Origin of the sequence: Neglectibacter timonensis (assembly GCF_900048895.1) — a bacterium.
Classification (GTDB): Bacteria; Bacillota; Clostridia; order Oscillospirales; family Acutalibacteraceae; genus Acutalibacter; species Acutalibacter timonensis.
The window spans coordinates 1-57,671 of sequence record NZ_LT160634.1; the positions used below are offsets into that span (position 1 = coordinate 1).

A 57,671-nucleotide genomic window follows, 5' to 3' on the forward strand; every position below is an offset into this window, starting at 1 on the left:
TTGGCCGTTCCTGCTGGGCGGGGCGCTGGCTCTGGCGGCGGGAGCGGCGGTGCTGGGCCTGCGCTCCCACCGCCCCGGCAGGCATGGGAAGCGGCGAAAGGGGGGCGGACGGCCATGAGAGAAAAACAGCGGTTTTCTCCGGCTTTCGCGTTGGCGCTGGGAGCGGTGGTGCTGGCAAGCTGCGCCCTATTCCTATTCTGCTACCGGGCCGATAACAAATACACCGCGCCCCGGCCCGTTTCGGAGCCCGGCATGACCCGGATTGACATGGCCTGGTACGACGCCCACCCCTTTTTCTATCTGGTGGACGGCTGGGAGTTCTACCGGGATGCCCTGTCCCCCGGGGAATTTGAGGGCAGGCAGCCGGACGCCCACCTCTATTTGGGCCGCTACGGCGGCTTCGACTTGGGGGACCCCTCCGCGAATCCCCATGGCTGCGCCACGTACCGCACCGTGCTGGAAACGGACGAAATCCAGCGGGACTACGCCCTGGAATTGACGGAAATCTATTCCCGCTGGCGGCTGTGGGTCAACGGCAGGCTGGTGCAAAGCGTGGGCATGGGGGAGGAAAACCCACCCGCGCCCGCGGACAGCCTGGCGGTTTTTTCGGCCTCGGGCGGCATCGAGATTGTGGCGCAGGTTTGGGACGACGGCCATTTTTACAGCGGCATGGTCTACCCGCCCGCCTTTGGCAGTCCCCAGGCCGTGGGGCGCGTGGCGGCCCTGCGCCTGCTGTTTCACGGGGCGGCCTGCGCGCTGGCCCTGCTCACGGCGCTGCTCTGTGTGCTGGCGTGGCTTCGCTACCGCTTTCACCGGCCCTATCCGGCGCTGGCCCTGCTGTGCCTGTGCTTCTGTGGAAGCGCGGCCTGGCCTCTGTTTCAAGCCCTGGGCGGACGGGGGCAGGGCTGGACCGTGGCGGAACGGGTGTGCTATTACGGAAGCTTTCTGGCGTTGGTCGTCATTCAGGGGCGCATTTGCAGGGTGCCGAAGCCCGTGTTCTGGCCCGCCTGCGGGCTGGGGGCGGCGGTGTGCGCGGCTGTGGCGCTTCAGCCGCTGTTCCCGGTTTCCACGGCGGGGCCGCTGATGTTCTACGCAAGCTGCCTGGGGGCGTATAAATGGTTTACCGCCGCCTGGCTTCTGGGCGCCAGTGTTTGGGGGCTGTGCCGGGGCGCCGAATATTCCAAGCCCTTGCTGGCGGGAGGCTGCGTGTTCTCCTGCGCGCTGGTGCTGGACAAGCTGCTGCCCCTGCATGAGCCGATTCTGCTGGGCTGGTTTGTGGAGATGGCCGGAGGCGTTCTGCTGGGTCTCGTGGCGGGCATCGCTTGGTACGACACGGTGCGGGTGTACCGGGAAAGCACGGAACTGCAGCAGCAGAAAGCCCTGCAGGAGGTTCGGCTGGAGGCTTGGGGCCGTCAGGCCCGGCTGCAAAGGGAATATGTGCACCGTACCCGGGAGCAGCTTCACGAAAGCCGCCATCGCCTGACGCTGGTGCGCCATTATTTGGAGGCGGGGGAGCTGGGAAAGCTCTCCGCCTACCTGGAAGAGATTACGCCCCAGGTGACCAGGGGCGCGCCGGTGGAATACACCGGAAACGGCCTGGTGGACGCCATTTTGGGGGTGGAATTTTCCCTGGCGGAGCAGGGCGGTGTGTATGTGGAATACGACTGCGGCCGCCTGCCTGAGCCGCTGTTCGTGGCGGACGACGACCTGACCTCGGTGCTGATGAACGTGCTGGAAAACGCCGTCGAGGGCTGCGGCCGTTTGGCGGACCCGGGGGAGCGGTGGCTGTTTTTCCGGCTGTGTCTGGCGGGGGGAAGCCTTACGCTGGAGTGCCGCAATTCCGCCCCGCCTGGAACGGAGGACCGTACCAGCAAGCGGGACCGGCGGGCCCACGGCTTCGGCCTTTCCATTCTGCGGGGCATTGCCCAGCGTTACGATGGGGAGTTGAGCGCGGGCCGGAGGGAGGACGCCTATGAAACCGTTCTCACGCTGTACGGCGGCGAAACGGAGGGGTAAGCACAGAGGTTTTCCGTTGTCAAGGGTTTTTGCGAAAAGAAAAAAATTAAATTTTGTTAATTTTCGTTTTTGAGTAAAAAACGAGGTATAATGAAAGCGCAAGAGAGAAAACACCGGACGTCCCGTGAGAGCGGGCGCCGGTGCTTTCGCCGTTTTAGGGGGATTTTTTGCGAAAAAAGGAGGCGGGAATCCATGCAATGAGCGGGAAAAGCAGGCTCGCGGAAGCGCTGGTGGACTGGATGAAGCAGGCGGAGGAGCGGGGCGTGTACCTGGAATACCGGTTTTCGGGGGCCGCGCCCGCGCCCGTGCTGTGCGAAGCGGACGGAAAGCTGCTGGGAGAGATTGGAAGCGTGGTGAGCACCATGCTGGACGCCTGCGGCAGGCTGCCGGAAGCAGAGCGTTGGATGAGCCTGGAGCTGGACCGGGACGCGGAGGGCCTGCATCTATCCTGCGCGGCTTCGGGAAGCTGTGAAGTGGAGCCGGGGGAAATCAATTCCTCGGGGCTGCGGGCGGTGTTTCGCCGGGACGGAGACGGGACGCGGCTGGAGCTGGAGACGAAGGCCGAAGGAACAACAGGGAAAGACAGTCAAGGGGGTACCCCCTTGTGTTGTTGGAAAGAATTCTCTTTCCAACACAATCCCCTCTGGCTGGACAAACAGGAGGAGAGAACAAAACCAAAGGAGGAAACGATATGAAACAGATGGGAAGAAAGCTGATGGGACTGGCCATGAGCCTGGTGCTGCTGGCAGTGCTGCTGCCGGGGACGGCAAAGGCGGCGGAGCAGGAGAGCCCGGCGGGGCTGGATTTGACACAAACGGAAGATGTGACATATTCCTATGGAGAAAATGGAACGGCGAACTGGGTGAAAAGCACCCTCACCCTCACCCTCAGCGGGGACGGGAAAATCGAGGCGGAAGGGGACAACAAGGGCATTACTCTTCCTGCGGGCAGCCAGCTGGTGGTGGCGGAAAACGCCCACTGGACGGTCAAGGGAGCGGGCAGTGCATCAAACGCTTACGATGGTATCCATGTCAACGGAGATTTGACACTGGAAATAAAGGAAAATGCTTCCCTGGATACTGCCGGAGGGAATTGCAGAACACGTTGGGGCGGGTCCGGTGTTGGTGTGGATGGCGGCGCGCTCACTGCGGAGGTGGCGGAAACCGGCAGTCTCACCGCTGTTGGCGGGGACAGCAGCGAAAGAGGCGGTTATGGAATCCGGTCCGGTTTGCTTCATCTTACCAACAACGGAACGGTGAGGGCGGCCAGTGGGAAAACCAAAGACGCATACTCCAGTATAGGGCTTTGGTCTTATTCCGGAGCTGGAACTTCTTCCATCTCCGGCACGGGCCGCCTGCTCTGTATGGGAGAACTAGGGATCACTGTGCAAAAAGAGGGAATCGGCCACCCCGGCGCCCTCAAAATAGATGGTGGAACTGTAATCGCGGTAGGGCAGTCCCTTAGCGGCGTATATATGTTTGGCGGCATGGTGACGGTAGAATCCGGCGCGTCCCTCACCGCCGTAGGAGCCGAGCTCGGCATTAACGGCGCAGTATCGGGCGGGGGTAAGGTGTTTCAGTTTACCGCCGCGCTGGACGCGGATTTCGACTCGGAGGATATCGTGACCGACTATCAGTCTGAGGAACTTGACCTGACCGGTGTGACGGAAACCACGCTGTATACCAACGTGAGGGGCGGCATGGCGCTGTGGGAGCCCGGTCAAACGTCCAACCGGCTGACCCTGAACGGGGCTAAACTGTACGGTGGTGGCGGCGGCCTGCTCCTGCCGGCCGGGGAGAACGAAATCGCCCTCCTGGGGGAAAATAGCATGGAGGACGGCATCACCCTGGCGGAGGGAAATTCCAACTCCTTGACCCTTTCCGGCTCCGGCAGCTTGAAGCTTATAAAAATGACGCCGGAGGGCACACACGTAAAGCCGCTTATCGGCACGGACGGCGTGGCTATCGCAGCGCCCGAGCCCGGCTGGTATGCCACGGCGGTGGCAGGGGCAGGTCCCATAGGGTATGGTGGCAGGGGCATCCCCGGCAGCGTGTTCCGGGAGGGAGACGGAGGCCGCTATACTTTCCAGGACGATGACCTCTATTTTGAGCTTTCCTACGGCCGGGAAAATGAACTGGAAAATAAGTACCTGCTGACGGTGAGAAACGGCTATGGCGGCGGGATATATCCCGAGAGAACCTCCGTTCCGGTCAGCTTTATCGATGAAGATGGAAGGACCGGCCGCTGGGAGGAACAGGACGAAGACGGAAATATGGTGAAGGCCTACCGTACCGCACGGGAGTTCACCTTCCCCATGCCGGGGCGGGATGTGATACTGTACTATAACGTGGAATACCAGCCGCCCAAGCCCGGCCCCACGCTGGAAACAGGGGAGCACCGGGTATACCTGCACGGATACGAAGACGGAACGCTTCGCCCCAACGGGACCTTGACCCGGGAGGAGGCCGCCATGATCTTCTATAACCTGCTGGACGAGGCCAGCAGGGAAAAGTACGAAACAGAGGAGTGCCCGTTTTCGGATTTGAGAGCGGGGAGCTGGTCTTACAAGGCAGTGTGCACCCTGGCAAACGCGGGGCTGCTGAAGGGGGATTCCGGCGGGCTCTACCGTCCCGGAGACCCGGTGACGAGAGCGGAATATGTGACCATCCTCACCCGGTTCGAGCCGGGGACGTATGAGGGGGAAGACCTGTTCCCGGACATTGGGAAGCACTGGGCGCGAGGGAATATCAACTACGCCGCGTCCAAGGGATGGATCGAAGGGTATGAGGACGGGACGTTCCGGCCCGATGAAAAGATCACCCGTGCCGAGGCGGCAGCGGTGCTGAACCGAGCGCTGCTGCGCCTGCCGGAGTCGGAGGACGACCTGCTGCCGGGAAGAAAGGTGTTCCCGGACAATACGGATCCAAAGCAGTGGTATTACCTGATTCTGGAGGAAGCCGCAAATCCCCACGAATACCAGCGCAAGAGCGATGGCATCCACGAAAGCTGGACGAAATTGGGAGCACGGCAGTCAGAAGGGCACAAAAACATGTAAAATCCGGCGGAAGGCCCCATCCCTCTGGACGGCATGGAACGGGGAAACACGCATTCCCTTTCAGAACAAGGTCCGTTTCCGGCAGTCCGGAAAATTTTCTCCCTGGAGCAAGAATAAGTTTGCGTTCAACCAGCGGACATGCTAAGATAAAAGTAAGAAAAGTGACGGAGAAAGGTGGGACTGGAGATGAGTAAAATAAGAGCGGGATTTACAAAAATGGTGGTTTTGCTGCTGATTCTGCTGATCGCACCGGCTGTCCCTGTGTCAGCCGAGCCAGCGCCTGCTTTTCAGGATGTAAAGACTGGGGACTGGTTTTATCCGGCGGTGGATTTTGTCACAGAAAAAGGCCTGTTTCATGGAACAGGCGACAATAAGTTCTCTCCCAATACCGCTATGACGCGGGGAATGTTTGTAACGGTTTTGGGCCGTTTCGAGGGAATCGATCCAGATTCCTATGAGTACCAGCTCAAGACCTTTTATGATGTGAACCCCTTAACTTGGTATGGCCCTTATGTGGCCTGGGCTTCCGGAGAGGGGGTTGTCGGCGGCATAGGCGATGGAAAATTTGGCCCCGAAAATGCTGTCTCCCGGCAGGATCTTGTCACCATGCTTTACCGGTATCTGGGAAAGCCCTCTAACGGAACTGCGCAGAGTGCCGGCGGGCTTGAAAAGTTTGCGGATTACGGCAGTATCAGCGGGTATGCGAAACCGGCGGTGGAATGGGCTTTTACCAATAAGGTACTCAATGGTTCTGGAAACAGGCTGCTGCCGAAGGAGGGCGCTACAAGGGCGCAGGTGGCGCAAATTTTCTATAATGCCTATGATTTGCTGCGCGGCCAGGATGGAGAAGACGCGGAAGCTGCCCTGGAAAAAGTGGAGGAGAGCAGCCGGAAAAAGCTTGAAGAGTTGACCCGAGAGGGCGGTCTTGTCTCCAGCGCGGCGGTAATGACGGAGATGGGGAAACTTGCCGCGGAACTGGAAACCGCCGGGACGATTCGGAATGTTTCTCAGGATACTGAGGGGATTTTCTTTGAATATGCGGATGGGACCCCCGGCGGCTGGCTGATGGAGCTTGACGGCGCGGAGGCTCAGCCAGCCTCCATGCCCATGTCCGTGAGGCAGAGCGGCATGGAGGGTGCGGCTGTTATGGAGCTGGAAACTGCCGGGCTGGCGGCTTCCAACGCTTCTGAAACTGTGATTGGAAACAAGAAGATCCTGATCAGCACCTATTTTGCCTCCCGCGCCGGGATCCCCATATACAATGGGATGATCGATAAGTTTTACAACAGTACCAAGGGTTTTTCCATAACCACGAAGGAACCCACCGTGGAAAACCTCAAGGAACTCAACCAGTACGGCGCAGTGTTCCTGTCCATCCCCCATGCCTACAGCCCCAGTAACGGGGGGCTCTATCTGAAGCTGGAGGAGACGTATGTCAAAGGTAAATATTTTGAGGACCGGGCGGCTGGAAGGGTCGGCATCTTCAACGTGCTCTCCCCAGGTAGCGCCCAGGGCTGGGACGAGGCCAACGGGGATATCCTGGCCGCGTATTCCTATGATATGGAGCTGCGGTACGTGGTGCGGGCGCAGAAGTTTTTCCCTCATTACTACAATGCTGATAATCCTTTCCCCAATTCCTTTGTTCACTTAGGCTTCCATCACAGTTTGGATGCCAAGTATCAGCTGTCCAATACCTTCCTGGATGCGGGCGCGGGATGTGTGAGCGGATATGACCAGGGAATCGTTCAGCCCCATGATTTCCAGGTAATGGATACCATGGCAGGCGTTTTCCTGGGTGACGGCGGGCGTACGGTGGGCGATGCACGGAAGGCGCTGCTGGACGCGGGCCTGGAGAGCAAGGAGCTGACCATCAGCTTCTTCAAAAATCTTCAATGGCAGGTCGAGAACCGAAAGGTGGAGACGATCCATCACGAAATGGGGAATTCCGGCCTGATGCTGTGGGACGAGGAACCCCTTCCTCCGGGAGAGCTGACGAAGTATGCGGAGGAATTGATTAAGAAGATGCACGAGGAGCGAAGCGGTAGCCCTCTGGATGCGCTGCTTCCCCCCAACCGCGAGCCTATCCGCCGCGTCTTTAACGATGAGAGCATTCGGGGAATCAGCAGCCTATACCGGAACGGCTCGATCAATCCCTCTGTCCCCTATGTCTTTGCTCCTCAGAGTGAAAATTTTGTGCCGGATTTTTCCATAAATCTCATAGACGAAAACGGGGATGGATACGTGAAGAAAACGCCGGTCACAGCGGTGGCGGTAACTTCCCGATATGCCTCGGTTGGAGGAGGCGTTACGGAGGGGAGATGGGTCTTTTATCTGACGCCCAACAAGGAACTGATGAACTTCGGAGTGTCCTGGTTCAGCCGCTGACCGGACGGATCGTGGGGCTGCGGCATGGGATATATGGAATCCCGTGCACAGGTGCAAAAATTCAGGGTAGGATCATCCTGTTATAGCATGGAAAACCTGTCTTTTGAAGAGGGTGAACGCAAAAAAAGAAGGAATTCTGCCGAAAGGCAGAATTCCTTCTTTTTGGCGCGCCAGGAGGGACTCGAACCCCCGACCTTTTGGTTCGTAGCCAAACACTCTATCCGGCTGAGCTACTGGCGCAAAAACTATCAAAAAGGAACAAGGCTTTCTGATAGCTTACTAATTATAGTCGAACACAAAAAAAATGTCAAGTATTAATTTTAATCATTCTGCAGCATCAATAGCTTCTTCCTGTGTTTCAGGAGCGTCCCTGTGAAAACGCAGCAGGGAATAACCGTAAGGGGAAAGCACTCTGGTGTGATTCAACGGCTCGCCTGCGAGAACAGAGCCCTTTTCAAAATCGATATCCGCCTCTAGAATACTTTGCGGACGATGGCTGCGGTTGACTACTATCAGGAGACTGTCTTCCCCTGCGTCCGTCTCCTGATACCGCTCGTAGGCGAGAAGATTGCCGTCTGCATACCGGGTGCGGAAGCCTCCTTCTGCCAGGATGCTTCTCTGCTCCCTGCGCAGCTGTCCCAAGGTGCGGTACCATTCCAACAGCTCTTGATCCTCATGGCCCCAGGGATAGCAGCTGCGGTTGAAGGGGTCTTTATACCCCTCCAGACCTGCCTCATCCCCATAATAGATGCAGGGGATACCGGGCAGTGTGAATTGCAGCAGGGAAGCCAGCTTCAGTCTCCGTCTGCCCTTTTCCCGCTGTTCCGGGGAAAGGGCATGACAGCTTTGCCATTCCCTGCCGTTGCTGCCTGACGGTTCTCCGCCCAACACTGTGAGGGCACGCTCTGTGTCATGTGTGCCGATATGGTTCATCAGCAGGCGGACGCATTGGGGCGGATAATTTTCCAGTATGCTCTCTACGGTCTCACAGAAAGCGAGGGGATCTCCCCCGAGCAGAAAGCCCAGTATGGCGTCACGGAAGGGATAATTCATTACGGTGTCCAGCTGGCGCCCCAGTAGGTACCGGCGGCGGACACCGTAGGCGGTCTTATTGGAGGCGTCCTCCCAAACCTCGCCCAGTACTAGGGCATCGGGGGTTTCGGCCTTGGCTGCAGCGGTGAGACGGTCGAGAAATTCGTCGGGCAATTCATCTGCAACGTCCAGCCGCCAGCCGGAGGAGCCTGCTTTAAGCCAGCTGCGCACAATTCCATGCTCGCCGTTGATGTACTCATTGTAGCTGGGCTCTGTCTCCTTCACATTGGGCAGTGTGTCAAAATTCCACCAGCAGTCATAGGAATTCGGCCATTGGCGGAAGGTATACCAGGGATAGTAGGGAGACTGCTGCGAATGGAAGGCCCCCGGGGTCTCATAGCGTCCCTCCCGGTTGAAATATACGCTGTCGCTGCCCGTATGGCTGAACACGCCGTCCAGAACCACCCGGATTCCCAGCTTTTCCGCGGCGGCGCAGAGAGAGGAAAAATCCTCTCTGGAGCCCAGAAGGGGATCTATCTTCGAATAATCGGCTGTGTCGTAGCGGTGATTGGAATGAGATTCAAAGACGGGATTGCAGTAGATACAGGTGACACCCAGCTCCTTCAGGTAGGGGAGCTTCTGTTCGATCCCTTTCAGGTCGCCACCGAAGAAATCGCTGTTGGTGACGCGGCCCTGGGCGTTGGGACGCCATTGGGGCTGCTCCCCCCAGGCTTCATGCAGCGCTCTGTCCGCCGGGAGCGGCCCCTTTGCCGTGCCGGAGGCGCAGAAACGGTCGGGGAAAATCTGATACATGATTCCTCCGGAAAGCCAATCAGGCGTGCGAAAGTTTTTTTCATATACAGTCATCTGCCAGCGGTTCATGCCGCCGAAGACCGCCTGGCCTCCGAATCCGCGGGAAAGCCGAAGACGTCCCCGGCAGGTGGTGATCTCGAAATGATAGAAATAGAGCCCAGGGGCGTCAGGGGTGAAATGGCATTCCCACCATTCCTGGTCGGCGCCTTCCATACCGCACCAGAACATGCCCAGACAGCTGGCGGCGCCGTTTTCCTGCTCCATGATCAGGTTTGCCTCCCGGCAGCTGAGCTCCCGGGGCAGCAGAATTTTAAAATGGACGGACCGTCCGTCCGGGACGGCCCCTACAGGATTGCGGTGCCGTTTCTCTCTGGAATTAAACATGGCTTACACCATTCCTTTCTGACGTGGAAATGCGGGCCGGAGAGTTCCGGAAAAACGCAGAGAGGAACCGAATCCGCTCTGCGTTTTAAAATGCTTTCAATTTTATTTCTCAAGTGTTCTGGCGCTGAGGTTTTGAACGGGGGGCACAGGAGATGCATGCCAGATGTTCCCTGCGTACTCCCTGATCGCACGGTCTGCGGCAAAGCGGCCTGCGCAGGCGGTATTGACCAGCGACATCCGGTTCCAGGATTTCTGATCCAGATAAAGCTTTTGAGCCCTCCTTTGCGCCTCTGCATAGGATTCAAAATCGGCCAAAGCCATGTAGCGGTCCTCATTGAGCAGGGCATTGAAGATATCCTTGAATTTCTGGCCGTCAAAGCCGGTCAGGAGTTCGTCCATAGCGCGGTGTATTACCTGGTTGTTCTGATAGTGAAGCCTGGGGGAATAGCCGGAACGCTTCAGCTCCTCTACCTGTGAGGCGGTCATACCGAAGAGGATGATATTTTCATCGCCTACTGCTTCGTGGATTTCCACGTTGGCGCCGTCCAGCGTGCCAAGGGTCACCGCGCCGTTGATCATGAACTTCATGTTGCTGGTGCCGGAGGCTTCCGTGCCCGCCAGGGAAATCTGTTCGCTGATTTCCGCGGCAGGGGTCAAAAGCTCTGCCCAGGTGACACAGTAATTTTCCACGAACACCACCTTGAGCTTCTTGTTTACCCGGTCGTCCTTCCTGATCTTCTCTGCCAGGGCGGCAATGAACTGAATGATCTGTTTGGCGAAGTAGTACCCGGGCGCTGCCTTGGCGCCGAAGAAGAAGGTGTGGGGCGTGAAGTCCGCGTTGGGATTCTCCCGCAGCCACTGGTAGGTTGCCAGAATATTCAGGGCGTTCATGTGCTGGCGCTTATATTCGTGAAGACGCTTTACCTGCACGTCAAAGATGGAGTCGGGATCCACACGGTCGTTTTGTGTCTTTTTGATGTAGTCTGCCAAACGTACCTTGTTGAAGCGCTTGATCTGCTGCAGCTGTTCCAGTACAGCCTCATCATCCTTGTAACGGAGCAGGCCGGAAAGCTTTCCGGCGTCATAGATATACTCGGAGCCGATCAGGTCTGTGATGAGGCCGCTGAGTTTTGGGTTGGATTGGTTGAGCCAGCGCCGGTGTGCAATGCCGTTTGTCACATTGGTGAACTTCTGGGGCTCTTCCATATAGAAGTCGTGAAACACATCCTCTTTCAGGATTTCGCTGTGCAGGGCAGAAACGCCGTTGACGCTGTGAGAGCCGATGACAGCCAGGTTCGCCATTTTGACATAGCCGTCGCCAATGGGGGCCATACGGTAGATTTTAGACTCTTCCACGCCCTTCCAGCGCATTTCCTCCCAGAAGCGGCGGTCGATCTCCTCCACAATCTGATAGATGCGGGGCAGGCGCATTTTGAACAGGTCGATACTCCAGCATTCCAGAGCCTCGCTCATGACGGTATGGTTGGTATAGGCCACCGTCTGCCTGACGATATTCCAGGCATCCTCCCAGCCGTAGCCGCATTCGTCCAGCATCACCCGCATCATCTCAGGAATAGCCAGCACAGGATGGGTATCGTTGAGGTGGATGGCGGCCAGCTTCGGCAGATCGTCCAAGGTGCTGTGGGCAAAGAGGTGCCGCCGGATAATATCCTGAATGGAGGCGGAAACCAGAAAATATTGCTGGGAGAGCCGCAGCATCTTGCCGTCGGTGTGGTTGTCTTCCGGATAGAGTACTTTGGTGATGACCTCAGCCATGGCCTGCTGCTCCATGGCGCGCATATAGCTGCCTCCGTTGAACAGGTTCATATCAAACTTATTGTTTTCTGCTTTCCAGATCCTCAAAAGGCTGATCCCTTTCCCATCCATACCGGCCACACAGAGGTCATAAGGAATGGCGGTGACAGAAGTATAGTCACGGTGGCGCACAGAGTGATACTGTTCGTGCCACTGCTCCTCAATATGTCCGTCAAAACGGACCTCTACAGAATTTTCAGGAACTTGCTGCAGCCAAACGCTGCCGCCCGGCAGCCAGAAGTCGGGCAGCTCGGTCTGCCATCCATCCACCAGCTTCTGGCGGAATATGCCGTATTCATATCGCAGGGAATATCCCATGGCGGGGTATCCCTGTGTGGCCAGGCCGTCCAGGAAACAGGCGGCAAGCCGCCCAAGGCCCCCGTTGCCCAAACCCGCATCGGGTTCCTGCTCATAGAGGTTATCCAATTTGATATCGTATTCGGCCAGGGCCTTCTTGAAACTGTCTTCCAGCCCCAGGTTGTAGAGGTTGTTCCGCAGGGAACGGCCCAGCAAAAATTCCATGCAGAGATAATAGACCTGTTTTGTTCCGGTTTTTTCCGCATTATCTATAAATTCCGTACGGCCCTTGGTGAGCAGCTCCCGTACGATAAGCACTACAGCCTTGTAGTATTCCTCATAGGTTGCATTTTCCAGAGAGACGCCGAAAGAATGGGATAGTTTTTCCCGAATGGCCTCCTTGATTTGAGGAACTGTCATCTTATAAGTCATGAATAGACCTCCAATTATGTTTAAAATAACCTAATTCAAAATTTTATGGGTGGCTTTCATATAGCAATATGTGCATTATAAACTAAAATATGCCAGAAAACAACAGCAATAAAGCCTCAAGCTCAACGATAATATTTGTTTACTATTTACAAGGCGGCAAAGCTTTAGTATGTGCCAAGGAAGGCCGGGAAAAACAAAAGGGCCGGTATTTTTTCTGTAGCTTTTTGTACTGCCGAAACCAAAAAACAGAAAAAACACACAAAGAGGCCCGCCGCCGGAAAAGGCTGCGGGCCAAAGCCGGCAGAAGTCTTCTCTCCTATTGGAAATTCAACGCAAGTATATCATAGAAGGAAGAAAAAAACAATAAAAATTCCGAAGTATCTCCGGAAATATGGGGGAAGACAGTGTTTATCGAAATTTTCTGGAAAAAAGGGAGAAAAGCTTTGCGTAATCTGCGGTTTTGCACTATAATCTATAGTGTAAAATTATACGGTTATGGGAAAGGAAGGATCGGCGGTGGAAAAAAAGCGCATCCGTTTGGAGATTAACGGTGTTGTCTGCGGTTTAATCACCCAGGAGACCGAGGAATATATGCAGGCTCTCGCGGCTGAGGTGGGAGAAATGATGAAGGAAATCCAGTCCGCCTCCCCCTTTATTACCCGGGAGGCTGCGGCCTTGACCGCAGCTTTGAGCTATTGCGACGACGCAAAAAAGAACGGAAAGCGGGCCGCCGAACTTTCGGACCGTGTGGAGGAACTGGAAGTGGAGGCTGAAATCTGGCAGGAAGATCAGGAGAAGCTTCTGCAGGAGGCGAAAGCTTCTCCTCAGGATCCGGAAACGCAGCGGCGTCTTTCCCTGCTGGAGGAGGAAAATGCCGGACTGAAGGCCGCCGCGCAGGATGCCCGGGAACTGGCGGAGACGATTTCCCGGCTCGCCGCGGAAAACGCCTCTTTGAAAGAAACCGCAGTGGAGAATGGCGGGACGGAGGAGCTGCAGCGGCTGAAGAGGGAAAACGAGGCGCTGAAGTCCGCATCTCAGGCCGGTTCTGAAGGCGGGGCTCAGGACATGGCTGCTCTGGAGGAACAGTTGGATAAACTGCGGGAAGAAAAACAGGCTCTGGAGGAGGCGAATCTTCGGGCGGAATTGGAAAAAACGCAGTTTCGTCAAGCTGCCGAGCGGGTTGCCGAAGAGGCGAGGCAGCTGAAGCGCCGTGCGGAGGAGCAGATGAGGCAAGCGGAGGAGAGGGTCCGCTTATTGGAGGAAAAGGCTAACGGCAGTATGGCACAGAGCGGAGAGAAACAGCCTGCCGACCCGTCCGGGATGAGAGAGAGGACGGCGCAGTCAGCGCAGAAAAAGATGCGGAACCCCTTGCGGCACGAGGAGATGGAGCAGCAGGGCCTGGTGAGCTTCTTCGAGAAAAAATAGGGCAGGATAGATTTGCAGAGAGGATGAGAGGCTATCGGCAGCAGTAAAATTGAGGTCTTGGCACCGGCGGGCGGGGAAGATTCTCTGCGCGCCGCCGTGTTTTCCGGGGCGGATGCCGTCTATCTGGGGGGACAGGCGTTTGGGGCCAGGGCAAATGCAAAGAATTTTAGCCGGGAAGAGCTGCGGCGGGCAGTTGCTTTTTGTCACGCCCGCGGAGTTAAGGTATATGTGACGGTAAACACGTTGATCAAGGAAAAAGAGATGCCGGCTGCACTGGAATTCGCAAAGTTTCTCTGTGAAATTTCCGTGGATGCGGTGTTGGTGCAGGACATTGGGCTTTTTTCTCTGCTGCGGCAGTGCGCGCCGGAGCTGCCTCTGCATGCTTCCACCCAAATGAGCCTTCATACTCCGGATGGCGTAAGGCTGCTGTATGGGCTAGGGGCAAAGCGGGCAGTGCTGGCCAGGGAGCTTTCCCTGCAGGAGATTCGGGAGATTTCCCGGAGCTGTCCCATTGAGCTGGAAGCCTTTGTACATGGGGCCCTGTGCATGTCAGTGTCCGGGCAGTGCTATCTCAGCGCCATGCTGGGGGGACGCAGCGGGAACCGGGGAATGTGCGCCCAGCCGTGCCGCCTGCCTTTCGGGGCGCCGGGCGGCACGGGGCACGATCTGTCCCTGAAGGATCTCTCCTTTCTGCGGGAAGTGGAGGAACTGCGGCGGGCGGGCGTCTGCTCCGCCAAGATAGAGGGACGTATGAAGAGGCCGGAATATGTGACGGCAGCGGTTTCAGCCTGCCGCATGGCGGCAGAGGGCGGAGAGATCCCGCAGGAGCTGCTGGACAATCTGGAGGCGGTATTTTCCCGCTCCGGCTTTACCCAGGGCTATCTCACAGGAAAGCTGGGCGGATCCATGTTTGGAATCCGCCGGAAGGAGGATGTGACTGGGGCGACGGAACGGGTATTTTCTGCTCTTCGGCAGCTGTACCGGGGAGAGCGCAGCTGTGTGCCGGTTATTTTGGCGTTGCGGGAGGCGAAGGAAGAGATAGAGCTGACTGTGAGGGATGAAGACGGTCATGCGGCGTGTGTACGGTGTCCGGCTGTTCGGGATGCTGTGCCGCTGAGCGGAGAACGTTGTCTGGTTCAGCTGAAAAAAACCGGCGGTACTCCTTTCTATTCAAAGGAGGCTGTTGTGCCGGAGGATGGGGCTGCGGTTACGGTTTCCGGGCTGAACAGTCTGAGAAGGGAGGCGCTGGAGGAGCTTCTGCAGCTTCGAGAAAAGAGGGAGCCCATTCCTTTTGAAACCAGGCTTCTGAAATTTTCAGCACATGTGCAGAGAACGGGAGAACATCTGCCGTTACGTGTTTCTTTTTCCCGAATGGATCAGATCTTTGATGCGGCTAAGGGCTGTGAGGCCGTTCAGCTGCCTCTGAGTACGGATAAGGAGGAACTCCAGCGATTGCGTGACCGGGGGTTCCGGCGCATTCTGCTGGAGCTTCCCAGGGCGATGTTCGGCGTTCAGGAGCAGGTGGAACGGATGCTCCTGGAACGGATGGAACTGGGATTCCGGGAAGTGGTGTGCGGCAATCTGGGGGCATTGGAAACAGCCCGGCGGGCAGGGGCTGTTCTGCACGGATCTTTTTCCCTGAATATTGCAAACACAGCTTCCTTGACCTGTCTGGAACAGCTGGGACTGAGCTCGGCTGAGCTTTCTTTTGAACTGACCGGGAAAGAGCTTTCTTCCTTGGGCGGAAGTCTGCCCCGGGGTGTGATGGTGTATGGCAGGCAAGCGCTGATGCTGCTGAGAAACTGTCCGCTGGCCAATACAAAGCGGGGCTGTCTCGGGTGCGGCGCTCCAGGCATGCTGACGGACAGAATGCACAAAAACTTTCCTGTGCTATGCACCCGTGGAGGAGGCACTCGGGTGACCGAGCTGCTTAACAGCGTGCCGCTGTGGATTTCTCTGGGAGAGAAAGATCTGCGTGCGGTTGATTTCGGGCTGATGCGTTTTACTGTGGAAAACTCTGTGGAATGCGAGAGCATTTATCAGGCCTTTCTTCGACAGGAACCGCCTGGATTTGACTGTACGCACGGGTTGTTCTTCCGGGGAGTGGAATAGTTGTGGAAAACTCTGTGGAAAGTGTTGATTTTTCCAGGTTGTGGGCCGTGTTTTATGCGGTTTCACTTCAAACAATAGAAGTAAGACCTGGTTTCAGCCTGTGGGAATGAAAAAATGATGGTTGATGTGGGAGGAAGAGATATGATTTTAAAAGTGAAGAAGTTGAAAGAAGAGGCGGTGCTTCCGGAAAGAAAGACGCCGGGGAGCGCGGGATTTGACTTGTGCGCCTGTATTGCACAGGAAATTACGATGGAGCCGGGGGATATGGCTGTATTCCCCACGGGGCTGGCGGCTGAAATTCCGGAAGGTTGTGCAGGCATGATCTTTACCCGTAGCGGCCTGGGAGTGAAGCATGGAATTGCCGTATCCAACGGTGTTGGCGTCATAGACAGTGATTACCGGGGCGAGATCCAGGTGGGCCTGCACAATTTTAGCCGGACCGCTTACACGGTGTGTCCCGGCGACCGCATTGCCCAGCTGATCGTCATGCCGGTCTGCCTGCCCCAGGTGGAGGAAGCGGCGGTTCTCAGTGAGACCGACCGGGGCGGCGCCGGGTTTGGTAGCACCGGAAAGCGTTAAATGGAGCAGATCGGAAAGTTTTCGATCCGAAAGGGTCAGCAGAAAGCAAGCCGGAATAAAGTTTTCGAAGAAAACTTCAGGAAGATTTTTCGATCCGAAAGGGTCAGCAGAAAGCAAGCCGGAATAAAGTTTTCGAAGAAAACTTCAGGAAGATTTTTCGATCCGAAAGGGTCAGCAGAAAGCAAGCCGGAATAAAGTTTTCGAAGAAAACTTCAGGAAGATTTTTCGATCCGAAAGGGTCAGCAGAAAGCAAGCCGGAATAAAGTTTTCGAAGAAAACTTCAGGAAGATTTTTCGATCCGAAAGGGTCAGCAGAAAGCAAGCCGGAATAAAGTTTTCGAAGAAAACTTCAGGAAGATTTTTCGATCCGAAAGGGTCAGCAGAAAGCAAGCCGGAATAAAGTTTTCGAAGAAAACTTCAGGAAGATTTTTCGATCCGAAAAATCTTCTGTATATATCTTGTGGTTTCGGGAAAAAAATACAGCACATTTACTGAAATCTTCAGAATCTATAAGTTTATGTAAACTTTGTTGTTGAGAAACCGGGAAAAATGCGATATAATGTATCCTATCTGAGCGGAGGAAGGTTTTCCTCTGCCGTAGGCGAAATGAGGACGGGGAAAAGCCCCGCGGGGTATCATAAGATAATATTTCAGTACAGGGCCTAAGGGGCCGGAAAGGCAGATTTCAGATGGCGTGGTTTTCAGGACTTTTTTCCATGTTTTCCATGTTTTCCAAGGATATCGGCATAGACTTGGGAACCGCTAATACTCTTGTATTTATGAGGGGAAAAGGCATCGTAATGCGGGAGCCTTCGGTGGTGGCTGTGGATGTGCGCAGCGACGAGGTGTTGGCCGTAGGCAAGCAGGCTAAAGAGATGCTGGGCAGAACGCCCGGCTCCATTGTAGCGGTGCGTCCCCTGAAGGACGGCGTGATTGCGGATTTCGATGTGACGGCCGCCATGCTCAAATATTTCATCAAAAAGGCATTGAAATCCGGCACGTTGAGCCGGCCCCGTATCGTGGTGTGTATCCCTTCGGGCGTCACTGAGGTGGAGCGCAGGGCAGTAGAGGATGCGGCGCGGCAGGCGGGTTCCAACAATGTGGATCTCATTGAGGAACCGATGGCCGCCGCTATCGGCGCGGGTCTGCCCGTAAGTGAGCCCACCGGCAGCATGGTGGTGGATATCGGAGGCGGCACCAGCGAGGTGGCGGTGATATCTTTGGGGGATATCGTCACGGCTGTGTCCGTCAGGATGGCGGGAGACAAATTCGATGAGGCGATTGTCACCTATGTGAAAAAGAAATATAACCTACTCATCGGCGAACGCACGGCGGAGGAGATCAAGGTTAAAATCGGTTCAGCGTTCCCCACAGACGACACGATCAACTCCTTTGTGGAAATAAAGGGACGGAACCTGGTGGACGGCCTGCCGAAGAATGTGACCATCCATGCCGACGAGGTACGGGAAGCTTTGGCGGATTGTGTCATGATCGTGGTGGATGCGGTGAAAGATACGTTGGAAAAAACGCCGCCGGAGCTTGCGGCGGATATCATCGACCGGGGAATCATGCTCACGGGCGGCGGAGCACTTCTGCGCGGCCTGGATAAGCTGGTAAGCCAGGAAACCGGGATTCCTGTCCATGTGGCGGAGCGTCCGCTGGACTGCGTAGTGGAGGGCACAGGCAAGAGCCTGGAGGTGGAACTGCCGAAATCCTATTATCGTTCCCGGAAGAAATGAGCGGTGCCGGTGCGGTCCGGCAGAAAGAAAAAGCGGGATAGAGGAGGACTGCTGCGTAGGCGAGCGGTGTGAGTGACGCCCCTGGTTTGGGGGCAGCGCCCGGAACATCGTGCCCTGCGGCAGTCCGACTTTGACTTAGAAGGGAGCTTTGTGCTTGAAGGACTTTTTTAAAACCAGCTCATTTAAGGTCCTCATGATTGCGGTGGTGGTGCTGCTGGGGCTGATCATCTACACGGCGACAGCGGGCGGTTCGGTGCTTGCGAACATGCTGGGGTTCGTCTCTTCCCCCATGCAGAGTATCAGTACCAAGGCGGCAGGGTCGGTGAAGAACTTCATTGACCTGGATGGCCTTTCCAAGGATGAACTCAAGCAGATGATCTCCGAACTGGAAACTGAGAATGCGGAACTACTGCAGCAGCTGGTAGATTATTACGACCTACAGCAGGAAAACGAGCAGCTCAAGGTGCAGTTGGATATTTCCAAGGATCTGCCGGATCAGGAGATGGAGGCTGCCTCCGTGATCGGGCGGGACCCCAGCGATGTATTTTACGGTTTTTCAATCGATAAGGGCACCCTGTCCGGCATAGCGGTGGGCGACCCTGTCATCACCCAGAGAGGGCTGGTGGGAATTGTGACACAGGCCTATGCCACTACCAGCAAGGTTTCCTGCATCCTTTCGGAAGAGGTAAAGGTGGGGGCTATCTCCAAGAAGCATTCGGAAAGCGGCGTGGTGACCAGCAATATTCAGTCGGCTGCCAGCGGGCTGGTACGCATGAATTATCTTTCCGGCGATACAGAGTTGGAGAAGGGAGACATCATTACCACCTCCGGCTCAGGAAGTATCTATCCCGAGGGGCTTATTATCGGCGAGGTACAGAGCATAGAAAAGTCGGAAAACGACATCTCCCAGTATGCAGTTGTCAAGCCCTATGAAGATTTGAAAAATGTGACGGATGTGTTCGTCATCACCAATTTTCCGGGGAAGGGCGATGAAGGCACGGAGATTCCCTTGGCCAGTCCAGGGCCGGAAAACAGTGAGGATGCGGAGGCGAAAAAATGACGGATTTCAACCGGCTGATTCGCTATCTTGCCTACACGCTGGAACTGCTTGTGCTTTTTATGCTGCAGGAGACGCCGGGCCTGCTGCCGACAATCTTTGGAAGCAGGCCGCTGTTGGTCCTGCCGGCTGTGCTCACCATCGCCCTGTTTGAAAAGGAGCTGCCCGCCATGATTTTTGGAATCGTGGGCGGGCTGCTGCTGGATTTCGGGCTGTCCGGAGTGATGGGTTTTCATGCTTTGATTCTGGCGGTGCTGTGCTTCCTGGTCAGCTTACTGGCACAGGTTTATCTGCAGGTAAACATTGTCACGGCTGTGTTCATGGGGATTTGGACTGCTGGAATAGTCATCTGCCTGCAATGGGTCTTCCTGTACTATTTTAGGGGATATTCCTTGCCGGGGTATGCTTTTATGCACCATCATCTGCCCAAATATTTTTACACGCTCCTGTTTTTTCCATTGGTTTATCTTCTGAACAAAGGCCTGTTCCAGGCTTTGCAGGATCCGAATGCGGCGCCATAGCGTAGTGCAGCAGGAGCGGGGCTGATTGTGCCCGGCCGTCTGCCCCCATATCACGTTTTAGGCCGGAGAATTCCATGGGAACGAAGCTGTATGGCGGGTTTCCAACTCTAAGAGAGGTGTCGATATGAAATTGCCGAAGCTGCCTAAAATCGGGCGGTCTGCCGTATGTATTCTGGTTGTGACCGCTATTTTTCTAGTCTATGTCGTCAGGCTTGTGGAGTGGCAGATTGTGCGGGGGGAAGAATTCCACCAGATCGCCCTGAGCAACAAAACCGACACCATTGAGCTTTCTGCAGCCCGGGGGGAAATCCTGGACAAGGACGGCGTTGTGCTGGCTGGAAATAAAACTACTTACGACCTGGTCTATAACGCTCTTAAAATGGTCTACGAGGAGCGCAATGCAACCATTGTGAAGGTGGTTGCTCTGCTGGAAGAACGTGGAGAAAAATGGGTGGACAGGCTGCCCATCGAGCTGGATGAAGAGGGGGACTATGTTTTTTCTGAGAATAGAGAGGACTCCATCGCTTCCCTGAAGGAAACCTTTGATCTGGCTGAATATGCCACGGCGGAAGACTGTATGAACGCGTTGATCAATGAGTACAACTGCTCAGGCTATTCCCGCGAGGATACCCGCATTGTGGCGTCGGTTCGTTACAATATGACCCGTTCCGGCTATTCCAGGACCAATCCTTACGTAATTGCTCAGAATGTTTCACCGGAGACGGTGGGGGTTTTCAGTGAGCGGGAAGATGAGTTCAAGGGGATTGAGCCCAGAGTGTCCGTAACCCGTACCTACGGGGAAGACGGTTCCCTGGCGCCTCACATCCTGGGCGACGTGGGCCTGCTGAGTCCGGAGGATTATGAGGCGGCAAAGGAAAACGGCACCGTTTATGACAGTGAGACCAACCCCTCCGGCTACAAATGGACGGACAGCAAGGGGAAGAGCGGCCTGGAAGAGGCCTTTGAATCCCAGCTCCGGGGAAAGCGGGGCAGGGAGAGCATCCTGGTGGACGAGACCGGTGCCGTAAAGAGCACTACCGTTACTGAGGCCCCGGAGGAAGGGAATACCGTTCATCTGGCGCTTTCGGCGGACCTGCAGCGGGTGGCGAACCTGTCTCTGGAGGAGAACGTGAAAGCTAATACCGGGGCGGCGAACTGCGAGGCGGGCGCCGCCGTGGTGCTGGATGTGAAGACCTTTGGCGTGCTGGCCTGCGCCTCCTATCCCACTTTCGACATGAACCGCTATAAGGCGGATGACAGCTATGTGGAGCAGATCGGGGAGGATAAAACCAGCCCGCAGTATAACCGGGCGCTGGACGGCAGTTTCACCCCCGGTTCCGTCTTCAAGCCTATGGTGGCGTTGGCGGCACTGCAGGAGGGCGTGATCAGCGCTTCCTCCACGCCCTATAATTGCCAGGGGTATTATCAGTACGCCGATCTGACGCTGAAGTGCACCGGCGTCCATGGTTATGCCGACGTGTATGAGGCGCTGTCAGGTTCCTGCAACGCCTTTTTCTGCGACACAGGCATGAATCTGAGGATTAAGAAGATGGATGCCTATGCGGAGTATTTCGCTTTGGGCACGAAGACCGGGGTGGAGTTGTCCGAAAGTTCCGGCATCATGTCCAGCCCGCAGGAATATGCGGAGAACCACCCGGGCTTCACCTGGACGGACGGCCTGACCGCACAGACGGCCATCGGCCAGTGCGACAACATGTTCACTCCCATCCAGCTGGCCACCTACTGTGCCACCATTGCCAACGGCGGCGTACGTCTGAGAACGCATTTCCTGGATAAGATCACCAACTATACCGGGGACGAGGTGGTGGAAGCCTATCAGCCGGAGCAGATGTCAGACGCAGGCCTTTCCAGCGACGTGCTGGGCGTGGTACGGGAGGGAATGCGGCAGGTAGCCGCGGATCCCAACGGCACCGCCTATGCCACCTTTGGGGATTATCCGGTTGCAATCGCGGCAAAGACCGGTACAGCCGAAACCGCCAATGATGAAGAGACGGATCCCAACCTGACCTTTATCGCTTACGCCCCCTTGGATGACCCGCAGATTGCGGTGGCCGTGGTGATGGAGAAAGGGAAAAAGGGCGCCTATGCCCAGAATGTTGCAAAAGATATCCTGGACCAGTATTTTGGATTTGTCACCCGGGATGAGGACGGCAACCGCTTTGACAGCGAGGGGAACCAGATCGACAAGGATGGTAAGGTTTTGAAAACAGCGGACGAGGTGGCGAAGGAGAAAGAGGAACGGGAGAATGCAGAGAAGATGGAAAGCGAAGCCTCGCAGCTCCCGGAGAAACAACAAGGAACCAATTCTTCCGCTTCAGAGGAATCTTCCAGTTCTAAGGACAGGGATGAGGGGATTCCCGACACACCCTTTACCGGAGAATCGCAGCCTGTATTGCCTGAAAGTACAATGCCCCCGGAAAGCAGTTCAGGGAGCAGGACGGAAAGTTTCCCCAATTCCCCCTATTGGGGCGGTCCCTGAGAGCGGAAAGCTTCCGGATGTACCGTGAGTGGATGTAGCATTAACTCTTTGTTTGAGCATGAGAATGTCAAAAGCAAAGCAGGAAATTTATGCATATAATATAAAATTATAGGAAATTAATATTTGTTTTTGACAATGTGCGTCATGTGTGTTAAGATGATATTCGAGGTAGTTTCTTATGGGAGTTTCAACAGTTATCACATCTGGAAAGGGAGGCGTAGGAAAATCTACGGTCTCCGTGGGTCTGGGACGAGCTTTGGCACAAAGGGGACGGCGAGTTCTTCTGATCGATTGTGACGCAGGCCTCCGCAGCCTTGACCGGATGACAGGTACTGAGGAGGCTCTTGTATTTGATCTGTCTGATGTGATACAGGGCAGATGTGCCCCGGCAGACGCTATTTATCCCTGCACCGAAACAGAAGGGCTGTTTTTGCTGCCAGCGCCCTCTTCAGGGGAAGATATGGCAAGTCCCAGCGTTATGCGCAGGCTGGTGCCGCTGCTGAAACGATATTATGACCATGTTGTGCTGGATTCTCCCGCAGGTGTGGGAGGCGGTTTCCGCTCAGCAGCTTGTGCGGCGGATCGTGCGCTGGTCGTGTGCAGCCCGGATCCGGTATGCGTACGCAGCGCCAGTGCAGTTAAGAGACTTCTGGAAAAGCTGGCGGTCCCGGAGCTCCGGTTGGTGATCAATCGCTTTAACAGCAGGCTTTTTGACGAGACCGGCGTTTACAGTGATTTGGACAATGTGATCGATGCCTCCAGCATTCGGCTGTTTGGTGTGGTTCCGGAGGACTATTCCCTGGCGGCGGCCTTTCTGAAAGGAAAGAAGGCGGAAGAACATTCCAAGGGTATGATGGCTCTCTGCCGGATTGCCGGCCGGCTTGACGGAGAAACGATTCCTCTTTCTGTCTTTTAGGCGGTAAGGCGCCGGAGCAGAACCGTGTAGGATGATACGAAGCATCAGCGTTTCCAATTCGGTTCAGTGAGAGGTTAGGATGGATGAGGTTTGTTCTGGTAGAGGATAAAATTCGGATATTTATAGTTTAGGGAGGAATATCGCCATGAATATTGCAATTACGGCTCACGACGCCAAGAAGGAATTGATGGTTCAGTTTTGTATCGCTTATTGCGGTATTTTGAGCCGGCATACTCTGTGCGGAACGGGGACTACCGGCAAAATGGTGTCGGAGGCGACGGGCCTTAAAATTCAGCAGTTTTTAAGCGGGCCTCAGGGAGGCGATCAGCAGATTGCCGCACGCATTGCCTGCAATGAAATTGATCTGCTTCTGTTCTTCCGGGATCCGCTGACTCCGAAGCCCAATGAACCTAACGATATGAATTTGCTTCGTATCTGCGATATGCACAATATTCCGGTGGCCACGAATATTGCCACGGCTGAGGTGTTGATCCACGGCTTGGAGCGGGGCGACTTGGATTGGAGAGAGATTGTCCGGAACTGAAGCTGCAGTGCGGCTTGACAAGGGATGTTCCTGGCAGTATAATGAAGAGTACAACCGGCGAGGACCGGGAGGAGTATTCTGCGGCCACGCAGCAGAGAGAGGGGGCGCGAAAGCGCTGAAAGCCCCCTTGGCGCAGGACAGGAGAAAGACACCCGTGAGCCATACAATGGAACATTGCAAAGGAAGGCGGTTTGTCCGCTTTTGAATTAGGGTGGCACCACGGAGATACCTTCGTCCCTTGCACGGCAGTATGCCGGCGGGGGAGGAAGGTTTTTCTGTTCTTTGGAGAAAGAAGGAGAGGAAAGTATGCGGGAAGAACAAGCTGTTGTGGCGGAGTTCGTCCGTGCCCATGGGCTGGAAACGGATGGTTGGGTGCGTTTTCTGGATTTGGTTTCAGAGCTGGGAGAGCTGTCCAAGGAACTGCTCAAGGTGTCGGATTATGGGAAGCTTCCCCTGACGGCGACTGACGCAATGAAGGACGAGCTGGGGGATTGTATGTTTTCCCTGCTGTGCCTGTGCGGCGTGCTTGAACTGGACGCAAAGGATGCGCTGGACGGGGCGCTTGCAAAGTATGAACGGCGTATCGCCCAGTACGGGGAGGCGGGGCAGCGTGACGCTGCACCCGAGTCGCGGTGATTGCGGCGTAACGCCGCTGCGTTTTGGGGAAGGATGGAGCCCGCATCACGTGATTTTTAGCTGCTCCCGGCTTTTTATGCCGACAGTATTCGCTTGCCCCCGGTGAGCGTACTCCATATTTCTACCCAGCCGGAAGAAGCTCGGTACTTTTCGAAGAAAAGGCGGGCGCTGCGTGCCGGTGGCACGCGTCCAGCACCATTCTCCGCTGTCGCGTCGGTCGGTCTTACCGGTCCCCACCGGGGACCAAGATCCGTAGCGGAGCGGAGACCGCATTGCGCCGGAGATCTTTTGTCACGCGTTCCGGAAGAGACTTCCGGTTTATATGGGAAAAAAGTAGGTGTGGGCATCGGGGAGTGAGCCCAAAATTTGGAGGAGTCCGAAGCCGGAATAGAAGATTTTGGCGTACCTTTTTACAAAAAGGTACGGGGAAAGAGAGGAAATGAAATGGAATTGATCACAAGAGCGCCCAAAGGGACAGTAGACCTGGTCCCCGGAGTGTCGGAAAAGTGGAAGCTGGTGGAAGGGGTATTTGAGAGCGAAGCAGAGCTCAACGGTTTCGCCGAGGTTCGCACGCCTGTGTTTGAGCACACCGAGCTGTTTCTCCGGGGTGTGGGAGACACCACGGACGTGGTGGAAAAGCAGATGTACACCTTTGAAGATAAGGGCGGACGCTCTGTCACCCTGCGTCCCGAGGGAACTGCAGGCGCAGCGCGTGCCATGCTGGAAAACGGCCTCTACAACGGGGGATACCCGGTGAAGCTGTACTACAATACCTCTTGTTACCGGTATGAGAAGCCTCAGGCAGGCCGTCTGCGTGAGCTGCACCAGTTTGGTGTGGAGATGTTCGGTACGGCGGAGCCCATTGCAGATGCCCAGGTGATCGCACTGGCTCTGTCCGCATTTAAACGTCTGGGGCTTCAGGACGTGGGACTGCAGCTGAATTCCATCGGCTGCCCTGCATGCCGGAAGGAGTATCATAAGGCGTTGAAGGAATATTTCACTTCCCGGAAAGATGAACTCTGTGATACGTGCCTTTCCCGGCTGGACCGCAACCCCATGCGCATCCTGGACTGTAAGAGTCCCGTGTGCCAAGAAATTGCCGCGGCCGCGCCCAAAATTACGGATTACCTGTGTGACGACTGCAGGGCGCATTTTGAGAGGGTACAGGAATATCTCACGGCGCTTGGCGTGGAATTTACCATTGATCCCGCGTTGGTACGGGGGCTGGATTATTATACCCGAACCGTGTTCGAATTTCCCTCCAAAAGCCTGGGCTTTGCGCTGGGCGGCGGCGGGCGTTACGACGGGCTGGTGGAGGAGCTGGGGGGTAAGCCTACCCCTGGACTGGGCTTCGGCCTGGGCCTGGACCGTATCATGATGGCGCTGGACGCCCAAAATGTGGAATTCCCCCAGCCGGTGCGGTGTGAGCTGTATTTGGCTGCACTGGGCGCGGAGGCCCTGAAGAAGGCGTTCCTGATGGTAGATGAGCTGCACAGATGCGGCGTGCCTGCGGAATGCGACCTCTGCGGCAGAGGGCTGAAAGCCCAGATGAAATATGCGGATAAGCTGGGCGCCGGGTACACGATGGTCCTGGGCGACAACGAGCTGCAGGAAGGAAAGGCGGAGCTCAAGAATATGAAGACGGGGGAAAAGCGGAAAATTTCCATCGGGGAAGATTTCATCGACGCCTATCTTACCGCCAGCACGGCGCAGGATGACCTGAGCGTTTAAAGAGGGTCGGGGCGGACAGAGGACCGAGTTCTCCCACAAGGCCCGGAGCGGTCGGTTAAGTGCGGACAAGGCTGCCGGTTCCATGGGAAGCTTCGGAAGCGATTGGGAAAGAAGTAAAAGAAAGAAATGAGGTTATACGGCATGAGCCAATACAGGACACATACCTGCGGCCAGCTTCGTCTGGAGCATGCAGGAGAGACGGTCACCCTTTCAGGTTGGATGGAAAATCTTCGTGAGGTGGGCAGCAACTTTGCCTTTCTGGTTCTGCGGGATTTCTACGGCGTCACCCAGGTGGTGCTGGAGACCGAGGAGATGGTTTCAAAGGTTAAGGCGTTGAATAAGGAATCCACCCTGTCCGTCACCGGCGTGGTGCGGGAGCGCAGCAGCAAAAACCCCAAACTGGATACCGGAGACATTGAGGTGGTACCCTCAGAGATCACAGTGCTGGGCCGCTGCCGTCATAATGAACTCCCCTTTGAAATCAATTTTTCCAGGGATGCGGATGAGAGCCAGCGGCTGAAATACCGTTATCTGGATCTGCGAAATCCCCAAGTGAAAGGGAATATTGTACTGCGCTGCCAGGTTGTCTCAGCCCTGCGCAGGGCTATGGAAGAACAGGGGTTTCTGGAGATCACCACGCCCATCCTCACAGCATCCTCTCCGGAGGGAGCCCGGGACTATCTGGTGCCCTCCCGGAAGCATCCTGGTGAATTTTACGCACTGCCCCAAGCGCCCCAGCAGTTTAAGCAGTTGCTGATGACCGCCGGATTTGACCGCTATTTCCAGATAGCCCCCTGCTTCCGGGATGAGGACGCCCGGGGGGACCGCTCTCCCGGCGAGTTCTATCAGCTGGATATGGAAATGGCCTTTGCCGGACAGGAGGATGTGTTTGCCGTTCTGGAAGATGTGCTTCCTCCCATCTTTGCCAAGTACGGTGCGTACCATGCCGCATCCCAGGCTCCGTTCCGCCGCATTCCCTATTTTCAGGCAATGGAGGAATTCGGCACTGATAAGCCGGACCTGCGCATCGACCTGCGGGTCAGCGACGTGACCGCCCTGCTTTCCGGCTGTGGTTTTGCTCCCTTTGAAGAGGGCGTGGTGAAGGCCGTGCCTGTATCGGACTGTAAGCTCCCGCGCAAGGCTGTAGATAAGCTCTGTGCTGACGTGGAAGTACAGGCCGGACAGAAGCCCTATTGGTTCAAGATGGATGAAAAGGGAGAGATCGCAGGCGGAGTGGCCAAATTCATCAACGCCGATCCTGCCCGCGCCCAGGCGCTTACGGAAGCGCTGAATCTCAAGCCCAATACCCTGGTATTCCTGTCCGCTGGCACTCTGACGGAGGCCAGAAAGACGGCCGGCGTTATGCTGAAGCTGTTGGGCGCTGCCTGTGAGGGTCATATGGACTGGGAACGCTATGAGTTCTGTTGGATTGTGGATTTCCCCCTCTATGAGATCGGGGAGGAATCCGGGGAGCTGGAATTCTGTCACAATCCTTTTTCCATGCCTTCAGGCGGCATGGAGGTCCTGGAAAAGGCTGAGCGTGGGGAGTTGAATCCGTTGACCATCCTGGCGGAGCAGTACGATTTGGTCTGCAACGGCGTGGAGCTCTCCTCCGGCGCGGTGCGGAACCATGATCCGGAGATCATGGTGAAGGCTTTCGAGCTGGTGGGACTGGGTGAAGAGGATGTCAAAGCGAAGTTCCCCGCCATGTATCATGCTTTCTGCTACGGCGCGCCGCCCCATGCGGGAATCGCTCCCGGCGTAGACCGCATGGTCATGCTGCTTTCCGGTGAAAGTTCCATCCGTGAGGTCATCGCGTTCCCCATGAATAAGAGCGCCCAGGATGTGATGATGGGGGCTCCCTCCCAAGTGGAGCCGGGCCAGCTGGATGAATTGGGCATCGAAATTGTGAAACATCAGGAGAAAGCCTGACGAAACCCTGGGCGGCACCCGCCTTTCGTCAGTCTTCGTCTGGAAAATAAAGAGGAAAATCGCCTCCGGCCGGTTTGTGAAACCATGTCGGGGGCGGTATATTTTGCGCTATTCACACTAAAAATGTCTTAAAATACACTATATATAGTATTGACAGAAAGCGGTCTGGGCTCTATAATAAAAGTCGTTCTCCCTTGGGTGTTTCTGTATGAGAGCTAGGGGAATTTTTTTCCTTGAGCCTTTGGCCCTGTAAGCGGAGGCACGGATGGGATTTGAGAGTGTGCGTGACGTGTGTGGAAAACATACATCCGGATAAGGCGGAAATCTTCGAGAGAATTAAGAAAGAGGAATGGATACATGCTGAAAACGGTCGTTAAAAGAAGCGGGGAAAAGGTCCCCTTTGACGCATCTAAAATACGCGGCGCAATTTTCAAGGCGAATGTGAGAATTGCCACAGAAAAGTTCAGTGAGGCGGAACTGGACCGGCTGACGGATGAAGTGGTGGAGGCTGCGGGTAAGCTGCGGACCACCCCTACGGTGGAGCAGATACAGGATATCGTGGAGGAGAAGCTCATTGAATCCGATTACGCAAAGACCGCCAAAGCCTATATCCTGTACCGGGCAGAACATCAGAAACTGCGGGAGATGGACGACGAGCTGGTAAAGATCTATTCCGCACTGACTTTTGTGTCAGCCGAGGATGTGGACCTGAAGCGGGAAAATGCCAACATCAATGCGGATACCGCTATGGGAACCATGCTCAAATACGGCTCTGAGGGAGCAAAGAGCTTTTATGATAAGTATGTCATCCCCCCCCACATTGCCAAGGCTCACGCCGACGGCGATATCCATATCCATGACAAGGACTTTTACACTCTGACGGAGACTTGCTGTCAAATCGATCTGCTGAAGCTTTTCCACGGTGGTTTTTCCACGGGACACGGTTACCTGCGGGAGCCCAAGGATATCCGCAGCTATGCGGCGCTGGCCTGCATTGCCATCCAGGCCAATCAAAATGAGATGCACGGCGGCCAGAGCGTGCCCAATTTTGATTATTCCATGGCGGAAGGTGTGGATAAAACCTACCGCAAGGAATATTTCAAAGCACTTATTGAATTTTTGCAAATTCGAAAGGGCATGTCCTATGAGGATGCGGAAGCCCTGATCTCTGCGGCGAAAGAAGAACTGGGGGACGACGTCACCATGGGCAGCGCCTGTGCATACAGCGAACGCTTTGCCGAATATCTGCCCCGGCATCAGCGGGAGAACGGTTTTGAGGAGATCACTGAGGAAGAGGCAATGGATGCCGGCTCCTATGCGGAAAAGACTGCGTGGAGAGAGACGGACAAGGCTGCCTACCAGGCGATGGAGGCCCTGGTGCACAACCTGAATACCATGAATTCCCGTGCAGGCGCACAGGTCCCCTTCTCCTCGTTGAACTATGGCACCGATACTTCCGAGCAGGGCAGAATGGTTGTGCGCAATTTGCTGCTGGCCACAGAGGCAGGCCTGGGCGATGGGGAAACCCCGATCTTCCCGGTACAGATTTTTAAGGTCAAGGAAGGGGTCAACTATAATGAGGAAGACCCCAACTATGATCTGTTCAAGCTGGCTATGCGGGTGTCTGCAAAGAGACTGTTCCCGAACTTCAGTTTTATTGACGCGCCCTATAACCTGCAGTATTATAAGCCTGGGGATTATGATACGGAGGTAGCCTACATGGGCTGCCGCACCAGAGTGATGGGGAATGTGCATGATCCTAAGAGAGAGGTCACCTGCGGCAGGGGCAACCTGAGCTTCACGTCCATCAACCTGCCCCGTATCGGTATTGAGGCGGAAGGGGACGTCAAGAAATTCTACCGGATTCTGGATGATAGAATCGAAGTGGTGGTAGAGCAGCTGCTGCACCGCTTCAAAATTCAGTGCAGCAAAAAGGCTTATAACTACCCCTTCCTCATGGGGCAGGGCGTGTGGATCGATTCGGAAAAGCTGGATCGCAACGACTCCGTAGCGGAGCTTTTAAAGCATGGAACACTTTCCGTAGGCTTTATCGGTCTGGCTGAGACCCTCAAAGCGTTGACAGGCAAGCACCACGGAGAAAGTCAGGAAAGCTACAATTTGGGCTTGGAAATTATCACCTATATGAGAAAACGGATGGATGAGCTGTCTCAGCAGACAGGCCTGAATTTCACTCTGCTTGCCACTCCGGCCGAAGGCCTCTCCGGCAGGTTTGTGCGTATCGACCAGAAAAAGTTCGGCAAAATTGAGGGTGTGACGGATCGGGAATACTACACCAATTCCTTCCATGTACCGGTCTATTACCCCATCAGCGCCTTTGAAAAAATAAAAAAGGAAGCCCCCTTCCACGCGCTGACCAATGCAGGCCATATCAGCTATGTGGAGTTGGACGGGGATATCTGCAAGAATGTGGATGCCTTTGAAAGCGTGATCCGCTGCATGAAAGAGGCCGGCATTGGATACGGTTCGGTCAACCATCCGGTGGACAGAGATCCGGTTTGCGGCTACAACGGGATTATCGACGAGACCTGTCCCCGCTGCGGCAGGCATGCAGGCGAGGGAGTACCGGTGGATAAATTGCTGGAGCTGCGCAAGAAATATCATGATGTGCCGGATTATTCCCATTTGATTCGGTAAGGAAAACGACTTATAACAGCAGGGCTGTCTCCGTGGGCAGCCGCAAAATGAAAGGAAGGTAATTTATGACTAAGACAACAAAATCCGCACAGAGCACGAAAGCTGTTTCGACAGAAAATCAGGTACTCGTAGGCGAAGGCCGTGATTTTGAACGGATCCGCCGCATTACCGGCTATCTGGTCGGCACCATCGACCGTTGGAACAACGCCAAGCGCGCCGAGGAACAGGATCGGGTAAAGCACACTCTGTCAAGCCTGTAAGCGATGCATATTCTACTGGTCAATGATGATGGAATTCATTCTCAGGGCTTAAAGCGGCTGGCCTTATCCCTGGCGGAGAAGCATGAGGTGACTGTGGTGGCTCCGGATGGGGAGCGCAGCGCCATAGGCCACGGGATTACTCTTCGGCGTCCGCTGTTTGTTCAGGAAGCTTTTTGGTCAGAGCAAATAAAGACGTATGCGATTTCGGGAACGCCCGCAGACTGTACCGGTTTGGGTTTGGATGCGCTGACGGAAGGACCGGTAGACCTGGTAATTTCCGGGCCAAACGACGGCCCCAATACGGGCACGGATCTGCTTTATTCCGGCACGGTGTCGGCAGCGCTGGAGGCGGCAATGCTGGGAAAGAAAGCTTTGGCCTTGTCTGCGCCCCACGGGGCTGATACGCGGGCAGTTGTGGAGATATTTCTGCAGATTTTAGATCAGCTTGATTTGGAACAGGATGTACGGCACGCGCTTAATATCAATATTCCGGCGCTGCCCGGTGAAAAGCTTAAGGGTGTCCGTTGGGCGCCCCAGGAACTTGTCCAGTGGACAGAGGAAAAGTACGAGCGGCGGATGACTCCGGACGGAAGGCTTTCTTATTGGCCTGTTCTTCGGGAGATGCCGCCTGTGCAGAACGAAGCCTCCGATATCGATTGTCTGACAGAGGGCTATGTTTCACTCACCCCGCTCACCTTCTGTATCACAGATTCCTCAGGCTTCCGGGAGAAAGAGTTTCAGATTTCTTTCGGCGGACGGTAGCAGGAGCGGCTGTCATCCGGTTCTGCCGCTATTTCTGCGGAAGGAACGGATATCTCTGAAAAACTGCAGCGGGCCGTTTTTAACGGCCCGTGTTTTTCTGGGCAAACTCTGAATAAATCCGAAGGTGGGTTTGTAGAGGAAATTTAGCCTGCAGCCGGAAAAAGCCGCACGTATGCCGGCGCATTTAAAATCGCCAAAGGTGTCTTTGAAGCAGTTGCGGGGTACTTCTACGTGAGGACGCCGCCTGGGAATCCGGAACGAGTGATTCAGCGGATATCCGGGATGTGTAATGTTGCAGCGCGCCCTGACGGAAAGAGGGAGCACGTAACTTTGGGCTTGGGAAAGGAAAAGCGTATGGAATTGAAAATAGCAGGAGTCGTGAAGGAGTCAATTGTGGATGGAAGGGGAATTCGCTATACAGTTTTTACCCAGGGTTGTCCCCATCACTGCCCGGGCTGCCATAATCCACAGACACATGACTTCTATGGAGGCAAAACGGTGGAGGTGGGGGAACTGTTTGAAGAATTTCAAAAAAACCCGATGCTCAAAGGCATGACCTTCAGCGGCGGTGAGCCCTTCTGCCAGCCGGAACCGCTGGCGGAATTGGCCAAACTGGTGCACGGGATGGGGAAAGATGTGACTGTGTTCAGCGGCTGGACCTATGAGCAGCTTCTGGAAAAGCATGACCCACAGGTGGATGCCCTGCTGCAGGAAACGGATGTGCTGATCGACGGGCCTTTCCTGGAGGAGCAAAAAAACCTGGAATTGGCATTTCGCGGCAGCGAAAACCAGAGGGTGATCGATTTGAAAGAAACACGGCGGAAAGGACAGCTTGTGCTGCTGGATGTATAAAAGCCAGACTGTCCCGTACTCTACAGTTGGAAGGCAGAACAGACAAGATAAGCAAAACGTAAAATCCTCCTGGAAGGGCTGCATTGAGCCCTTCCAGGAGGATTTTGTCTGTGCCGTTCCGTAACCAGAACGGCATGTCCCTTTTCAGCGCAGCTTAATGGTACCGCCGGCAAGATAATTGGCGAGCAGGAAAATCACATCGCCGGGAGTTACATCGTTCATTCCGATCCGGTTCAGCAGAACCTGAAGCTTTCCGTATTCCAAAATCTGTTTGACGGACTTTGCGATGGCACGGGAAACGGTACGGTCTGAAACCCCGTCCGGCGCACCGATCTCTCCATAGAGCTGCATCAAACCCTTTGCGGGAAATTCCCCTTTTTCCAAAACTCTCCGCACAGCCTCCTCTAGGTATTTCATACCCACACCGGTGCGGTACTCGGCAATTTTGTCGAGCAGGCTTCCAACATTTTCTTGATCTGGGACCATGAAATAGCACCTCTTTCGAATGAAATCGGCTAACTATACCATAATTTCCCATAATTTATACAAACTTGTCAAAATTAGTCACTTTATTCGCTAAATCGTCAAAATTACTCTTGCAGCCACAACCGGCTGAGTTTAGAAATCTTTCAAAGGAAGGAAATCTGTAACGAGATTTCCACTGCCTTCCACTTGCATGGTCAGAGAGTGGCCGTAATAGTAACCACTGTCCGAGGTGAAGGGAAAGAAATCGGTGATAGCATAGGTTTGAGTTTCAGGGCCAAACAGCATCTTCTCCCCATACCATGGGCCGCTGCCCACAGCATACTTTATCTTGTAGTTTCCCAGTGGCATATATACCGTCGCCTCCGAATTGGGTTCTATAAAGAAGGTGAGGATATCCTTCTGAACCTCCCCGTCGTCCGAATAGGCCTTAAAGAAATAGGCCTCGTTTCCGGGATTGAGAATTTTAAAGGGAGCGTACCGGTCTTCTGTGGAGGCATAAAATATTGCACCGCTATCGGGATAGGGGGTTTCCAGCTTTTTCATCAGAGTTTCGAAATTTTCCTGATATGTTTCGGCAGCATAGAGATACCCTTCATCCATACCATCGCTTCTGCCGCTCTCATAGCCTTCGCTGCGTCCCGCTTCGTACCCCTCTTTTTTGCCGGAACGGGTACCGTCGCCATAGCCGTTATCGTACCCATCGTCATAGCCGGTATTATAGCCTGTGGACCAAGCTTCATTCGCCTGGCTGTCGGCTGTTTTTTTGAGGACTGCCTGTCCGGTGGAAAAAGTCAGTACAGCGCTCAGGCATAGCAGCGCTGTGCAGCATGCTGCAGCCAGAAACCAGTTTTTCCAGAAATTTTTGCCGCGGCTTTTTTTCAAGGGGGAAACCGCAGCGCTGTTCGCCTGCCCGGCCCGGTATTGTGCAGTATAGGCGTCATAATCAGCCTGGTTTAAAATAGGCTGGTTTGTGTAGGGATTATAGTATCGTTTTTCCCGAAATTCCGGGTCTGCGTTCTCCCAAGAATAGTTCGACGGCTGTTGATTCATGGAAATTCCTCCTTTATACCTATGAGATTATCATACAGAGAAAATCCGGGGAAGTCAATGACGGAGATAAAAGTGTTTAAAATATTGAATACTTTTACAAAAAAATTATAAATAACAAATAATCGTCCCGCCAAAATTTAAAATTTATGCTATAATAGCAGCGAATAGTTCATAGCACGGAAACAAAATCGAAGCATCGTAGGACTGAAGCCTGCGGCATCATACCGCGGGTGGGAAAAGTTATGTCCGGCCTTCTGAACCAGGCTGGACCAGGGAGGAAGCCGATATGAAGCAGGAATTCGAAAATGCAAGGGTGAAAGGTTTTTTGCATGCCGATGGAAGAAGGATGGTCAACGGCTGCGGGGAGGAGGTTCTACTGAGAGGCTGGGGCATGGGAAACTGGAACAATCCGGAAGGCTTCATGCTGGGAGGAAGCAGCCATTTCAATCTTCCCCAAAATGGAGAAATCCAACATATGGGCAGACTGGACCGGGGCAGGTCTATGGATCTGATTTTAAGGGAGACCTGTGGTACGGTGTTTGCCGGAGAATTCTGGAAGAAATGGCATAGGGCCTATCTTTCCGAAGGGGATATCCGGCTGCTGCATGAGCTGGGTTACAATTCCGTGCGTCTCCCCATCCGGGCTTGCTGTTTTCTGGAGGAGGAACCGGGAATTCACTATAATGAGGATTCCTTTGCCATGCTGGAAAAGGTGCTGGATTGGTGCGAGGCTTACCAGGTATACGCAGTGATAGATCTGCATGCGGCTGCAGGGGCGCAGTCCTGCCTACCCTGCGACGACGGACCGGACAATGCACCCCATCTCTTCCTGGATGAGGAAAGCGCGGAGCGCACCATCGTGCTTTGCGAGGAGATCGCCCGCAGGCTTGCAGGCCGCTGGATTGTGGGAGCCTATGACTATATCAACGAGCCGCTCTCCGCTATGGCGCCTAATGCAGAGCTGGAGGAAAAGCTGAGAAGCTTTTATCTGGAATTGGTGAGCCGGGTACGCAAACTGGACAAAAACCATATGTTCCTGCTCAACGGAACCATGTTTTCCTCCAAGGTTCACATTTTCGACCGGAATTTTGACCCGGAATGCAACAATTGGGGCATCAGCATCCACTGCTATGGAGCGCGACCCGAGGTTGCTTCCTTCGGCAGTGCGCTGCGGAAATCCCGGGAGCTGAACGTGCCGGTTTGGATGGGAGAAACCGGGGGTGAAAACGAGTGGATGAGCAGTCTGTACGAATTGCTGCTGGAGCATCATATCGGATTTAATATCTGGTGCTGGAAATCGGCGGAAGGCTCCGGCTGTGCGGGTACGCTGCGGTTCCAGCTGCCGGAGGGATGGGAACTGATCCGGAACTATGCGGAAAATGGCGGTCCCAAACCTTCCTATGCCCATGCCCAGGAAATCTGGGAAGAATATCTGGAGCGGGTAAAAGTGGAAAATTGCCGGGTCGAACGGGAAAACCAGGCGTTTATCCTGAGAAACGGCAGCTTTTCCCTGCCCGGCGTTTGCTATGACGCTCTGCCGGAGGGCTCATTCCGGGGCAGCGGCTGGTACGGCGGATTTACCAAGTACCGGGCGGCGGACCGAATGGATATCGTCTATCCCGACTCCTGGGAACCCGGCCCCATGCCCATGGGAAATCCCAGGGAAGATGAGGAATTCTCCCGTATGGTGCTGTGCCTGCATGCTGGGGATTATGCCGGTTATACGGTGCGGTCGGCAGCATCAGACCGGACGGTAAAGCTGGAGTACCGGGCCGAGAGTCCGGCGGAGGTTCGGGTTTCCTTGGATGGGGATGTCCTCTTTGAGGGAACGTTGCCGCTTTGCCCGGAGTTTTCATTGGAAACGGCCGGTGTGGTGGAGGCAGGCCGGATGGGTCAGGTTAGAGTGGAAGATATCTCCGGCAGCTTGCTGCTGCGCAGGGTGCGCTTTGAAACACGGGAGGGCTGATCCTTTTTTTGTAAGAACAAACATGGACGTACCGGAAGAACAGGAAAAATCGGAGGGAAAACTGTGTCTGAATTTTTTGAAATGCTGATGGTGGTGGCGTTCGGTATCTCCTGGCCGCTGAATATCGTGAAATCTTTGCGCTCCAGAACGGCCAAAGGTAAAAGCGCGGCCTTTACCGTATTGATCCTGATTGGTTATGTGTGTGGTATTGTCAGCAAGCTGACGGCGGATAAAGGGCTTACCTATGTGTTCGTGTTTTACGTGCTCAATCTGGTCATGGTTTCGGTTGATCTGGGCCTCTATTTTCGAAACCGGAGGCTGGACGCGGAACGGGATAGGACGGCAGAAAAATAAGGCTTTGGAAAGGAGTCTGGAAAAATGGGAAATTCGAAATTTTTTGAATCTGAAAAATTATTCGATAATGTAACGGTAATTGCGGGGCTGGCGGGAGAACAGTGCTATCTGGTGGAGGGAAGCGAAAAGGCGCTGCTCATTGATGGGCTCAGCGGCGTGGGAAGCCTGAAAGCTTTTGTGCGGGAGCTGACAGATCTGCCGGTGGAGGTGGTGAACACCCATGGGCACGTGGACCACTGCGGGGCCAATTTTGAGTTTGGAGAATGCCGCATCCATCCGGCAGATATCCGGCTGATGTACGACCATTCCGACCCGGAGCGCAGGTTTGGTTTTGCCATGAGCGGTGCGCGTGCCAAGGCTATGGCAACGCCGCCCACCATGGCTGACGTGATTCCGGCCTGTGCGGTGAAGACCTATCCCGTATATGACGGGGACGTATTCGATCTGGGCGGCGTGCAGCTTGAGGTGATCGGCGTTCCGGGGCACAGCTTCGGCACCATCGTGCTGCTGGACCGGGAGAGAAGGGTGGTGTTTTCAGGAGATGCTTGCAATCCCAATACGCTGTTGTTTCTTCCGGGCTCCACCACCATCGAGGAGTACAGGGAGAGCCTGCTGCATTTCAAGGAATACCAGCCGGACTTTGACGTAATGTACGGCGGGCACGGCAGAAACGCAGTTCCAAAGGCGATCATCGACGACGCGCTGGAGCTCTGCGGCGAGATCATGGCCGGCACGGACGACAGAATGGAGAGCGCCTATACCGGAAGGCATTGCTATTATGCCAAGCGCTTTACCGGAGATTTCAAGCGTCTGGACGGCGGTATTGCCAATATTGCATATGCATTGGACGGGATCAGAAAGAAATGAGAAAAGGCGCTCCGCCTCAAAATGAAACCAATAAAATTGACAGGGTATGCGGCCGGAAGGAATGGATCCGGAAGAGGTATGGAGCAAATATGAAAAAAGTTGGGAAAGCCCTTCCCTTCCGAAGCGGCAGTTGTTATAATGAAGACAGCAATCGTTCCGGGAACTCCCGGAAAAGGAGGATGTGTCAGTATGGCGAAAATCATTGGAAGGCCAGCATTGCCCAATATGCCCTGGCAGGACAAGCCGGCGGGGTGCGACAAGCCGGTGTGGCGCTATGACGCCAACCCCATCATCAAACGGGATGCAATTCCCACGTCAAACAGCATTTTTAATTCTGCAGTGGTAATCTTTGGGGACGCCTATGCGGGCGTATTCCGCTGTGATAACCGTGGGGTGGAGATGGACATTTTTGCCGGGTTCTCTGAGGACGGCGTCCATTGGAATATCAACCCCGATCCCATTGTGTTCGAAGGGGAGAAGGACGTAGTCCGCAAGGAATACCGCTATGACCCCCGGGTCTGCTTTATTGAGGACCGTTATTACATCACTTGGTGCAACGGCTATCACGGACCCACTATTGGCATCGGCTATACCTTTGATTTCAAGACCTTCTATCAGCTGGAAAATGCCTTTTTGCCCTATAACCGCAACGGCGTGCTGTTCCCCAAAAAGATCAATGGGAATTTTGCAATGGTCAGCCGTCCCAGCGACACCGGCCATACGCCCTTCGGCGATATCTTCTACAGCGAGAGCCCGGACCTGACTTTCTGGGGGAAGCACCGTTATGTGTTTGGTACGGCAGGCGGCTGGCAGTCTAAGAAAGTGGGCCCCGGACCTACCCCCATCGAGACGGATGAGGGATGGCTGATGATCTATCATGGCGTGTTGAATTCCTGCAACGGCTTTGTCTACCGTTTCGGCGTGGCCCTTCTGGATATCGACCGCCCCTGGATCGTCAAGGAGCGCGGGAACTTTTACGTGTTCGGGCCGGAGGAGCAGTATGAGCTCACCGGGGATGTGCCCAACGTCACCTTCCCCTGCGCCACGCTTACCGATCCGGAAACAGGCCGCATCTCCATCTATTACGGCGCTGCCGATACGGTGACGGGGCTGGCCTTCACTACGGTGGATGAGCTGCTGGGCTATATGCGGAAATATCCCATGAATGTGGGAGATCAGGAAAACAAGTAACAGAAAAGCGATGCAGAGTTGGGGGAAGAGTGAAAGTCATGCCATTGGAAGAGATGAACAGTTTTTTTGACGCCCGTGTCAAGGACTATGAGGAGTACGTGCGCCAAGAGGCCGACGGAGCGCAGGATTATTACCGGGAGACAGCCAAGCTGATCCCGAAGCGTAAACGCCTCTCCCTGGTGGATTTGGGAGTGGGTACCGGTCTTGAGCTGGATGAGATCTTTCAGCAAAACCCGGGCGTCACCGTGACGGGGATTGATATTTCGGAGGGGATGCTTCGGAAGCTTCGGGAGAAGAACCGGAAGCGAATGGAGCAGGTCCAAGCGGTAAAGGGAAACTTCTTCGAATATGATTTCGGTATCGAACGGTATGACGGGGCGGTTTCTGTGATGTCAATGCACTATTTTGAACCCCAGGCCAAGCTTGAACTGTACCGCAAACTCGGCCGGAGCCTGAAAAAGGGCGGGTTCTATCTGGAAACGGATCTCTATGCCCCCAACGGAGAGTACGAACAGTCCTGTGCCGCAGAGAACGAGAGGCTGCGCAGGGAACAGGGCATTCGCGGTGGATTCTACCATTACAGGATCCCCTGTACGGTGGAGCGTCAGGCAAAGTTGTTTTTTGCGGCGGGCTTTTCTTCGGTGAGAGTCTGCTGGGCCTGTGGAAACACGGTTATTCTGATGGCGAAAAAGTGAGAAGTGGATGGAGCAGGGCGGGGTTTGCGCTCTGCTCCTTTTCTGTGCTGCCGGCCGGAACCGTTTGGGAAGAGGATGATGAAATATTGACCGGACGCGGAGATTCGTGTATCATTAAGAGAACGCAGAAAAAGGTCGGACTTCCCCGGCGTTGCTTCCACTGGAGAAAGTCGGAGCCTGTGCGGCCGTCTGCCCGGAGCAGGCGGGTTGGAGAAAGGAAGAGATTCTATTTATGGTAAAAATATTGACGGACAGTTCCTGCGACTTGAGCGTGGAACGCTGTGCAGAGTTGGATGTGGAGATGCTGCCCATCACCGTGCATTTCGGTGAGGAGAGTTACCGCGCAAATCTGGATATCACAAACGGGGAATTTTACGAGAAGCTGGCAGAGGCCAAGGAACTGCCAAAAACCGCGCAGATTCCTCCTGCCTTTTTTGAACAGAAATTCCGGGAATACCAGGAACACGGCGACGAGGTAGTCTGTCTGTTTATCTCTTCCAAGATGAGCGGCACCCTGCAGTCCGCCACGGTAGCCAAGGATATCCTGGGGGCCACCAACATCTATCTTCCGGACACGCTGAACGTCACATTCGCGCTGGCGCTCCTGGTGGAGGAGGCGGTAAAGATGCGGGACCGCGGCCTCTCTGCCCCGGAGATTGTGGAGCATATTCAGGAGCTAATCCCCCGTGTTAGGCTCTGGGCGCTGATTGACGATCTGAAATATTTGAAGATGGGAGGCCGGTTGTCGGCCACCAGCGCACTGGTGGCCTCCATCCTGGGGATCTGTCCTATCATCACTTTGAAAGATGGACTGGTGGAGGTTGTGGGAAAGGCACGGGGGAAAAAGGCGGCCTTCAAATATATTGAGGGCCTGGTGCAGAAGCATGAAATTTCCTCCGATTATTGCGTCACGGTTGGGAATGCCAATGTGCCGGAAACTTGCGAGGACTTTCTGGAGTATTTTGAGGAGATTCTGAAAAAACGTGAGGTTCATTGCTGTTCTATCGGCAGTATCGTAGGGACTCACACAGGCCCCGGCGCCGTGGGGCTGGCTTACATCAAGAAATAGGAGTTGTTCTGCAGTCCTGAAGCATGGTCTTTTTTGCCGGCTTTTGGACTGCTTTTTTTATTTTTTTCACATCAGCGGGTGATTTGCAGCAGCCGGGATTCCGCTTATGTTTCAGATTCAAAGTTGTATCCAAAGTAAAATATATAATTTGTGTAACAAATTTGTAATTATGTGAATAAAAACAGGATAAATTATCTAAAATCCAGTAGTTTATTCCTTAAAATCGTAATTTACTACTATTCCCAGAAGCGGCAGCTTCATAGTAAGATAACGCTAGAAGAAGCTTCCGAATTCCCATGGATAATCCTGGGAGGAGAAGCAGCTCGGCCGGCGCCGGAAGCGGCGGCGGGGGATAGAAGCGTACGAATATAGTATGGAGGTGTCTGTGTATGAAACGATCGGTCAGGCTGGCAGCGTTCTTGATGACGCTCGCCATGGTAATCAGCGTCTTTGCCGGGTGCGGCGACAATAAGGGCGGCGGCTCTGCAGCATCCCCCTCATCCAAGGAAGAAAAGAAGTCTTCTGAGTCGGTTTCCTCTGAAACCACACCGGAGGATGCCGGCGCGCTGGATACATCCAAGGAAGTGGAGCTTGTGATGTATGTGGTCAGTGACCGTCCCGCAAAGCAGGATGAAATCGATGAAAACTTCAATAAGATTTTTAAAGAGAAGCTCAACTGCACACTGAAGGTGAACTGGATCGGCTGGGCGGAATATCCCAATAAATATCCGCTGCTGTTCTCCTCCGGCGAGAAATTCGACATGGCATATACGGCCACATGGCTGAATTATGCTTCCTTAGCGCAAAAGGGCGCCTTTTTGAACCTGGATGAGCTGTGGCCCAAATACGCGCCGAAGAACTTCGAGCGCCAGTCTGATTCCGCGTTGTTCCAGGCTACGGTGGACGGACACTATTACTGCATCCCCACCCTGCTGGCCACCTATTCCGCCTATGGCCCTATCTTCCGGACGGATATTCTGGAGGGGACCGATTGGGATGGAAAGATGGAAAACTTTGATGATTTGGAGAAATACTTGGGCTATGTGAAGACCGCCAGGCCTGATATGGAGCCGCTGAACGTGTATCAGTCCGGCTCTGAGGTAGACGACCTTTTCATGCACTTCAACGGTCAATATCCTGTGAAGGGCGCCATGTCCAACGATTTCCTGTGGCTCGATCCGGCGGAGGAGGATCCGCAGCTCTATACTTTCTACGAGTATGAAAAAACACCGGAATTCCTGGAAATGATGAACCGCTGGAACGAGGCAGGGTATTTCACAAAGTCCGCTCTGTCCGATACGGATTCCCAGAAAGTCAAGAACGGCAAGGCTGCCTGCTCCGTGCACAATATCGACAGCTACTCCGGCAGCTATATCGAGCATCCCGAATGGAAATTCCGGTATGCCAATTTTACCAAGGATGTTTCCAACCTGCCCTTTACCCAGGATGCTCTGGTTATCTCCAATACGGCGGAGAATCCTGAAAGAGCTCTGGCTCTGTATGATCTGATCACCAGCGATGAGGAAGCCTTCCGGGCGTTCTTTTATGGCGTAGAGGGCACCTCCTATGAGATTATCGACGGTCAGGTCAAATCTCTGGATCCGGACAACTATGCGTTTTCTGCCTGCTGGGCGGCCCGTACCTCGGAGTTTAACCTGGATTCTTACGGCGCCCCGGCGGATCTGAAGACCTTTAAGGACGGCTTTGACGAGCACATCAAAGAGATGAATGGGGAAGGTACCGCGAAGTTCCGTGGATTCTCTGTCAACACCACCTCTATCGAGACGGAATATGCGGCCTGCCAGAACGTACACCAGCAGTACTGGTGGCCTCTGGAGCTGGGCTATACCGATCCGGTGGAAGGGCTGAAAGACTATCAGTCCAAAATGGAAGCGGCAGGCGTCGAAAAGGTCCGTGAAGAGCTTAAGCGCCAGCTGGACGACTATCTGGCTGAAATTGCAAAATAAATGCAGCAGCAAAAAGAGGCGGTGGGGGAGTTCCTCTTCCCATCGCCCCTTTTTCGTGTTATGATACCTTCAATGTACAAAAGGGACAGAGAGAAAAAAGCAAGAGATTGTATTTTTGTCCCTTGTTCCAGAAACCGAAATTAAGAAGGACAGTGCGGCGTACCTGTTCGCAGGGCACAGATGCTGCGCAGGGTAACTCAAGGACGCTTGCTGACAGAGAAAGGAAGATGGTTACAATGGATCGTTTGCTTTATGGAGTAGCGTACTATGACGAGTACATGCCGGAGGAACGGCTGCGGAAGGATATGGAGATGATGCGGGAGGCGGGCATCAATGTCATCCGTATTGCGGAATCCACCTGGGCCACGGAAGAACCTGAAGACGGGGTGTTCGATTTCACCCATGTGCGCAGGGCGCTGGAGGCCGCGCAGGAAGCGGGGATTTCCGTAATTGTGGGTACGCCCACTTACGCGGTGCCGCCCTGGTTGGCGGCAGCCCACCCTGAAATCATCGCCGTAACGGAACGCGGAGCGGGAAAATACGGTGCCCGGCAGAATATGGACATCACCAGCCCTGTGTATCTCTACCATGCGGAGAGGGTCATCCGGAAGCTGATGGAATGCGTACAGGAGTACGGCAATGTCATCGGGTTTCAGCTGGATAACGAAACCAAGCATTACCACACGGCGGGACCCAATGTACAGAAGCGTTTTGTGCGGTACCTGCGGGAAAAATTCGGCACGGTGGAAGAGTTGAACAGGGAGTTTGGGTTCAACTATTGGAGCAACCGCGTCGACAGCTGGGAAAATGTTCCGGATGTGACGGGCAGCATCAACGGCAGCTTCCGGGCAGAATTTGAGAAATTCCGCAGAGAGCTGGTCACGGAGTATCTTGCGTGGCAGTCGGAGCTGGTTCGGGAATACCTGAAGGAAGGACAGTTTATCACCCATAACTTCGATTATGAATGGCGGGGCTATTCCTACGGCATACAACCGGATGTGGACCATAAAGCCGCGGCAGAGGCGGTTACCATTGCCGGCTGCGATATCTATCATCCCACCCAGGACCTGCTCACCGGCGCGGAAATCTCCTTTGGCGGAGATGTGTCCCGCAGCCTCAAGCAGGATAATTACCTGGTCATCGAAACCGAGGCCCAGGGGCATGTGAACTGGACGCCCTTTGATGGGCAGCTGCGCATGCAGGCTTTCAGCCATGTGGCGTCCGGCGCCAACGCGGTGATGTACTGGCATTGGCATTCCATTCACAATGCCTGCGAAACCTATTGGAAGGGGCTGCTCAGCCACGACCTGCAGCCCAATGCTCCCTATCGGGAAGCCTGCACCATTGGGGCGGATTTTGACCGGCTGAGCGAGCATTTGGTGAATCTGAAAAAGAAAAACCGGGTGGCAATGCTGGTGAGCAATGAAGCCCTGACCGGATTGGAGCTTTTCCGCCTGCCGGACGGAAAAACAAAATACAACGATGTGGTACGTCTGATTTACGATGCCCTCTATGAGCTCAATGTAGAGTGCGATATCCTGTTTCCCCAGGATGAGGAAAGGCTGGGCGAGTATGATTTCATCGCGGTTCCGGCGCTGTACAGCGCGCTGGATTCCCTGCTGCAGTCTCTTGCTGGCTATGTGAAAAATGGCGGACATTTGCTGGCCACTTTCAAGACAGGATTTTCTAATGAGTATCTCACTGTGGCTCATGAGCGCCAGCCGCATCTTCTGACAGAGTGCTTCGGCGTGAGCTATGATGAGTTTACAGAGCCCCGCAATGTCGCCCTTGTGGGGGATGAATTGCCGGTGGCCGGTGCGGACCGGCAGGTTTCCACCTGGATGGAGCTGCTCACCCCCACCACTGCCAATGTATTTGCAAGGTACGGCCACCCCTTCTGGGGCCGCTATGCCGCCATCACGGAAAACGCCTATGGGAAGGGGTCGGCAGCCTATGTGGGCTGTATGCCCACGAAAGCCTATTTGAAGGCTTTTCTGCGCAGGCGTCTGGCCCGGGCCGGACTGTGGGGAACGGAACAAAAGGCAGAGTTCCCTGTGATTGTCAAAAGCGGGGTAAACGGTTTGGGTAAGACGGTGCGATTCTATTTCAATTATTCCATGGAGCCGAGAAAGCAGGAGTATTTCCATGGCCACGGTGTGGAACTGATTTCCGGAGATCTGATCGCTCATGGTTCGGAGCTGGAGCTGGAACCCTGGGGATTCAAGGTGATTGAAGAGGGCTGAAAAGACAGGCCGGTATTGAGAGGAAAGAAGGGAACGCACATGAGCCGGGAACAGGACCGCACGATTTTGCGGGAGCTGGCGAAGCGGCAGTTGGAAATATCTCAATCCATAAAAAACCAGGAGCGGATTTTACTTTGGAAGGCGCATAACGCCTTTCAGCCCAGCGCTCCGGTCGTCCATGTTGAAATCGATACCTTCGAACAGGAAATCCTTCCTTCTCTGCTGCGCTGTGAGGGGGAGGAGGCACGGGCGGCGGAACGGGAACTGTACCGGAACTTTTTGAATTTGGAGCTCTTCGACGACGACTGGGTGGTTCCGGACTATTTTCCGGTGGAGCAGAGCGGCTGGTTCCGTCCTTTTGGATACGAGATTACCCGTACTACGGCGGCAGATTCGGCCGGAAACAGGCTGGGTCACAGATTTCATTATGTATTGGCGGATCTGCACGAGGATTTTGAAAAGCTGACACCATCGGAGTTTGGATTCGATGGGGCGTTCTATCAGCGGAAGGAACGCTTTGCGCAGGAGATGTTCGGCGATATTTTGCCGGTGCGCCGCACGATGAACGGACTCTATGCGGTGCCCACGCAGGATGTGGTCCATCTGATGGGGATGGAAAACATGTGCTTTGCACTGGCAGACTATCCGGAGGAATTCCGGGAAATGATGGACCGGCTGGCAGAGGATTACCTTGCCTATTTCCACATGCTGGAAAAGGAGGGCTGCCTGCTGCCCACTGCAGGCTTTGAAAAGGTAGCCCAGGGATCGCTGTGCTTTACAGAGGAGCTGCTCCGCTCGGGCCAGCTCGCCACCCGGGATGTATGGGGATTCCTGGACTCCCAGGAGACGGTGAGTATCTCTCCGGAGATGTTCCATGACTTTATCTTTCCGTGCTACAGGCAGATAGCCTCCTGTTACGGAAAGCTTTCCTATGGCTGCTGTGAGCCGGTCCACCCGGTTTGGGAGGATCTGAAAACGCTGCCGAACCTGCGCAAGGTCTCCGTCTCCCCCTGGTGTGACGAGGAGTTTATGGGGGAGCAGCTGCGCGGCGCTCAAATCGCTTATCTGAGAAAACCCAGCCCCAATTTTCTGGGGGTGGGGACCATATTGGAAGAAGAAGAGGTCCGGAAACATTTCCGCAGGACTGCCCGCGCAGCCTCCGGCTGCAGCCTGGAGCTGATTCAGCGGGATGTGTATACGATTAACCATGATGTTGGGAAGGTAAAGCGTTATGTGCAACTCATCCGGGAGGTCATGGCAGAATGCTATCAGCCGTAAGGCAGCGGGGAAGCTATGGTTTCCCTGTTGGGCTTAAAATATGAGTTGGAGGTTTGTATTGGAAATGAGCAGAAAAATAAGAGTCATTGAAACGGACATGCGGGCAGGAAAGATGCTGCAGGAGCGGGAGGCGCTGGAATTCCGCCCTGATAAGCCTGGAACCGACGGACAGGAGGGTCATATCCTCAATGTGTACGATCAGGTACAATATCAGGAAATTCTGGGCTTCGGCGGGGCTTTTACCGAATCCTCCACCCTCAATTACCAAAAGGTTTCGGAGGAACAGAGGCAGAAGGTTCTGGAACTCTATTTCGACAAGGAGAAGGGGATCGGCTACAATTTCTGCCGCGCCACCATCAACAGCTGTGACTTTTCCGAAGATTTTTATTCCTATGACGATACGCCGGAAGACTTTGCGCTGAAGGATTTTACCATCGCCCATGACCGGGAATCGGTGTTGCCCATGATCAGGGCTGCGCAGGATAAAGCAGAGGATCTGCTGATTTTCTCCAGCCCCTGGAGCCCGCCTGCCTGGATGAAAACCAATGGAACGATGAATCAGGGCGGCTCTCTCAGGAAAGACTGCAAGGAAGTGTGGGCCCGCTACACAGCCCGGTATCTCCAGGAGTATGAGAAGGAAGGCGTGAAAATCTGGGGCGTCACTGTGCAGAATGAAGCCAAGGCCAGACAGGGATGGGAATCCTGCCAATATGAGGCGGGAGAGGAACGGGATTTTGTCACCGGTTACCTGAAGCCCATCTATGAACAGATGGGTGTGGGGGACCGGAAGGTGATGTTTTGGGATCACAACAAGGAGCGTGTGGTGGACCGGAGCCTGGATATCCTTTGCAATCAAAGAGCGCGGGACGCTTTTGACGGCGTAGCCGTGCACTGGTATTCCGGCGACCATTTTACCGCGCTGGATGTGGCGCATGACCTGTTTCCTGAAAAATTCTTTGTGGCTTCCGAGCAATGCACCGGCCATGCCAAAGAGGTCTATGGGGCGGGAGAACATTATGCCCATGACATCCTGGGGGACCTGAACCACTGGGCGGGAGCCTGGGTGGATTGGAACATGTTTCTCAACGAGGACGGAGGCCCCAGCCATTGGCTGGACGAGCAGAGGGAATCCGGCAAAGATCCGGCTGAGATCTGGGTGGGGGCGTCCCCGGTTATGATCGACCGTACGACGGGAGAACTGACGGTGACCTCATCTTATTATTATCTGGGGCATTTCAGCAAATTTATAAAGCGGGGCGCCAGAAGAATTGGCTACAGCATTTTTGACACGAGCCTGGAGGCCGGCGCGTTTCTCAATCCGGACGGCAGCATCGCAGTTGTGGTGCTGAACCGCTGGGAAGAAGACCGGCAGGTCACTCTGCGGTATCATGGGGAGCTGGCGGATCTGACTTTGAAGGCCCACAGCATTCAGACCCTGCTTTTTTAACTTACAGAGAAATCAGAAGGAGAGATGGTTTTAGTGGAGAAAATCAGAGGCGTCAATTTCGGAAACTGGTTGGTGCTGGAAAAATGGATGCACCCGGAACTGTTTGCGGGCACCACGGCGGAGGATGAGGACGAACTCTGCCGGCAGCTCCCCCGGGAGGAACTGGTAAGGCGGCTGACAGAACATCGGGATACCTATATCACAAAGGACGATTTCCTCTATGTGAGGGAACACGGTATGAATATGGTGCGTATTCCGGTACCCCATTTCATCTTTGGGGACGACCCGGCATATTGCGACCCCTATGTGCCCTGCATTGAATATCTGGACCGGGCCTTCGACTGGGCGGAGGAGACAGGCCTGCAGATTCTGGTAGACCTGCATACTGCGCCGGAAAGCCAGAACGGCTTTGACAACGGCGGCATCTGCGGCGTCTGCAAATGGGCTCAGTCTCCGGAACGGATCGACAGAGTTCTGCTGGTGCTGGAAAAGCTGGCAGAGCGGTACGGAAAACGGGAGGGGTTATGGGGCATTGAACTGCTCAATGAACCCATTTCAGAGCAGCTTTGGCACCACATTCAGGACAGGTACCTGCCTCATGACCCACAGCGGGCGACAGGCTCCGATTTTGTGCCGCTTTCTGTTCTGCAGGACTTTTATAAGCGGGGCTATGAGGTACTGCGCAGGCATATGGAGGAATCGAAGGCGGTGGTATTTCACGATGGCTTCCGCTTTGACGCCTGGTTCAACTTTATGACGGAACCAGAATACAAGAATGTGGTGCTGGACGCCCACTGGTACTTGGGCATGGATTTGGGCAGCAATCTGGAAGAGTTGGACTTTATGCGGACAATTTTCCATGACCATGCGGAAAAGCTCAAATTGATGGAACAGGTCCATCCGGTGATCGTAGGCGAATGGTGTCTCTGTCATGATTCCCAGTCCAAACGGGAACGCACCCCCCTGCAGGAGGAACTGTTTTTCCGGCTGGTGGGCGACGCCCAGCTGGCGGTGTGGGAGGACTGTTCCGGTTATTTCTTCTGGAGCTATAAGCTGATTTCCGATCCGGCTGGGTGGGATTTGCGCAAATGCATTGAACGCGGCTGGCTCCCACAGAATTTGACTACCGGAAGATGACAGAGCCGGTTTTTGAAAGGAACGCCCTGGACCGGGAGTTTCCTCTGCTTTTGGCTGAAAGGAACGGGGCACAGCCTTGTCTCTATCACTGGCACGACGAGATTGAAATCCTCTGCGGCCTGGAGCGGGAGACCGTCGTCGGCGTTCTGGAACACCCCTACCGGCTGAAAGAGGGGGATATCCTGATTATTGGCCCAAGGCAGAATCATTGCCTGTTCCCCTCGGAACGGGAGGCAAAGCGTTTGGTGTTGAGCTTTCATCCTTCCCTGCTCTTTTCCAAAAGTGCCTTTGCTGTGGACGGCGCCTGTTTCTCCAGAATAAGGAGGCACAGCAGCCAGTGGGGCAGAGAGGGCAGAGAGGCTGTCGAAAAAAGTATTGCCGTGATAGAGAGGGAATATCGTCAGCGGGAGCCGGGCTGGAGGGAAGGGGTATACGCCCAGCTGATGCTGCTGGCGGTAGCCGCCATACGGCTGCTGCCCCTTGAGACGCCTGAAAAACGGCGTTCCTCCCAGGATGACTCGCTGAAACGGGTGCTGTCTTATCTCTCTGAACACGATCTCTCCAGCCTGACGCTGAAGGACTGTGCGGAGGCCCTGGGCTTTAATGAGACCTATCTGTCAGGCTTGTTTAAACGCCAGACAGGGACGACCTTTCATCAATATGTGCTGAAGCTCCGCCTGAATCAGGCAGAACAGCTTCTGGAAAATACCAACTTATCCATTTCTGCAGTATCAGTACAGTCCGGCTTTTCCAGTGTTAAGACCTTTCACCGGGTATTTCATGAACAATACGGAGTGACTCCCGGACAATACCGGGATCAAATAAGAGCGGTTCTTCAGCCCGGTGTGATAGGGACGTAATATTGGAGAGAGGGAGATTCACAGTCGTTTTGTGTGCTCTCCCCTGTCAGTTTTAGTGTCATACATCCTTATTGGGACGGCTCCTTTGAGCCGTCCTTTTTTCGTATAGTAAATTTTGTAAATGTATCAAAATTGTAACATCAACTGAAGAGAATACGGTTAAAACGCTTAATTTATTCCCTGAAATCGTAGTTTTGTTCTATTCCGTCCCAGCTGCTTTTTATAGTATAGTGAGGAGGCGCTTTCGTAATGCTTCATACGTTGTGAAAGGCGGCATACCAAACTATTTTTGGAGGTACGAGGAAATGAAAAAAACTGTCAGACTGGCATCCCTGCTGCTGGCCCTGGCCCTGGTCGTGAGCACCTTTGCGGCCTGTGGTGACAATTCGTCATCAACAGCGTCCAAAGGCGGAGATTCCAAGAGCAGCAACGCGTCAACAGACGTTTCAGAGAGTTCTACCGCAGAGGGCGGAAATGATCTGGATACATCTAAGGAAGTAGAGCTTGTCATGTATGTGGTCAGCGACCGCCCTGCAAAGCAGGATGATATGGACGCCAATTTTAATGAGCTGTTCAAGGAAAAGCTCAACTGCACGCTGAAAGTCAACTGGATCGGCTGGGCGGAATATGCCAATAAGTACCCGCTGCTGTTTTCTTCCGGTGAGAAATTCGACATGGCCTATACTGCCACTTGGCTGAATTACTCCTCTTTGGCACAGAAGGGCGCTTTTAAGGCTCTGGATGAACTTTGGCCCAAATATGCGCCGAAAAACTTCGAGCGTCAGTCCGAGACTGCGTTGACCCAGGCTACCGTGGGAGATCACTATTACTGCATTCCCACCCTGCTTGCCACCTATTCCGCTTTTGGGCCCATCTACCGCACCGATCTCCTGAAGGACACGGATTGGGACGGAAAGATGGATAATCTGGCTGATTATGAGACCTATCTCAGCTATATCAAACAGTACGCTCCCGAATACGAGCCTTGGGACGTTTATCAGGCAGGTTCTGAAGTGGATGACGTATGGATGATGGAGCAGGGCTTCTTTGGCCCCAAGGGCAACACCTTCCTGTGGGTGGATCCCGCCGAGGAAAACCCGCAGTTCTTCACCTGGTATGAATATGAAAAAACCCCTGAATTCCTGGAGATGATGAAGCGCTGGAACGAGGCTGGTTATTTCACCAAGTCCGCCCTTTCCGATACGGATTCCCAGAAGTTTAAGAGCGGTAAGTCTGCCAGCCGCGTCCATAATATCGACGCCTATTCCGGCGAGTACATTGATCATCCCGATTGGGGCATCAAGTATGCCAACTTTATCACGGACGTGTCGAACCTGCCCTTTACTCAGGACGCTCTGGTCATTTCCAACACCTCGGATAATCCCGAGCGTGCGCTGGCGCTGTACGACCTGATCACCAGCGATGAGGAGGCTTTCCGCGCCTTCTATTATGGCATCGAGGGCACTACCTACGAGATCATCGACGGCCAGGTGAAAAATCTGGATGCGGACAACTATGGCTTCTCTGCCTGCTGGGCGGCGCGCACCACGGAGTTTAACCTGGATTCCTACGGCGCTCCCGCTGATCTGAAGACCTTGAAGGAAGGCTTTGACGAGCACATCAAGGAGATGGACGGAGAGGGCAGCCAGAAGCTTCAGGGCTTCTCCCTTGACACCTCCTCCATCGAGACTGAGTATGCTGCGGTGCAGAACGTGATTCAGCAGTACTGGTGGCCTCTGGAGCTGGCCTATGTGGATATCGAAAGCGGCCTGAAGGATTATCAGTCGAAGATGGAAGCTGCGGGCATCGAGAAGGTGCGCGAGGAGTTCCAGAGACAGCTGGACGAATATCTTGCTTCCCTGAAATAATAACTGCTTTGGAAAAAGGACTGCTGCCAAGGGAGAAGATTCTCCCGAGGCTGCGGTCCTTTTTTGTTGTTGACCTTTCCGGTCTTATGTCCAAGATCACTTCACTATCCCTAAAATTGCAGGAGCAACTCAATATTTCTAACATAATTGTAATAAATTAATATGAAATATAGTGGAATACATCTAAAATCATTAAGTTATTCCTTGAAATCGTAGTTTTTTCTTGTTTCTAAGGAAAGCTCCCTCATAGTAAGATAACAGAGGAAAGGGCGTACGTGATTTTTTGAAAAGGGAGAGCCGGCTGACGGACTTTCTCTAAAAGAAGAGAAGACGGCGTCCTTGTACTCTTAATTTTTTAGGGAGGTATTGTTATGAAAAAACCAGTCAAACTGACGTCCCTTCTGCTGGCAATCGCTTTGCTGGCAAGCGTTTTCGCCGGATGTGGGGACGGCAAGAAGGAGAGCAGCTCTTCCCCGGCGCAATCGCCTGCTTCCAAGGCGGAAGAATCCTCTGCGGCAGGCGCGGAATCCACACCTGTTGAAACGGGCGATCTGGACACGTCCAAGGAAGTTGAAATCGTGATGTATGTAGTCAGCGACCGTCCTGCAAAGCAGGATGAAATTGATGAAAATTTCAACAAGCTGTTTAAGGAAAAGCTCAATTGTACGCTGAAGGTAAACTGGATCGGTTGGGCGGAGTATCCCAATAAATATCCGCTGCTGTTCTCTTCCGGCGAGAAATTTGACATGGCTTACGCGGCTACCTGGTTGAATTTTGCCTCTCTGGCCCAGAAAGGAGCTTTTATGAGCCTGGATGAGCTCTGGCCCAAGTATGCGCCGAAGAACTTTGAGCGCCAGTCGGAAGCTGCTCTGCGGCAGGCTACTGTGGAAGGTCATTACTACTGCATTCCCACCCTGCTTGCCACCTATTCCGCCTATGGCCCCATTTACCGCACCGACATTCTGGAGGGCACGGATTGGGACGGAAAAATGGAAAATCTCGCAGATTTTGAGGCCTATCTGGGGTACGTCAAAAAGACGGCTCCGCAGTTTGAACCCTACAATGTCATGCAGTCCGGTTCGGAAGTGGACGATATGTACATGCGGGAGCAGGGGATGTATGCGGTGAAGGGAGCCACCAATGATTTCCTGTTTATCGACCCCAACGAGACAGACCCTAAAATTTTTACCTATTATGAATATGAAAAGACCCCTGATTTCCTGGAAATGATGAACCGTTGGAATGAGGCGGGCTACTTTACGAAATCCGCCCTGTCAGATACGGATTCTCAGAAGTTCAAAAATGGAATTGCGGCATCTACCATTCACAACATTGACAGCTATTCCGGGAATTACATTGACCACCCGGACTGGGGCGTCAAATATGCAAACTTTGTCAAGGATGTTTACAACATGCCCTTTACCCAGGATACAGTGGTCATCTCCAACACTTCGGAGAATCCTGAACGGGCTTTGGCGCTTTACGATCTGATCACCAATGACGAAGAGGCTTTCCGCGCTTTCTATTATGGCATCGAGGATACCTCTTATGAGATCATTGACGGCCAGATCAAAAACCTGGATGCTGACAACTACGCGTTTTCAGCCTGCTGGGCGGCCCGGACAACGGAATTCAACCTGGATTCCTACGGAGCGCCGGCGGACCTGAAGACCTTCAAGGATGGATTTGATGAGTACATCAAGGAGAAAAATGGGGAAGGCGGAGCAAAATATGCCGGTTTCGCCATCAACACTTCTTCTATCGAGACTGAGTATGCTGCCTGCCAGAACGTACATCAACAGTACTGGTGGCCGTTGGAACTGGGTTATACCGATGCAGAATCCGGCTTGAAGGATTACCAGGCAAAAATGGAAGCAGCAGGGATAGAAAAGGTCCGTGAAGTGATTCAGGGACAGCTGGAGGAATATATTGCTTCCTTAGCATAAAATTGTAACAAGCTGGAAGGACAGCGAAAAAAAGCTGTCCTTCCTTTCTGCATTCTCTGCCACGCTTTAGTTCTTTTTACTCTTCCGGAAGAATGCTTGTACTTTAAGCAGAGAAATGTTACCATGTTACTGTCTATAAATAGTGTTTGCATGAGCCTGCAGAGGAATGTTCCGGATGTGTTGGAGAGGAGTTGGTTCGGTGAAGCTGGGGTTGGCTTATTTTCATGGCTATGATCAGGAGAAGGTAAATGTACAAAAGCAGCTGGGGCTCTGCGAGGTGATATCCGGTTCGCGGGAAATGGACGGGTATGCGCCGTACACGATGGAGAGCGTGCAGGCTATCCAGAAGCAGTACGCACAGGCTGGGCTGAAGCTTTCGGTGATCGAGGGCCCTCCCGCTCTGGACGAGGTGAAATTGGGACGTCCCGGCGCGGACGAGCAGCTGGCGCAATTCAAGGAGTTTATTGCGGCCTGCGGAACCCTGGGCATTGATACGGTATGCTATAACTGGATGCCGGTCCTGGGCTGGTACCGTACCCATATGAATCTGGCCGCCCGGGGAGGGGCTACTGTGACGGGGTTCCGCCTGGAGGATACCGATTCCGCAGAGCGCACTTATGCGGGAGAGATTTCCGCCGACAGGCTCTGGTCTACGCTGGAGGGCTTTCTGCGGGAGATCCTGCCGGAATGCGAACGGTACGGCGTCAGGCTGGCGCTGCATCCGGATGATCCGCCGGTATCCCCGCTCAAGGGGATTTCGAGAATCCTGACCAGCGCGGACGCTTTTAAGCGTGTTTTTTCCCTTCGGGAAAGCCCTATGAATGGTATGACCTTCTGCCAGGGCTGCTTTGCCACCATGGGAGAAGACATACCTGCGTCGATCCGGCGCTTTGGGAAGGAAAAGATTTTCTTCGTACACTTTCGGGATGTACAGGGAACCCGGGAAAGGTTTCAGGAGACCTTTCATGACGATGGGAAAACGGATATGTACGAGGCGATGAAAACCTATTACGACATTGGGTTTACCGGTGTTGCCCGTCCGGATCATGTGCCCACCCTGCTGGGCGAGGACAACGGCAACCCGAGTTATGGAGTACTGGGCAATTACTTTGCGGTGGGGTATATCAAGGGATTGATGGAGGCCGCAGAGCAAGAAACACGAAAACTGAACGCTGTGAGACAAGAAGGAGGCTGAACCATGGAAAAGACAGACAAGGCTGATGCGAGACCCGGCGATTCCAACCGCATCACCCGGGAGTATCTGGATTCCCTGCTGGTGGAAACACGCCTGGTAGACTCCGTGCTGCCCTGTACGGAGCTGGAGCTCTACGGACACACCTTTTCCACGCCGGTGATGATGGCGGCTTTGTCCCATCTGGACAGCTGCTGGCCTAACGGCATGGTGGAAATGGCAAGGGGAGCAGCAGCGGCAAATGCGGTGATGTGGGCAGGCATGGGAGAGGAAGCCGAGCTGGAGGCGATTACGGCCACCGGCGCGAAGACCATAAAAATAGTAAAGCCTTATGCGGACGAGGCGCTGATCTTCCGTAAGCTTCGCCATGCGGAGGCCTGCGGAGCCCTGGCGGTGGGTATGGATATCGACCATGCCTTCGGGCGCGGCGGCGCCTTCGACACGGTGCTGGGGTATCCCATGGAGGCAAAGTCGTTGGAACAGCTTCAGTGCTATTGTGCGGCCACAAGCCTTCCCTTTGTGGTCAAAGGAGTGCTCAGCGTGCAGGACGCCCGACGCTGCCTGGCGGCTGGCGCCGGCGGCATTGTGGTTTCCCACCATCACGGCATCCAGGATTATGCTGTGCCGCCCCTGCGCGTTCTGCCGGATATCCTGAAAGAGGTAAACGGCAGGATTCCCGTTTTTGTGGACTGCGGCATTTCCAGCGGAATGGATGTGTTCAAGGCAATGGCTTTGGGCGCGTCGGCGGTTTCGGTTGGAAGAAAGATGATGGAGTACCTCCATGTCTCCGGCGCTGCCGGTGTGGAGCAGGCCATCCATGAAATGACGGGGGAATTGGCGACGGCCATGGCGCGTACCGGAACAAGGAACCTGTTCTCCTTTGATCCTTCCGTGATCTGGAGCAGCTGACGCTCCGGCATACTCTATGACGGAAGAGACTTCAGCAGCTGAGAATAGAAAATAAAAGAACACCGGCAAAGCCGCAGATGTGAGTATGTCCAGTAATACGGACAGTGACAAATGCGGAGGCCGGTGTTTTCGTTGTTTTATGGGGGAGCAAAACGGACAGCGTCCTTATGAACAAGACGCTGTCCGTTCCTTTCTTCAGGCGTCGTTCTCATTTTGGCTTGTGATATACTGCCGAAATGGAGAACGGGATAAACCAAGTTTGTCAGCGGATCACGATAGTGCTGAGTGTTCTGGCAGGCGCTTTGATCCGGATGACCTGGCCCTGAATGCGAATAGCGTATTTCTGATCCTCATCCTGCTTGTTCAGCACGACTGCGGCGATGGAGCCGTCCGGATTTTTGGCGGCAGTCATCTCCACCTTGTCGTCACACCGGGAACAGCCGATCCGCATGGCCCCGGGCAGAATGTATTTGGAGAAATGCCCAATGTAGTCGTAGGTCAGATTTGTCCGGTAGCTGTAATCGTCGTTTACGATCATACAGGCGGTGAATCCCCCGGGCACATGGCGGGGACCGCCGTTTTTATCGACGCAGAGGTTCCAGTCGATCCAGCGGTTCATACCCGCGTTGAGGTTGCCGATGATGTCGTGGGCATAGGCTACGGCGTCCTCATATTCCACGGTTTCCGGCGTCTTCCCGCCGCCGCCGAAACCCATAAAGCCTACACGGCCCGGCATGTGCAGGCCGCAGCACTCGCTCATCATCAGCACCTTGCCGGGATATTTCCTGCCGGCCATCTCCACCGCCTCGAAATGATCCCCGGAGTACCAGTGGAAAGCCAGCCCTTCGATCATGGAATCAGTGGCGCTGTCGATGATGTCTGTAGCATATTCCAGAACCCTTTCCTTGTTGTGATCCCAGATGTAGATTCCCACTTTCCCGGCGAGTCCGGCAGCTTCAAAAGCCGGATAGAGGAAATCACGCAGGAAAATCTTTTGCTCCTCCGCCGTCCAGACACAGCTGTCCCAATCGGTGGCTGCGATGGATTCGTTCTGGATGGACATCATGGTGACGGGTATGCCCTCCTGGAGATAAGCGTTGACAAATATTGTCAGATATTTGGCCCAGGAGGCGTAATATTCCGGCTTCAGGCTGCCGCCGTTGCAGCGGGAGGGCGTGTCGTAGTCGATTTCCTTTTTCATATGGCCCGGAAGGTCTCCGTAGACGGAAGCGTCGTTCTTCGGGCGTTCCGGAGGAGTCTTCCAGCAGGCAGGCGGAGACCAAGGGCTCAGCAGCACGGAAATCGGCTCTTTGGACATGGCGAGGGCTTCCTTCAGAACCGGGAGGATGTATTTCTGGTCCCGTTTCAATGAAAATGTTTCAAAGTCCGGGTCTGCTATCGGGTCCTCTACCGCTGTGTATTCCTCCAGGGAATAGTCACAGCTGTCCATATGGACTCTCAGAAACTTGACATGGCTGCCCTGTTCTCCAAAGAATGCCTCCAGAGCGGACTTTCGGGTTTGTTCGTCCATTTGGGAAAGCAGATAGGCGGAGGTTTCGGTCATGGCGCCGCCGAATCCTTCGATGGTTTGGTAGGTAATATCCGGATAAAGATTCAGGACGCCGGATTCCAGATGTCTTGGCTCGTCGGCCTCCGGAGTGACCGGAATCCGTGTCGTTTCCGGGTAAGCTTTTCCGTTGGCGGAAAAAGTGACAATCTGTTCACACTGCATGTTTTTTCTCCTTTCTTTGCGGGCTGTATCGTTGTTTGGGAGCCCTCGGCGGACGGGGATAACGCGCTCCCTTTCGTGCCCCTATCATAGCATATAAAATAGGTTTTGTCTTACCTGATTCAGGCTCATTTTTCCAGGATTCTATCAAAATCAGAAGGACTTTCTTGCTAAATTTCCATTTTTCTGCTATTGTGAAGACAATATGGAAAAAAGCAGGAGTGTTCGGATGTAAACGGAGGAGAGACGCATGAGCCATTCCGGATATTATGAGATTGTGGGCAGCACCGTGAACCGCACAGGACTCAAGATGAACGTGATTGCGGGAAATATCCTATTCAACCGGCTTCACTGGCACGACAGCCTGGAAATCATCTGCTGCATCCACGGAAGCGTACAGGTGAGAATACAGGGGGAGGCTTACGTGCTGAAGGAAAATGACCTGGTTGCCGTCAACTGCGGTCTCAGCCACGAGCTCACAGAGGGCTTGCCGGGAGGACTGCAGCTGGTGTTTTCGGTGGAACCGTCGCTGCTGCGGCTTCCGGCAGGAAGCCGATACGGCTTTTCCACGGTAGGAGAGAATGCCTTGCCGAAAGACCAGAAGGATATTTGCGAAGTCCGGTCGGCAATCGCCCGGCTGGCAGCTTTGCTGACCCCCGACGCGGCGGATTACAAGCGCTGGAGGAAAAACCCCGCGTTTTACCAGCAGTGGGGAGCCGGCGCCATGGACTCGGAAGAACAGTGGTATCAGTATCATAAGGAGCTGTACCATATTTTGATGTGTCTTTCCAGGCACAGTTTCCAGCCCGGTGCGGAAAACGCTTCAGGCCGCCCGCTGGACCGGTTTATTCACTGTGTAGAAATCGTGCACAAGGAATACGACAGCCCCCTTTCCGCCAGTGTCCTGGCGGAAAGGATTGGCTTCAGTGAGCCCACGATCTACCGCCTTTTTCAAGAGCATATGGGAG

41 protein-coding genes, 1 tRNA gene and 1 pseudogene (1 of these 43 running past the window's edge) are annotated in these 57,671 nt (G+C 54.4%); 37 read left to right on the forward strand and 6 right to left on the reverse strand.

Features of this window, described 5'->3' with window-relative positions; genetic code table 11:
• The first annotated feature begins 114 nt into the window (after nt 1–114).
• From BN3911_RS00365 to BN3911_RS00380, 4 genes are all read left to right on the forward strand, one after another.
• The gene (locus BN3911_RS00365; RefSeq protein ID WP_066859806.1) at nt 115–2,016 is read left to right on the forward strand and encodes a sensor histidine kinase; all 1,902 of its coding nucleotides are present in this window, start codon (nt 115–117) and stop codon (nt 2,014–2,016) included.
• 197 nt (nt 2,017–2,213) lie between these two features.
• Nucleotides 2,214–2,711, forward strand: coding sequence for a hypothetical protein (locus BN3911_RS00370; protein ID WP_066859809.1), 498 nt, complete (start codon nt 2,214–2,216; stop codon nt 2,709–2,711).
• Nucleotides 2,708–5,071: an S-layer homology domain-containing protein gene (locus BN3911_RS00375; RefSeq protein WP_066859811.1), complete on the forward strand. Its 2,364-nt coding sequence runs from the start codon at nt 2,708–2,710 to the stop codon at nt 5,069–5,071. The genes BN3911_RS00370 and BN3911_RS00375 overlap by 4 nt, the downstream gene beginning before the upstream one ends.
• Before the next feature lie 186 nt (nt 5,072–5,257).
• Entirely contained in the window at nt 5,258–7,456 is a 2,199-nt protein-coding gene (locus BN3911_RS00380; protein ID WP_066859814.1) for an S-layer homology domain-containing protein, read from the forward strand.
• Nucleotides 7,457–7,619: 163 nt separating this feature from the next.
• Here BN3911_RS00380 and BN3911_RS00385 read toward each other — a convergent pair.
• From BN3911_RS00385 to BN3911_RS00395, 3 genes are all read right to left on the reverse strand, one after another.
• A tRNA-Arg gene (locus BN3911_RS00385) sits at nt 7,620–7,696 on the reverse strand.
• An 84-nt stretch (nt 7,697–7,780) separates the two neighbouring features.
• Entirely contained in the window at nt 7,781–9,685 is a 1,905-nt protein-coding gene (locus BN3911_RS00390; protein WP_066859817.1) for a glycoside hydrolase family 13 protein, read from the reverse strand.
• A gap of 102 nt (nt 9,686–9,787) precedes the next feature.
• On the reverse strand, nt 9,788–12,229 hold the full coding sequence (locus BN3911_RS00395) for a glycogen/starch/alpha-glucan phosphorylase (protein WP_066859820.1): 2,442 nt from the start codon (nt 12,227–12,229) through the stop codon (nt 9,788–9,790).
• A gap of 516 nt (nt 12,230–12,745) precedes the next feature.
• On the opposite strand from BN3911_RS00395, the gene BN3911_RS00405 reads away from it, so the two are divergent.
• From BN3911_RS00405 to nrdG, 16 genes and pseudogenes are all read left to right on the forward strand, one after another.
• Nucleotides 12,746–13,654 (forward strand): cell division protein ZapA, encoded by a 909-nt coding sequence (locus tag BN3911_RS00405; RefSeq protein WP_066859824.1) that lies wholly within the window; start codon nt 12,746–12,748, stop codon nt 13,652–13,654.
• 57 nt (nt 13,655–13,711) lie between these two features.
• Nucleotides 13,712–15,766: a U32 family peptidase gene (locus tag BN3911_RS00410; protein WP_242871044.1), complete on the forward strand. Its 2,055-nt coding sequence runs from the start codon at nt 13,712–13,714 to the stop codon at nt 15,764–15,766.
• Nucleotides 15,767–15,907: 141 nt separating this feature from the next.
• Entirely contained in the window at nt 15,908–16,345 is a 438-nt protein-coding gene (dut, locus tag BN3911_RS00415; RefSeq protein ID WP_066859829.1) for a dUTP diphosphatase, read from the forward strand.
• A gap of 688 nt (nt 16,346–17,033) precedes the next feature.
• Nucleotides 17,034–18,083 carry a rod shape-determining protein gene (gene mreB / locus BN3911_RS00430; protein ID WP_276780262.1) on the forward strand — a complete coding sequence of 350 codons (1,050 nt, stop codon included), beginning with the start codon at nt 17,034–17,036 and terminating at the stop codon, nt 18,081–18,083.
• A gap of 154 nt (nt 18,084–18,237) precedes the next feature.
• Entirely contained in the window at nt 18,238–19,143 is a 906-nt protein-coding gene (gene mreC / locus BN3911_RS00435) for a rod shape-determining protein MreC (RefSeq protein WP_066859840.1), read from the forward strand.
• Nucleotides 19,140–19,661: a rod shape-determining protein MreD gene (gene mreD / locus BN3911_RS00440; RefSeq protein WP_066859843.1), complete on the forward strand. Its 522-nt coding sequence runs from the start codon at nt 19,140–19,142 to the stop codon at nt 19,659–19,661. Before mreC ends, mreD begins: the two co-directional genes overlap by 4 nt.
• Before the next feature lie 124 nt (nt 19,662–19,785).
• Complete coding sequence (locus BN3911_RS00445; RefSeq protein WP_066859846.1) at nt 19,786–22,161, forward strand: penicillin-binding transpeptidase domain-containing protein; 2,376 nt, start codon at nt 19,786–19,788, stop codon at nt 22,159–22,161.
• Between the two features lie 178 nt (nt 22,162–22,339).
• Nucleotides 22,340–23,077 carry a nucleotide-binding protein gene (locus BN3911_RS00450; protein WP_066859849.1) on the forward strand — a complete coding sequence of 246 codons (738 nt, stop codon included), beginning with the start codon at nt 22,340–22,342 and terminating at the stop codon, nt 23,075–23,077.
• Nucleotides 23,078–23,222: 145 nt separating this feature from the next.
• Nucleotides 23,223–23,621, forward strand: coding sequence for a methylglyoxal synthase (locus BN3911_RS00455; RefSeq protein WP_066859852.1), 399 nt, complete (start codon nt 23,223–23,225; stop codon nt 23,619–23,621).
• 282 nt (nt 23,622–23,903) lie between these two features.
• Nucleotides 23,904–24,257: a MazG nucleotide pyrophosphohydrolase domain-containing protein gene (locus BN3911_RS00460; protein WP_207644488.1), complete on the forward strand. Its 354-nt coding sequence runs from the start codon at nt 23,904–23,906 to the stop codon at nt 24,255–24,257.
• A gap of 444 nt (nt 24,258–24,701) precedes the next feature.
• Nucleotides 24,702–25,988 (forward strand): histidine--tRNA ligase, encoded by a 1,287-nt coding sequence (gene hisS, locus BN3911_RS00465; protein ID WP_066859942.1) that lies wholly within the window; start codon nt 24,702–24,704, stop codon nt 25,986–25,988.
• 141 nt (nt 25,989–26,129) lie between these two features.
• The gene (aspS, locus tag BN3911_RS00470) at nt 26,130–27,920 is read left to right on the forward strand and encodes an aspartate--tRNA ligase (protein ID WP_066859945.1); all 1,791 of its coding nucleotides are present in this window, start codon (nt 26,130–26,132) and stop codon (nt 27,918–27,920) included.
• A 357-nt stretch (nt 27,921–28,277) separates the two neighbouring features.
• On the forward strand, nt 28,278–30,575 hold the full coding sequence (locus tag BN3911_RS00475; protein ID WP_082941982.1) for an anaerobic ribonucleoside triphosphate reductase: 2,298 nt from the start codon (nt 28,278–28,280) through the stop codon (nt 30,573–30,575).
• Between the two features lie 134 nt (nt 30,576–30,709).
• Nucleotides 30,710–30,835 (forward strand): annotated as a pseudogene (gene nrdD, locus BN3911_RS17805) (anaerobic ribonucleoside-triphosphate reductase); the annotation flags it as partial.
• A gap of 3 nt (nt 30,836–30,838) precedes the next feature.
• A complete protein-coding gene (surE, locus tag BN3911_RS00485; RefSeq protein ID WP_066859859.1) occupies nt 30,839–31,597 on the forward strand; it encodes a 5'/3'-nucleotidase SurE in 759 nt (252 codons plus the stop codon).
• 354 nt (nt 31,598–31,951) lie between these two features.
• On the forward strand, nt 31,952–32,449 hold the full coding sequence (gene nrdG, locus BN3911_RS00495) for an anaerobic ribonucleoside-triphosphate reductase activating protein (RefSeq protein WP_066859951.1): 498 nt from the start codon (nt 31,952–31,954) through the stop codon (nt 32,447–32,449).
• A gap of 144 nt (nt 32,450–32,593) precedes the next feature.
• On the opposite strand, the gene BN3911_RS00500 is transcribed toward nrdG, so the two are convergent.
• Together BN3911_RS00500 and BN3911_RS00505 are read right to left on the reverse strand one after the other, a co-directional pair.
• Nucleotides 32,594–32,935 carry a sporulation initiation factor Spo0A C-terminal domain-containing protein gene (locus BN3911_RS00500; protein WP_066859865.1) on the reverse strand — a complete coding sequence of 114 codons (342 nt, stop codon included), beginning with the start codon at nt 32,933–32,935 and terminating at the stop codon, nt 32,594–32,596.
• Nucleotides 32,936–33,067: 132 nt separating this feature from the next.
• A complete protein-coding gene (locus tag BN3911_RS00505) occupies nt 33,068–33,985 on the reverse strand; it encodes a FliH/SctL family protein (protein WP_066859868.1) in 918 nt (305 codons plus the stop codon).
• A 286-nt stretch (nt 33,986–34,271) separates the two neighbouring features.
• Between BN3911_RS00505 and BN3911_RS00510 the strand changes: the two genes are divergently transcribed.
• The 16 genes from BN3911_RS00510 to BN3911_RS00585 all read left to right on the forward strand — a co-directional run bounded on the left by BN3911_RS00510 (nt 34,272) and on the right by BN3911_RS00585 (nt 54,974).
• A complete protein-coding gene (locus BN3911_RS00510; protein ID WP_066859871.1) occupies nt 34,272–35,951 on the forward strand; it encodes a glycoside hydrolase family 5 protein in 1,680 nt (559 codons plus the stop codon).
• 63 nt (nt 35,952–36,014) lie between these two features.
• Nucleotides 36,015–36,305, forward strand: coding sequence for a hypothetical protein (locus tag BN3911_RS00515; protein ID WP_242871045.1), 291 nt, complete (start codon nt 36,015–36,017; stop codon nt 36,303–36,305).
• Between the two features lie 24 nt (nt 36,306–36,329).
• Complete coding sequence (locus BN3911_RS00520; protein WP_066859875.1) at nt 36,330–37,172, forward strand: MBL fold metallo-hydrolase; 843 nt, start codon at nt 36,330–36,332, stop codon at nt 37,170–37,172.
• A gap of 189 nt (nt 37,173–37,361) precedes the next feature.
• Nucleotides 37,362–38,363 carry a glycoside hydrolase family 130 protein gene (locus BN3911_RS00525; protein ID WP_066859877.1) on the forward strand — a complete coding sequence of 334 codons (1,002 nt, stop codon included), beginning with the start codon at nt 37,362–37,364 and terminating at the stop codon, nt 38,361–38,363.
• 38 nt (nt 38,364–38,401) lie between these two features.
• Complete coding sequence (locus BN3911_RS00530) at nt 38,402–39,058, forward strand: class I SAM-dependent methyltransferase (protein ID WP_066859880.1); 657 nt, start codon at nt 38,402–38,404, stop codon at nt 39,056–39,058.
• Between the two features lie 232 nt (nt 39,059–39,290).
• Nucleotides 39,291–40,127, forward strand: a complete 837-nt coding sequence (locus BN3911_RS00535; protein WP_066859957.1) for a DegV family protein — start codon at nt 39,291–39,293, stop codon at nt 40,125–40,127.
• 389 nt (nt 40,128–40,516) lie between these two features.
• The gene (locus BN3911_RS00540) at nt 40,517–42,094 is read left to right on the forward strand and encodes an ABC transporter substrate-binding protein (RefSeq protein WP_066859883.1); all 1,578 of its coding nucleotides are present in this window, start codon (nt 40,517–40,519) and stop codon (nt 42,092–42,094) included.
• 236 nt (nt 42,095–42,330) lie between these two features.
• Nucleotides 42,331–44,337, forward strand: a complete 2,007-nt coding sequence (locus BN3911_RS00545) for a beta-galactosidase (RefSeq protein ID WP_066859886.1) — start codon at nt 42,331–42,333, stop codon at nt 44,335–44,337.
• A gap of 39 nt (nt 44,338–44,376) precedes the next feature.
• A complete protein-coding gene (locus BN3911_RS00550) occupies nt 44,377–45,615 on the forward strand; it encodes a uroporphyrinogen decarboxylase/cobalamine-independent methonine synthase family protein (RefSeq protein WP_066859889.1) in 1,239 nt (412 codons plus the stop codon).
• Between the two features lie 64 nt (nt 45,616–45,679).
• A complete protein-coding gene (locus BN3911_RS00555; protein WP_066859892.1) occupies nt 45,680–47,062 on the forward strand; it encodes a glycoside hydrolase family 30 protein in 1,383 nt (460 codons plus the stop codon).
• A 33-nt stretch (nt 47,063–47,095) separates the two neighbouring features.
• Nucleotides 47,096–48,199, forward strand: coding sequence for a cellulase family glycosylhydrolase (locus BN3911_RS00560; RefSeq protein ID WP_082941986.1), 1,104 nt, complete (start codon nt 47,096–47,098; stop codon nt 48,197–48,199).
• 50 nt (nt 48,200–48,249) lie between these two features.
• Complete coding sequence (locus tag BN3911_RS00565; protein WP_187127655.1) at nt 48,250–49,059, forward strand: AraC family transcriptional regulator; 810 nt, start codon at nt 48,250–48,252, stop codon at nt 49,057–49,059.
• A 305-nt stretch (nt 49,060–49,364) separates the two neighbouring features.
• Entirely contained in the window at nt 49,365–50,927 is a 1,563-nt protein-coding gene (locus tag BN3911_RS00570; RefSeq protein ID WP_066859901.1) for an ABC transporter substrate-binding protein, read from the forward strand.
• Nucleotides 50,928–51,298: 371 nt separating this feature from the next.
• Nucleotides 51,299–52,873, forward strand: a complete 1,575-nt coding sequence (locus BN3911_RS00575; RefSeq protein ID WP_066859904.1) for an ABC transporter substrate-binding protein — start codon at nt 51,299–51,301, stop codon at nt 52,871–52,873.
• Nucleotides 52,874–53,072: 199 nt separating this feature from the next.
• Complete coding sequence (locus BN3911_RS00580) at nt 53,073–54,068, forward strand: mannonate dehydratase (protein ID WP_066859907.1); 996 nt, start codon at nt 53,073–53,075, stop codon at nt 54,066–54,068.
• A 3-nt stretch (nt 54,069–54,071) separates the two neighbouring features.
• Nucleotides 54,072–54,974: an alpha-hydroxy acid oxidase gene (locus BN3911_RS00585; protein ID WP_066859910.1), complete on the forward strand. Its 903-nt coding sequence runs from the start codon at nt 54,072–54,074 to the stop codon at nt 54,972–54,974.
• Nucleotides 54,975–55,236: 262 nt separating this feature from the next.
• Here BN3911_RS00585 and BN3911_RS00590 read toward each other — a convergent pair whose 3' ends face one another.
• The gene (locus BN3911_RS00590) at nt 55,237–56,706 is read right to left on the reverse strand and encodes a glycoside hydrolase family 30 protein (protein ID WP_066859913.1); all 1,470 of its coding nucleotides are present in this window, start codon (nt 56,704–56,706) and stop codon (nt 55,237–55,239) included.
• A gap of 247 nt (nt 56,707–56,953) precedes the next feature.
• Between BN3911_RS00590 and BN3911_RS00595 the strand changes: the two genes are divergently transcribed.
• Nucleotides 56,954–57,671, forward strand: partial view of a helix-turn-helix domain-containing protein gene (locus tag BN3911_RS00595; protein WP_066859915.1) — the 5' portion only. The gene runs 314 nt beyond the window's last position; only the first 718 of its 1,032 coding nucleotides appear in the window; it begins with the start codon at nt 56,954–56,956; its stop codon lies beyond the right edge, outside the window.

Coding starts and splice junctions, on each gene's coding strand:
- BN3911_RS00365 (WP_066859806.1), top strand. CDS start 115: ATGAGAGAAAAACAGCGGTTTTCTCCGGCTTTCGCGTTGGCGCTGGGA.
- BN3911_RS00370 (WP_066859809.1), top strand. CDS start 2,214: ATGAGCGGGAAAAGCAGGCTCGCGGAAGCGCTGGTGGACTGGATGAAG.
- BN3911_RS00375 (WP_066859811.1), top strand. CDS start 2,708: ATGAAACAGATGGGAAGAAAGCTGATGGGACTGGCCATGAGCCTGGTG.
- BN3911_RS00380 (WP_066859814.1), top strand. CDS start 5,258: ATGAGTAAAATAAGAGCGGGATTTACAAAAATGGTGGTTTTGCTGCTG.
- BN3911_RS00390 (WP_066859817.1), bottom strand. CDS start 9,685: ATGTTTAATTCCAGAGAGAAACGGCACCGCAATCCTGTAGGGGCCGTC.
- BN3911_RS00395 (WP_066859820.1), bottom strand. CDS start 12,229: ATGACTTATAAGATGACAGTTCCTCAAATCAAGGAGGCCATTCGGGAA.
- dut (WP_066859829.1), top strand. CDS start 15,908: ATGATTTTAAAAGTGAAGAAGTTGAAAGAAGAGGCGGTGCTTCCGGAA.
- mreB (WP_276780262.1), top strand. CDS start 17,034: ATGGCGTGGTTTTCAGGACTTTTTTCCATGTTTTCCATGTTTTCCAAG.
- mreD (WP_066859843.1), top strand. CDS start 19,140: ATGACGGATTTCAACCGGCTGATTCGCTATCTTGCCTACACGCTGGAA.
- BN3911_RS00445 (WP_066859846.1), top strand. CDS start 19,786: ATGAAATTGCCGAAGCTGCCTAAAATCGGGCGGTCTGCCGTATGTATT.
- BN3911_RS00450 (WP_066859849.1), top strand. CDS start 22,340: ATGGGAGTTTCAACAGTTATCACATCTGGAAAGGGAGGCGTAGGAAAA.
- BN3911_RS00455 (WP_066859852.1), top strand. CDS start 23,223: ATGAATATTGCAATTACGGCTCACGACGCCAAGAAGGAATTGATGGTT.
- hisS (WP_066859942.1), top strand. CDS start 24,702: ATGGAATTGATCACAAGAGCGCCCAAAGGGACAGTAGACCTGGTCCCC.
- aspS (WP_066859945.1), top strand. CDS start 26,130: ATGAGCCAATACAGGACACATACCTGCGGCCAGCTTCGTCTGGAGCAT.
- BN3911_RS00475 (WP_082941982.1), top strand. CDS start 28,278: ATGCTGAAAACGGTCGTTAAAAGAAGCGGGGAAAAGGTCCCCTTTGAC.
- surE (WP_066859859.1), top strand. CDS start 30,839: ATGCATATTCTACTGGTCAATGATGATGGAATTCATTCTCAGGGCTTA.
- nrdG (WP_066859951.1), top strand. CDS start 31,952: ATGGAATTGAAAATAGCAGGAGTCGTGAAGGAGTCAATTGTGGATGGA.
- BN3911_RS00500 (WP_066859865.1), bottom strand. CDS start 32,935: ATGGTCCCAGATCAAGAAAATGTTGGAAGCCTGCTCGACAAAATTGCC.
- BN3911_RS00505 (WP_066859868.1), bottom strand. CDS start 33,985: ATGAATCAACAGCCGTCGAACTATTCTTGGGAGAACGCAGACCCGGAA.
- BN3911_RS00510 (WP_066859871.1), top strand. CDS start 34,272: ATGAAGCAGGAATTCGAAAATGCAAGGGTGAAAGGTTTTTTGCATGCC.
- BN3911_RS00520 (WP_066859875.1), top strand. CDS start 36,330: ATGGGAAATTCGAAATTTTTTGAATCTGAAAAATTATTCGATAATGTA.
- BN3911_RS00525 (WP_066859877.1), top strand. CDS start 37,362: ATGGCGAAAATCATTGGAAGGCCAGCATTGCCCAATATGCCCTGGCAG.
- BN3911_RS00530 (WP_066859880.1), top strand. CDS start 38,402: ATGCCATTGGAAGAGATGAACAGTTTTTTTGACGCCCGTGTCAAGGAC.
- BN3911_RS00535 (WP_066859957.1), top strand. CDS start 39,291: ATGGTAAAAATATTGACGGACAGTTCCTGCGACTTGAGCGTGGAACGC.
- BN3911_RS00540 (WP_066859883.1), top strand. CDS start 40,517: ATGAAACGATCGGTCAGGCTGGCAGCGTTCTTGATGACGCTCGCCATG.
- BN3911_RS00545 (WP_066859886.1), top strand. CDS start 42,331: ATGGATCGTTTGCTTTATGGAGTAGCGTACTATGACGAGTACATGCCG.
- BN3911_RS00550 (WP_066859889.1), top strand. CDS start 44,377: ATGAGCCGGGAACAGGACCGCACGATTTTGCGGGAGCTGGCGAAGCGG.
- BN3911_RS00555 (WP_066859892.1), top strand. CDS start 45,680: ATGAGCAGAAAAATAAGAGTCATTGAAACGGACATGCGGGCAGGAAAG.
- BN3911_RS00570 (WP_066859901.1), top strand. CDS start 49,365: ATGAAAAAAACTGTCAGACTGGCATCCCTGCTGCTGGCCCTGGCCCTG.
- BN3911_RS00575 (WP_066859904.1), top strand. CDS start 51,299: ATGAAAAAACCAGTCAAACTGACGTCCCTTCTGCTGGCAATCGCTTTG.
- BN3911_RS00585 (WP_066859910.1), top strand. CDS start 54,072: ATGGAAAAGACAGACAAGGCTGATGCGAGACCCGGCGATTCCAACCGC.
- BN3911_RS00590 (WP_066859913.1), bottom strand. CDS start 56,706: ATGCAGTGTGAACAGATTGTCACTTTTTCCGCCAACGGAAAAGCTTAC.